At 47.8% G+C, this 57,671-nt stretch carries 47 protein-coding genes and 1 riboswitch (2 of these 48 cut by a window edge); of the genes, 17 read left to right on the top strand and 30 right to left on the bottom strand.

What is annotated here, in order from left to right; translation table 11 throughout:
* Both BMW71_RS09965 and BMW71_RS09960 read right to left on the bottom strand, forming a co-directional pair.
* Window positions 1-3,146: the 5' portion of a SusC/RagA family TonB-linked outer membrane protein gene (locus BMW71_RS09965; RefSeq protein ID WP_244891142.1), read on the bottom strand. It extends 229 nt beyond the left edge of the window; only the first 3,146 of its 3,375 coding nucleotides appear in the window; its start codon is at window positions 3,144-3,146; the stop codon falls past the left edge of the window.
* Window positions 3,147-3,282: 136 nt separating this feature from the next.
* Window positions 3,283-3,582 (bottom strand): hypothetical protein, encoded by a 300-nt coding sequence (locus BMW71_RS09960; RefSeq protein ID WP_143057600.1) that lies wholly within the window; start codon window positions 3,580-3,582, stop codon window positions 3,283-3,285.
* A gap of 135 nt (window positions 3,583-3,717) precedes the next feature.
* Between BMW71_RS09960 and BMW71_RS09955 the strand changes: the two genes are divergently transcribed.
* From BMW71_RS09955 to trxA, 3 genes are all read left to right on the top strand, one after another.
* The gene (locus BMW71_RS09955) at window positions 3,718-5,493 is read left to right on the top strand and encodes a purple acid phosphatase family protein (protein WP_092174781.1); all 1,776 of its coding nucleotides are present in this window, start codon (window positions 3,718-3,720) and stop codon (window positions 5,491-5,493) included.
* A 415-nt stretch (window positions 5,494-5,908) separates the two neighbouring features.
* Window positions 5,909-10,195, top strand: a complete 4,287-nt coding sequence (gene dnaE / locus BMW71_RS09945) for a DNA polymerase III subunit alpha (RefSeq protein WP_092173082.1) — start codon at window positions 5,909-5,911, stop codon at window positions 10,193-10,195.
* Between the two features lie 66 nt (window positions 10,196-10,261).
* Entirely contained in the window at window positions 10,262-10,606 is a 345-nt protein-coding gene (gene trxA, locus BMW71_RS09940; RefSeq protein ID WP_262485670.1) for a thioredoxin, read from the top strand.
* Between the two features lie 82 nt (window positions 10,607-10,688).
* On the opposite strand, the gene rffA is transcribed toward trxA, so the two are convergent.
* The 9 genes from rffA to cmk all read right to left on the bottom strand — a co-directional run bounded on the left by rffA (window position 10,689) and on the right by cmk (window position 18,931).
* The gene (rffA, locus tag BMW71_RS09935; RefSeq protein WP_244891141.1) at window positions 10,689-11,852 is read right to left on the bottom strand and encodes a dTDP-4-amino-4,6-dideoxygalactose transaminase; all 1,164 of its coding nucleotides are present in this window, start codon (window positions 11,850-11,852) and stop codon (window positions 10,689-10,691) included.
* Window positions 11,821-12,444 (bottom strand): DUF502 domain-containing protein, encoded by a 624-nt coding sequence (locus tag BMW71_RS09930; RefSeq protein ID WP_092173073.1) that lies wholly within the window; start codon window positions 12,442-12,444, stop codon window positions 11,821-11,823. Before BMW71_RS09930 ends, rffA begins: the two co-directional genes overlap by 32 nt.
* A gap of 114 nt (window positions 12,445-12,558) precedes the next feature.
* Window positions 12,559-13,170, bottom strand: a complete 612-nt coding sequence (nqrE, locus tag BMW71_RS09925) for an NADH:ubiquinone reductase (Na(+)-transporting) subunit E (RefSeq protein WP_092173071.1) — start codon at window positions 13,168-13,170, stop codon at window positions 12,559-12,561.
* Window positions 13,171-13,182: 12 nt separating this feature from the next.
* Window positions 13,183-13,866 carry an NADH:ubiquinone reductase (Na(+)-transporting) subunit D gene (locus BMW71_RS09920; RefSeq protein WP_092173068.1) on the bottom strand — a complete coding sequence of 228 codons (684 nt, stop codon included), beginning with the start codon at window positions 13,864-13,866 and terminating at the stop codon, window positions 13,183-13,185.
* Window positions 13,867-13,893: 27 nt separating this feature from the next.
* A complete protein-coding gene (nqrC, locus tag BMW71_RS09915; RefSeq protein ID WP_092173065.1) occupies window positions 13,894-14,661 on the bottom strand; it encodes an NADH:ubiquinone reductase (Na(+)-transporting) subunit C in 768 nt (255 codons plus the stop codon).
* Window positions 14,648-15,850 carry an NADH:ubiquinone reductase (Na(+)-transporting) subunit B gene (locus BMW71_RS09910; RefSeq protein WP_092173062.1) on the bottom strand — a complete coding sequence of 401 codons (1,203 nt, stop codon included), beginning with the start codon at window positions 15,848-15,850 and terminating at the stop codon, window positions 14,648-14,650. The genes nqrC and BMW71_RS09910 overlap by 14 nt, the downstream gene beginning before the upstream one ends.
* 5 nt (window positions 15,851-15,855) lie before the next feature.
* Complete coding sequence (locus BMW71_RS09905) at window positions 15,856-17,217, bottom strand: Na(+)-translocating NADH-quinone reductase subunit A (protein ID WP_092173059.1); 1,362 nt, start codon at window positions 17,215-17,217, stop codon at window positions 15,856-15,858.
* A 129-nt stretch (window positions 17,218-17,346) separates the two neighbouring features.
* Window positions 17,347-18,249, bottom strand: a complete 903-nt coding sequence (locus tag BMW71_RS09900) for a 4-hydroxy-3-methylbut-2-enyl diphosphate reductase (RefSeq protein ID WP_092173056.1) — start codon at window positions 18,247-18,249, stop codon at window positions 17,347-17,349.
* 4 nt (window positions 18,250-18,253) lie between these two features.
* On the bottom strand, window positions 18,254-18,931 hold the full coding sequence (cmk, locus tag BMW71_RS09895) for a (d)CMP kinase (protein ID WP_092173053.1): 678 nt from the start codon (window positions 18,929-18,931) through the stop codon (window positions 18,254-18,256).
* Between the two features lie 160 nt (window positions 18,932-19,091).
* Between cmk and ade the strand changes: the two genes are divergently transcribed.
* Window positions 19,092-20,765 carry an adenine deaminase gene (gene ade, locus BMW71_RS09890; protein WP_092173050.1) on the top strand — a complete coding sequence of 558 codons (1,674 nt, stop codon included), beginning with the start codon at window positions 19,092-19,094 and terminating at the stop codon, window positions 20,763-20,765.
* A gap of 62 nt (window positions 20,766-20,827) precedes the next feature.
* The gene (locus BMW71_RS09885; RefSeq protein WP_092174779.1) at window positions 20,828-22,081 is read left to right on the top strand and encodes a sensor histidine kinase; all 1,254 of its coding nucleotides are present in this window, start codon (window positions 20,828-20,830) and stop codon (window positions 22,079-22,081) included.
* 30 nt (window positions 22,082-22,111) lie between these two features.
* On the opposite strand, the gene BMW71_RS09880 is transcribed toward BMW71_RS09885, so the two are convergent.
* From BMW71_RS09880 to BMW71_RS09860, 5 genes are all read right to left on the bottom strand, one after another.
* The gene (locus BMW71_RS09880) at window positions 22,112-23,197 is read right to left on the bottom strand and encodes a DUF3810 domain-containing protein (protein ID WP_092173047.1); all 1,086 of its coding nucleotides are present in this window, start codon (window positions 23,195-23,197) and stop codon (window positions 22,112-22,114) included.
* Window positions 23,198-23,215: 18 nt separating this feature from the next.
* Window positions 23,216-23,797: a NifU family protein gene (locus BMW71_RS09875; RefSeq protein WP_092173044.1), complete on the bottom strand. Its 582-nt coding sequence runs from the start codon at window positions 23,795-23,797 to the stop codon at window positions 23,216-23,218.
* A 103-nt stretch (window positions 23,798-23,900) separates the two neighbouring features.
* Window positions 23,901-25,226 (bottom strand): dicarboxylate/amino acid:cation symporter, encoded by a 1,326-nt coding sequence (locus tag BMW71_RS09870; RefSeq protein ID WP_092173041.1) that lies wholly within the window; start codon window positions 25,224-25,226, stop codon window positions 23,901-23,903.
* A 21-nt stretch (window positions 25,227-25,247) separates the two neighbouring features.
* A complete protein-coding gene (gene aroC / locus BMW71_RS09865) occupies window positions 25,248-26,324 on the bottom strand; it encodes a chorismate synthase (RefSeq protein WP_092173038.1) in 1,077 nt (358 codons plus the stop codon).
* A gap of 3 nt (window positions 26,325-26,327) precedes the next feature.
* On the bottom strand, window positions 26,328-27,773 hold the full coding sequence (locus BMW71_RS09860; RefSeq protein WP_092173035.1) for a BatD family protein: 1,446 nt from the start codon (window positions 27,771-27,773) through the stop codon (window positions 26,328-26,330).
* A 135-nt stretch (window positions 27,774-27,908) separates the two neighbouring features.
* On the opposite strand from BMW71_RS09860, the gene BMW71_RS09855 reads away from it, so the two are divergent.
* From BMW71_RS09855 to BMW71_RS09845, 3 genes are all read left to right on the top strand, one after another.
* The gene (locus BMW71_RS09855) at window positions 27,909-28,100 is read left to right on the top strand and encodes a hypothetical protein (RefSeq protein WP_092173032.1); all 192 of its coding nucleotides are present in this window, start codon (window positions 27,909-27,911) and stop codon (window positions 28,098-28,100) included.
* Window positions 28,101-28,236: 136 nt separating this feature from the next.
* Window positions 28,237-28,548: a hypothetical protein gene (locus tag BMW71_RS09850; protein ID WP_092173029.1), complete on the top strand. Its 312-nt coding sequence runs from the start codon at window positions 28,237-28,239 to the stop codon at window positions 28,546-28,548.
* A 281-nt stretch (window positions 28,549-28,829) separates the two neighbouring features.
* Complete coding sequence (locus BMW71_RS09845; protein ID WP_092173026.1) at window positions 28,830-30,710, top strand: ABC-F family ATP-binding cassette domain-containing protein; 1,881 nt, start codon at window positions 28,830-28,832, stop codon at window positions 30,708-30,710.
* Between the two features lie 28 nt (window positions 30,711-30,738).
* Here BMW71_RS09845 and BMW71_RS09840 read toward each other — a convergent pair whose 3' ends face one another.
* The 9 genes from BMW71_RS09840 to BMW71_RS09800 form a co-directional block, all read right to left on the bottom strand.
* Window positions 30,739-33,168 (bottom strand): TonB-dependent receptor, encoded by a 2,430-nt coding sequence (locus tag BMW71_RS09840; protein ID WP_092173022.1) that lies wholly within the window; start codon window positions 33,166-33,168, stop codon window positions 30,739-30,741.
* 275 nt (window positions 33,169-33,443) lie between these two features.
* On the bottom strand, window positions 33,444-34,301 hold the full coding sequence (locus BMW71_RS09835) for a nucleoside phosphorylase (RefSeq protein WP_092173019.1): 858 nt from the start codon (window positions 34,299-34,301) through the stop codon (window positions 33,444-33,446).
* Entirely contained in the window at window positions 34,282-35,268 is a 987-nt protein-coding gene (gene trhO, locus BMW71_RS09830) for an oxygen-dependent tRNA uridine(34) hydroxylase TrhO (protein ID WP_092173016.1), read from the bottom strand. Before trhO ends, BMW71_RS09835 begins: the two co-directional genes overlap by 20 nt.
* Before the next feature lie 53 nt (window positions 35,269-35,321).
* On the bottom strand, window positions 35,322-35,960 hold the full coding sequence (locus BMW71_RS09825; protein WP_092173013.1) for an acetyltransferase: 639 nt from the start codon (window positions 35,958-35,960) through the stop codon (window positions 35,322-35,324).
* Window positions 35,961-36,013: 53 nt separating this feature from the next.
* A complete protein-coding gene (locus BMW71_RS09820; protein WP_092173010.1) occupies window positions 36,014-37,318 on the bottom strand; it encodes a DUF2851 family protein in 1,305 nt (434 codons plus the stop codon).
* Between the two features lie 72 nt (window positions 37,319-37,390).
* Window positions 37,391-38,209 carry an orotidine-5'-phosphate decarboxylase gene (pyrF, locus tag BMW71_RS09815; protein ID WP_092173007.1) on the bottom strand — a complete coding sequence of 273 codons (819 nt, stop codon included), beginning with the start codon at window positions 38,207-38,209 and terminating at the stop codon, window positions 37,391-37,393.
* A 49-nt stretch (window positions 38,210-38,258) separates the two neighbouring features.
* Window positions 38,259-38,915 carry an outer membrane lipoprotein periplasmic chaperone LolA1 gene (locus tag BMW71_RS09810; protein WP_092173004.1) on the bottom strand — a complete coding sequence of 219 codons (657 nt, stop codon included), beginning with the start codon at window positions 38,913-38,915 and terminating at the stop codon, window positions 38,259-38,261.
* Between the two features lie 19 nt (window positions 38,916-38,934).
* Window positions 38,935-41,394 carry an FtsK/SpoIIIE family DNA translocase gene (locus BMW71_RS09805; RefSeq protein WP_092174776.1) on the bottom strand — a complete coding sequence of 820 codons (2,460 nt, stop codon included), beginning with the start codon at window positions 41,392-41,394 and terminating at the stop codon, window positions 38,935-38,937.
* A gap of 65 nt (window positions 41,395-41,459) precedes the next feature.
* Window positions 41,460-42,500 carry a quinone-dependent dihydroorotate dehydrogenase gene (locus BMW71_RS09800; protein WP_092173001.1) on the bottom strand — a complete coding sequence of 347 codons (1,041 nt, stop codon included), beginning with the start codon at window positions 42,498-42,500 and terminating at the stop codon, window positions 41,460-41,462.
* Between the two features lie 181 nt (window positions 42,501-42,681).
* Here BMW71_RS09800 and BMW71_RS09795 point away from each other — a divergent pair, with 181 nt between their 5' ends.
* Window positions 42,682-43,923 carry a polysaccharide deacetylase family protein gene (locus BMW71_RS09795; RefSeq protein ID WP_092172998.1) on the top strand — a complete coding sequence of 414 codons (1,242 nt, stop codon included), beginning with the start codon at window positions 42,682-42,684 and terminating at the stop codon, window positions 43,921-43,923.
* 76 nt (window positions 43,924-43,999) lie between these two features.
* Here BMW71_RS09795 and BMW71_RS09790 read toward each other — a convergent pair whose 3' ends face one another.
* Entirely contained in the window at window positions 44,000-45,121 is a 1,122-nt protein-coding gene (locus tag BMW71_RS09790; RefSeq protein ID WP_092172995.1) for a Gfo/Idh/MocA family protein, read from the bottom strand.
* A gap of 97 nt (window positions 45,122-45,218) precedes the next feature.
* Here BMW71_RS09790 and BMW71_RS09785 point away from each other — a divergent pair, with 97 nt between their 5' ends.
* A complete protein-coding gene (locus BMW71_RS09785; RefSeq protein WP_244891140.1) occupies window positions 45,219-45,671 on the top strand; it encodes a GNAT family N-acetyltransferase in 453 nt (150 codons plus the stop codon).
* Window positions 45,672-45,724: 53 nt separating this feature from the next.
* On the opposite strand, the gene BMW71_RS09780 is transcribed toward BMW71_RS09785, so the two are convergent.
* From BMW71_RS09780 to BMW71_RS09765, 3 genes are all read right to left on the bottom strand, one after another.
* Window positions 45,725-47,194 (bottom strand): Gfo/Idh/MocA family protein, encoded by a 1,470-nt coding sequence (locus tag BMW71_RS09780; RefSeq protein WP_092172992.1) that lies wholly within the window; start codon window positions 47,192-47,194, stop codon window positions 45,725-45,727.
* 459 nt (window positions 47,195-47,653) lie between these two features.
* Window positions 47,654-47,890: an acyl carrier protein gene (locus BMW71_RS09770; RefSeq protein WP_092172986.1), complete on the bottom strand. Its 237-nt coding sequence runs from the start codon at window positions 47,888-47,890 to the stop codon at window positions 47,654-47,656.
* A gap of 142 nt (window positions 47,891-48,032) precedes the next feature.
* Window positions 48,033-49,331: a voltage-gated chloride channel family protein gene (locus tag BMW71_RS09765; RefSeq protein WP_092172983.1), complete on the bottom strand. Its 1,299-nt coding sequence runs from the start codon at window positions 49,329-49,331 to the stop codon at window positions 48,033-48,035.
* A gap of 57 nt (window positions 49,332-49,388) precedes the next feature.
* Window positions 49,389-49,489: riboswitch (Fluoride riboswitch) on the bottom strand.
* 213 nt (window positions 49,490-49,702) lie between these two features.
* On the opposite strand from BMW71_RS09765, the gene BMW71_RS09755 reads away from it, so the two are divergent.
* The 3 genes from BMW71_RS09755 (at window position 49,703) to BMW71_RS09745 (ending at window position 53,897) form a co-directional block, all read left to right on the top strand.
* Window positions 49,703-50,602, top strand: coding sequence for a TIGR01777 family oxidoreductase (locus BMW71_RS09755; RefSeq protein ID WP_092172977.1), 900 nt, complete (start codon window positions 49,703-49,705; stop codon window positions 50,600-50,602).
* Between the two features lie 78 nt (window positions 50,603-50,680).
* Window positions 50,681-53,233, top strand: a complete 2,553-nt coding sequence (locus tag BMW71_RS09750; RefSeq protein ID WP_092172974.1) for a M14 family metallopeptidase — start codon at window positions 50,681-50,683, stop codon at window positions 53,231-53,233.
* 157 nt (window positions 53,234-53,390) lie between these two features.
* Window positions 53,391-53,897 (top strand): hypothetical protein, encoded by a 507-nt coding sequence (locus BMW71_RS09745; RefSeq protein ID WP_092172971.1) that lies wholly within the window; start codon window positions 53,391-53,393, stop codon window positions 53,895-53,897.
* Window positions 53,898-53,908: 11 nt separating this feature from the next.
* On the opposite strand, the gene BMW71_RS09740 is transcribed toward BMW71_RS09745, so the two are convergent.
* The gene (locus BMW71_RS09740; RefSeq protein ID WP_092172968.1) at window positions 53,909-54,214 is read right to left on the bottom strand and encodes a DUF4286 family protein; all 306 of its coding nucleotides are present in this window, start codon (window positions 54,212-54,214) and stop codon (window positions 53,909-53,911) included.
* A 95-nt stretch (window positions 54,215-54,309) separates the two neighbouring features.
* On the opposite strand from BMW71_RS09740, the gene BMW71_RS09735 reads away from it, so the two are divergent.
* The 4 genes from BMW71_RS09735 to BMW71_RS09715 form a co-directional block, all read left to right on the top strand.
* Entirely contained in the window at window positions 54,310-55,014 is a 705-nt protein-coding gene (locus tag BMW71_RS09735) for a carotenoid biosynthesis protein (RefSeq protein ID WP_244891139.1), read from the top strand.
* A 39-nt stretch (window positions 55,015-55,053) separates the two neighbouring features.
* Window positions 55,054-55,500, top strand: coding sequence for a sterol desaturase family protein (locus BMW71_RS09730; RefSeq protein WP_092174768.1), 447 nt, complete (start codon window positions 55,054-55,056; stop codon window positions 55,498-55,500).
* Complete coding sequence (locus tag BMW71_RS09725; RefSeq protein WP_092172965.1) at window positions 55,497-56,384, top strand: MerR family transcriptional regulator; 888 nt, start codon at window positions 55,497-55,499, stop codon at window positions 56,382-56,384. Before BMW71_RS09730 ends, BMW71_RS09725 begins: the two co-directional genes overlap by 4 nt.
* Window positions 56,385-56,778: 394 nt before the next feature.
* Window positions 56,779-57,671, top strand: partial view of a PQQ-dependent sugar dehydrogenase gene (locus BMW71_RS09715; protein WP_092172959.1) — the 5' portion only. 877 nt of this gene lie beyond the right edge of the window; only the first 893 of its 1,770 coding nucleotides appear in the window; the start codon lies at window positions 56,779-56,781; its stop codon lies beyond the right edge, outside the window.

Here is a 57,671-nt window from a genome sequence, read left to right as displayed (position 1 = left end):
CCGATGGAAAGCTCTCGTAACTTAACGAAGGAGGCATCAAAAGTTACCTGCTCGTTAAATCTCCAGGCGTAGGTATTGGTGATGGGATAAATGTTTGTTTCGGGACCACCCAGGTGCTCCTGATAGACGTCATCGCTGAAGTCATCGGGGGTGTCCGCTCCGGCTGTTTGAATGACACCGGGTATGAATGCGCCGTCGTGCCCATTCTCATCCAGAGGCATACCGCCCGTCTCAGCCGTATGTCCACCGACTCTTGGGAAATTCCCCGGACGTGGAATGATGTATTTATCCGGATCTGACTTTAGCAATTCTACCAATTCAGCATCCGAATACAAACCTCCCGGTATCAGGTTATCCAACTGCCGTTGAGACTTCCAGTCAGACTCTCCGTACCGATAGGTGTGAGACATGAAATTACCCCCATGCCTCCAGTCAAGACTGAAGTTCAGAACAAATCGCTTGTAACTCAAACTGGATTGGGCTCCAAGGATAAAGTCAGGGTTAAAATTCCCGACATGGCGAAGCTCTTCATCAACCCGACGGAAGGGTTGCCAGGCTCCTGTACTGGTCAAAATGGGCCATTTATAGTAGGGAGAATTCGGATCCTCTACTTGAGCAAAGCCCGTGCTATACATGTCTCCGATGTCCTGCCCAAGGAAGGTAATGGCTCCTGCATCATTTTCCCCCCAAAGGATGATTCGGTCCAGGTTGTCACTCAGTTCCACCACTCGGGTGCGGTTTCTACTCCAGTTTAAGTTGATGTCCCAGTTCCAACCATTTCTGCTGACGGGTGTACCTCCGAGCGTGAATTCCCAGCCCCTACTTTGGATCAAACCGGCGTTTATCAAACGGCTGCTAAATCCGGAAGAACGGGGTAGATTCACCGCAAATATTTGATTTCGGTTATCAATGGTGTAATAGGTACCCGTAAACCGCAATCTATTCTGAAACATGTTCAAATCAATCCCTGCTTCAATAGAGGTCGCCTCTTCGGGCTTTAGGTCCGGGTTCAACAAACCGGAAGGCATGGCTGCCGTATTGATACTGTTGTACAGGCCCGTGCTTAGATTCTGCACCAAGCGGTAAGGATCGGTATCGTTACCTACCTGCGCCCATCCGATTCTACCTTTAAGCATGTCGATATTTTCTGGCAAATTAAAGGTATAATTGGCCAGCCAGCTCAAGGATGCGGATGGATAGAAATAGGAACGGTTCGCCGCAGGCAAGGTGGATGACCAGTCATTCCGTGCGGTCAGATCCAGGTACAACTGGTCGGCATAGCCGAAGGATGCCAGGCCATAAACACTATAGATCGCACGTTTGGAAAAACCGCTGGATACCGATCGGTTATCTGCCGGGATATTTTGAACGTTGTAAATGCCCGGAACTACCAGCCCGTTATTTCGGTTTCCACCTACGCCAACGTTATTGCTGGATCCAAATCGGGTCATGATGTTACCACCAGCAGAGGCATTGAAATCCAGTTCGCCAAAATCCTTTTTGTAGCTCGCCAGGATATCTGCGTTGGATTCCTGGGTCAACAGGTCCGCTGTGTAGTAGCCACCTCGGGCCATTCGGCTGTAGCTAAATGGGATTTTGGTCTCCCGGTTTTCGGCCGATCGGTCCAGGGAATACCTGGCCGTGATATTAAAATTATCATTGAATTTGTAATCAAGCGAGGTGTTGCCGAAAATCCGGTCTCTACGGAATGCATTCTGGATCCCATAAGCGATGAAATAGGGGTTATCCCCACGTGGAGTTCGTAATTGTTGGATTTCCTCCTGACCTTCTACCCAAAAATCCCGCATTTCCTCATAATTAATGTACGAAGAAGCATAGACGGCTTCCAGTGGATTTGCTCGTCTGTCCCCGGTACTTGGCCGGTCATTGGAAAGGCTATTACTGTAATTGAAATTCGTGCTGAATGTCAATCTATCGGCCAATTTGTAGGTCACTGCCGTAGATAGGTTGTTCCGGAAAAGGTCGGAATTTGGAATCATCCCTCTATGCAGCATGTTCGAGTAGGACACCCGATAGGTTGCGTTGTCGCTTCCACCACTCACCGCCAGGTTATTGGTAGAAGTTACCCCAGTCTGGAGGAAATCCCTCATGGCATTGGGATAGGATCGAAGTTCCGTAGGGATTCTGTTTCCATTTTCATCCACGGGACTATTCCATTGGATGGCGGTATTGCCCACGTCCAATTGGGGTCCTCCCCAATAGGCAGATCCTTCGTTAAATACTCCCTCCCGGTTGCCATTCGCATAGCGGTAGTGGAAATCCAGCAATCGGGTAGGTCGTTCGAATACGTTACTTGTAGAAAAGGATACACCCATGTTCTTGCTCTTGCTTCCGGATTTGGTGGTGATCAGTACCACACCGTTTCCTGCACGTGTACCGTAGAGCGCCGCGGCACTTGGTCCTTTCAGCACACTGATATTGGCGATGTCATCCGGGTTGATATCCGAAATGGCATTTCCGTAATCCACCTGGTTACCGTCCCCATTTTGGGAGATGTTATTCAGGGAATTAGACATGGGCACACCATCCACCACAAAAAGCGGCTGGTTATCGGTGGTCAGGGAAGTCGCTCCCCGAATCACCATACTCATGGACGAACCCGGCCCACTCGTCTGATTGATGGTTACACCCGGCATACGGCCTGCCAGGGAACTCAATACGTTTTCTTGCGTAACCTGCGTCAAATCCTCCGCTTGCACACTAGAAACATCGTAGCCCAGCGAGCGCTGGTCCCGCTCAATTCCAAGAGCGGTTACCACCACTTCCGACATGGCGGACATGCTTTCTTCCAGACTCACATTCAAGGTGGTGCGGTTACCTACCGTAACTTCCTGGCTTTCAAAACCTACGTAAGAAAATACCAACACGGAATTTGGACCCGCCACATCAATGGTATAGACACCGTCAATGTCGGTGACCGTTCCGTTATTCGTTCCTTTTTCCAATACCGTCACCCCGGGAAGTCCGGAGTCATCCCCCGCAGAAGTAACGGTTCCTCTAATCGTGACAGCGATGCTTTCTTCCGTCATCGCTGAGGCATAGATTGGGTTATCTACCAAGCGATTGCCCGTCTCAGCCAGCAAGGAACTGGTTGAAACCAAACCAACCGATAGAAGTGGTACCATCCACCTCCACATTTTTTTAGTACGGCGTTTTTTCATAATTCAGTAATTTGATTTGTAGTTTTAATTTAGTTTTCTTAAACCTCATTGGAATCATTCTTCCAAACCTTGTCTCTTGTAGGGACCTCCATTTTTGACTTCATTTTTGTTGATTCGATTGCGTTATTTCTTTCCTTTTTTCAATACTCTTTTCCGCGTCTTCGTTTTGATTTTCCTCCTCGTATGCGTTCATTAATTTATCAAAATGGGCTCTCATACTCTCTTCCAAAAAACCAGCCATCTCCGTATCTTCCAGTCCACGCAGCAACTCCTCAAACTCTTCCCGTGAAATCTTATTTTCTATAAGTCGTTGAAGCAGCGCCTCTGATTTTTTCTTTTTCATATGTTTGCCCTCCATGCTATATACCATCCCCTTCAAAAAAGAGACTATCTCCTTCATTTCTTTTTTGTTATGAATAAATTGTGAACCCATTTAACATTAAGGTAAATAGCCCGTTTTTAGCGAAACGTGTATATTTACGTACTGATCATGCACGTTCGAATCAAAAACATCCGTAAAAAATTCTATGCGCTTATGAAAAAATTGCACCTACTTGTCGGCTGTATTTGGGTACTGGCTTTCGCTTGCGGCCCCCAACAAGACGCTGACAACGAACTGCTTTCCGTATCCGAAACCATAGACCGCATCGTTACCCGAATGTATGCGGAATGGGACAGTGAGACGCTCGATACCTTATCCCATGATTTTATTGAACAATCCCTGCGTCCGCTAGAAAAAGAATCGCTGGCCACGCAATACTGGAAATTCCAGGTAAACGTGCCCGTCACTGTATCGCTCATGAGAGACAAAGCGCAGAAAAAAATTCCGTTCTGGCTAGAATCTTCCGGGTTTCGGCGCACACCGATGGAGGTCAAAAATGAGATTTACACCTACGAGGTATGGCAAAAAGATTTCAATTCCGGGGAAGTTCAGCTCGGGATCAACGGTTTTGGGAAGCACCGACCGGTATATTTTCTGGCACTTGCCCCGCAAAATCCATCGGATGAATTGACCGTGTCTCCCGTATTTCCGCAAGAACAACACATCGAGCAATTCCGGGAAGGAGCTTTTACCTACCACGACTGGGACGGCCTGGTACTTACGGAGGTTCCGGAGTCACTTCAGGGACAACAGTTACTGACCACCATCCGGGGAAGAGCCAGGGAGGCCCATTTAGTAGATGCCTTTCGCAGCACGGATTTTCCAAGTGGAGATAGGCCCGATCAGCTATTACTTACCTGGAGCGAGGATCCGGTCCGTTCCATCGATATCCAATGGAGAACCTCGGAAAACATTGCAAAAGGAATGGTCCACTACTGGAAAAAGGGCAGCACGGATACCATGCAGCTTGAAGTTGATCCCTACGTGATGGAAGATCGGCTCCTTCAAAACGACCGGTACATGCACCGGTTTACTGCCAAACTCCGTGGATTGGACCCAGGTAGCGCATACGGCTACCGGGTAGGCAGTATCTCCGGAGCATGGTCGGAGGTGCAGTCTTTTTCTACTGCCGCTTCACAAGCAGTCCCTTTTTCGTTTATTTGGTTCGGAGACGTCCATAATTCAGCGGTCTGGGGCAATTTGATTCAAAAATCTGAACGCCAACACCCGGCCACCGAGTTTTATTTCATTGCGGGAGACCTGGTCGACACAGGACTATATCGGGATGATTGGGACAAGCTCTTCACCTATGCAGGCGAAACCATCTCCCGGAAGCCGTTGTTGGCTGTTCCCGGCAATCACGACAGCCAGGACGGACTGGGTGCCTGGATGTACGAAAAGATGTTGAGTCTGCCGGCAGATAGTCCGGTCGGGATGGAGGGGAGAAGCTATGCGTTTACCTACCAAAACACCCTTTTTCTAATGATGGATGTGACCCTGCCTCTTTCCGAGCAAACTGCATGGCTGGAAAAAAAACTGAGCGAATCCGAGGCTACCTGGAAAATCGCTGTTTTTCATTTTCCACCCTACAACGGGGTAGAACCCTATACCGACATCCAAGACCTTTGGGGACCGATTTTTGATCGCTATCAGGTGGACCTGGTATTGGGAGGACACTTCCATTATTACATGCGTTCGCAGCCCATTCGAAATGGGCAGGTGCAGGCAGATCCCAAGGATGGCACCATTTATTGGATTTCGATTGGCACTACCGGAAAAAACAAGGATATTGAACGGGAGCCCTACGCCGCGGTTCAATTTCCAGCCGAGCACCTCTACCAATCCATTACCATCGATGGCAAGGAGCTACGCGCTGAGACCATTAATCTGGATGGCGAGCAGGTGGATCATTTTGTGTTAACAAAATAGCGGTTACCGGCACTTCTCCTGCATCGCACACCATCCGCGGACACCGGCAGGGACCAGTTTTTGGAAAGCCGCTGTACATAAACTGCTTAGCGCAGCCTACAGCGGCTTTCTCATTTATTTTTTCATAAATCTTGGCAGATCCCCCAGATTCCCTGTATTTTTAAATGAGAATAAGAAGCGGAAAAGCCACGGCTTGTATCGGAGGAAGCAGAAAAAATCGGACCCTTTTCGGGCTGGGATTTAAACCGTTATTGGCTTCCAAAACGGAGAAGCGTGTTTCCATACGACGGCTGTTCCATCAATTGCTAAACAAAGCCGAAAACCGCAGGTTTCAGATTATAAACCCTGCCACTAACGAAGAGGCCGTTGGATGATATTTGTTTCTTGTTTTTTTTGAAAAACTAACACCTTGTCGATGTACCTAGTATTTGATACCGAAACCACCGGATTACCCCGAAATTACAATGCCCCCATGTCCGACCTGGACAACTGGCCCCGTTTGGTACAATTGGCCTGGCAACTTCATGATGAGCGAGGCAAGCTACTTTCCCAGCACAATTTCATTGTCAAACCAGAGGGCTTTACCATCCCGTACAACGCCGAGAAGATTCACGGAATTTCTACGGAAAGGGCGCAAAAGGAAGGGCATGACCTCAAGCAGGTTTTACAAGAATTTGAAGACGACCTGAACAATTGCCGCTACCTGGTAGGGCACAACATAGGCTTTGATATCAATGTGGTTGGGGCTGAATTGCTACGTACCCAGCGCCAGGCTACCGCTTTGGAGAAAGAAAACCTGGACACCAAAGATCTTGGTACGGATTTTTGTGCCTTACCTGGAGGCAAGGGCGGCAAGTACAAATGGCCCACATTGCTGGAATTACATACCAAACTATTCGGAAATGGTTTTGGAGATGCCCATGATGCTGCCTATGACGTAGATGCTACGGCAAAATGTTTTTTTGGCTTGATAAAAGAAGGCGTACTGCCTCCGGCTGAAGGGGTAGCACTACCCGAGGTACGGTACGAAGCACCCGATCTGGAAGAAGCAAATTTTGCGGCAGCCAAAGACGCCAGTAAAGCTGCCGCCAAGGACGTACTAAAGGCCGCCGATGGGGCAGATATCTCGAATCTGGAAGCGGTTCCATTCAGTCATTTGCATGTGCATACCCAGTTTTCCATTTTACAGGCTACCTCTGAGATTCCGGTTGCGGTAAAACGGGCACGGGAACTCGGCATGCCCGCGCTGGCCATGACCGATCACGGAAACATGATGGGTGCGTTCCATTTTGTCCGGGAAGCGTTTAACCAGGGAATCAAGCCCATCATCGGCTGCGAATTTAACCTTTGCCGAGACCGAAAAAACAAGTCCAATAAGGACGATGGCTTTCAGACCGTCTTGCTGGCAAAGAACAAGAAAGGCTACCACAACCTGGCTAAGTTAGCTTCCTATGCAAATATTGAGGGGTTTTATTACGTTCCCCGTATTGATCGGGAGCTGCTCGTGCAATACAAAGGAGACATCATCGCCAGCACCGGTGGCCTCTGGGGAGAAATACCGTACCTGATTCTGAACGTGGGGGAAACGCAGGCCGAAGAAGCGTTTGTCTGGTGGTTGGAACAGTTTGGAGAAGATTTTTACATCGAACTAAACCGACACGGCATTCCTGAAGAAGAAAAAGTAAACGAAGTCTTGCTGCAGTGGGCGGCAAAATACCAGGTTACCTATTTCGCGGCAAATAATTCCTACTACAACACGAAGACAGACGCAAAGGCGCACGACATCCTGCTATGCGTAAAGGACGGGGAACTGGTCGCAAAACCAAAAAAATACATTGGGAAAAGGGGCCGGGAATTCCGATACGGGTTTCCCAATGAAGAATTTTACCTCAAGAGCCCGGAAGAAATGAAGAAACTCTTCGCAGACCTTCCCGAAGCCATTGCCTGTACCAATGAGATCGTCGAGAAAATCGAACCTTTCAAACTGGCACGTGAAGTCCTGCTTCCAAAATTCGATATTCCGGAAGAATTCATCGATCCCCAGGACGAAGTCGATGGTGGAAACCGGGGCGAAAATGCTTTTCTGCGGCACCTTACCTACGAAGGAGCCAAAAAACGCTATCCTACCCTTACCGAAGAAATAAAGGAACGCCTGGATTTTGAGTTGGAAACCATCGAACGAACCGGATACCCGGGATATTTTCTGATTGTACAGGATTTTACGCGAGCGGCCAGAGAGATGGGCGTATCGGTAGGCCCGGGCAGGGGATCGGCCGCAGGATCGGCCGTGGCTTATTGCGTGGGAATTACCAATGTAGACCCCATTGCGTACGATCTCCTGTTTGAGAGATTCCTGAATCCTGACCGGGTTTCGCTTCCTGATATCGATATTGACTTTGACGACGAAGGGCGGCAGCGGGTCATCGACTACGTGATACAAAAATACGGTGCCAATCAGGTAGCTCAAATCATCACCTACGGAACCATGGCCGCTAAATCTGCGATTCGGGATACTGCCCGCGTCCTGGACCTTCCGCTCTCGGAAGCCGACCGACTGGCCAAATTGGTACCCGATATCAAGCTGAAAAATCTTTTTGAGTTGGCCAATGACCGCCCAAGGCTTTCGGCAAAGTTGAAAAACAACAACGAAAACCTGGACAAAGCCCTGGAATTGATTCGGATCTCAAAAGGAAACGACGACAACGCCAAAACCGTAAATCAGGCGATGGTGCTGGAAGGTTCCGTGCGAAACACCGGAATTCATGCTTGCGGCGTGATTATCACCCCGGATGACATCACCAATTTTGTCCCGGTGGCCCTGGCAAAGGACTCCGACATGGTTTGTACCCAATTTGACAACTCCGTGGTAGAGAGTGCAGGTCTATTGAAAATGGACTTTTTGGGATTAAAAACCCTCACACTGATCAAAGATGCGGTACGAATCATCCAGGAACGACACGGAATCCAGCTGGACCCCGAAAACTTTCCGATCGATGACGAAAAAACCTACGAACTATTTCAGCGTGGCGAGACCGTGGGCATCTTCCAGTACGAATCTGCTGGCATGCAAAAATACATGCGCGAGCTTAAACCCACCGTTTTTGCCGACCTGATCGCCATGAATGCCTTGTACCGACCCGGACCCCTGGAATACATCCCGAGTTTTATCAAGCGAAAACATGGAGCAGAACCCATCACCTATGATCTGGAAGACATGGAGGAATACCTGGAAGAAACCTACGGTATTACCGTCTATCAGGAGCAGGTCATGCTTCTTTCCCAAAAGCTCGCCGGATTTACGAAAGGTGAAGCCGACGTACTCCGGAAAGCAATGGGCAAAAAACAAAAGGATGTCCTGGATAAGATGAAGCCCAAATTCATCGATCAGGCAGCTGCCAAGGGACATGATTCTAAAAAGCTGGAAAAAATATGGAAAGACTGGGAAGCCTTTGCCTCCTACGCATTTAACAAATCCCACTCTACCTGCTACGCCTGGATCGCCTACCAAACCGCCTACCTCAAAGCGCATTATCCCGCCGAATACATGGCTTCAGTGCTCAGTAATAACATGAATGACATCACGCAGGTGACGTTTTTTATGGAAGAGTGCAAGCGAATGGGCATACAGGTTTTGGGACCCGACGTCAACGAATCCAAAAGCGACTTCACGGTAAACATGGAAGGGCAAGTGCGCTTTGGCATGGCAGCCATCAAGGGCGCAGGAAATGCCGCTGTAAATGCCATCATCGAAGAGCGGGAAGCGGCCGGCACCTACAGCAACATCTTCGATTTTACGAAACGGGTAAACCTCCGGGCCGTCAATAAAAAAACCATGGAAGTGCTGGCCATGGCGGGAGGCTTCGACTGCTTCTCCGAATTTCACCGCAGGCAATATCTGGAGGCACCCGAGGGCGAAGCCAGTCTCCTGGAGAAAGCGGTGAAATATGCACAAAAGGTCACTCAGGAAGAAGAAAGCTCACAGGTGTCCCTATTTGGTGGGAGTAACGGTACCGACATACCGCTTCCTTCCGTCCCAAATCTGGAGCCATTCAGTCAGCTGCAGCAGCTGAACATTGAAAAAGAGGTGGTAGGTCTGTACATCTCAGGCCATCCATTGGACCAGTTTAAGGTAGAAATCGAAGCCTTTACGAACACGGGCCTGCCTGAATTAGCCGATCTCTCCCAGCTAAAGTCCAAAGGAGAAATCAAGCTCGCCGGGGCCGTTACTTCTTTTGCCCACCGCACTACGAAAAATGGCAAGCCTTTTGGTACGCTTAGCCTGGAAGATTACCAAGGCGGACATACCTTCTTTCTCTTTGGCGAAGATTATGTCAAGTTTAAGCAGTATTTTATGACGGGATGGTTCTTGTATATTTCCGGCTCTGTCCACCCCAATAAATACAAACCCGGGGAATTTGAATTTAAAGTCAACCAAATCGTATTACTCAATGAAATCCGGGGCAGAATGATCAAGGGAGTTCGTGTACACATTGACCTGGATGACCTCAGTTTGGACCTGATGGAAAAACTGGAAGCAATCACCCAAAAATACCAGGGTGAGGCCAAACTCTACATCAACATCATCGACAATAAAGAAAACATCACCTTAGACCTGATGTCCTCCAAATACCGAATCGACCCCTCCAACGAATTAATCCAGGCGTTGGAGCAGTTGCCCGAGGTAGCTTATAAGATCATTTAGCCTCCCTTGCCCTAAAATTTGAACACAAGCGGGAACTAATCACCGGGGAATCGGATTAAGATATATATTTCAAAAAATAACTATAGGAAAATGGCAAAAGCAATTGAAATTACAGATACCAACTTTGAGGAAATCGTTAATTCGGATCAGCCGGTTTTGGTAGATTTTTGGGCCGAATGGTGTGGACCTTGTAAAATGATTGGGCCAATTGTGGAAGAACTCGCCGGTGACTACGACGGCAAAGCTACGATCGGAAAAGTAGACGTGGACACAAACCCAGACATTTCCCGGAAATTTGGAATACGAAGCATCCCTACCTTGCTGATATTCAAAGGCGGACAGGTAGTCGATAAAGTAATTGGAGCTGTACCAAAATCCGTGCTCTCAGAAAAATTAGAAGCGCAGATTTAAGAAATATACAAACAATCAAAAAAGAGGGGCTTGCATAAAAGCTCCTCTTTTTTGTTGAAACCTATCCCTTTTTTTCGCGGTTCTATGCTGAAAGTAAATTTTGCTCAAGCTGAGCAATGTCCAAATCTGCATAAAACGGCAGACGCAGCAATCGGTCCTGATACTTTTCTGCGTGTACCAGCGCTGCACCCGTATGGCGGTTACTGACGTAGCGGCTGCGATGAAGGCAACGATAGTGAGAAACCGATTGAATTCCCTTGGAATGCAAATACCGAATCAAGGCTTCGCGTTTTGCCCGACTCCCCTCAACCAGGTAAAAGGAGTGGTAATTTTGCTGTGAAAATGGAGGCACAGAGGGGAATTCCCCATCAAAAACAGGTAAGATTCGGCGCAAATTTGCCTGGTACCAATACCAGATTTCCTGCCGTTTTTTTTGAATTTGCTCCAACTTTTGTAGCTGAGCCCAAAGCCAGGCTGCATTGATTTCCGAAGGCCCAAAGGCAGAACCCAGGCTTACCCATTCGTAATGGGTAGAGAGTCCTCGTTCAAAGTCCGAGCGGTTGGTTCCACGGTTCCACACCGTATCCGCTTTCGCTAGCAAATCCGGATCATTGACCACCAGCATGCCTCCTTCTCCACAAGCGATATTCTTTGTTTCGTGAAAGGAAAATGTAGCAAGGGTACCGAAGCTGCCCAAGGGCAGCCTTTTTCCATCACCATTCAGGTAAAACCCGTTCAATGCTGCAGCTGCATCCTCTATCAGGTAAATTCCGTGGCGCTTACAAAGCGCGACAATGGGATCCATGTGACAGGCAATTCCAGCATAATGTACAATTACAAGTGCCTTGGTTCGACTGGTAATCAACTTTTCAATACCTACCTCGTCGATTCCCGGATAATCGAGCCGGCTATCCGCAAAAACCAACCTGCATCCACGAAGAGCGAACGCATTGGCCGTACTTACGTAGGCAAAGCTTGGAACAATTACCTCGTCGGCAGGACCAAGATCCAAAAGTAAGGCGGCCATTTCAAGCGCCTGGGTACAGGAATGGGTCAGGTAAACCTTGTTGAACCCAAACGTTGATTCAAAAAATTGCTGACATTTTTTCGTATAGCTACCGTTCGCAGAAAGTTTTCCCTGGGCAATCGCTTCTTGTATATGGACCCATTCGCTTCCGGTAACATGGGGTTGATTGAATGGGATGGCCTGCATATCAATGAACTTCTGCGGAAGAATCCAGCTCATTGCCGGCGGCTTTTTCCCGGTTTGGGTATTTGTAATAGTTCAATTGAGATACCCCACCGGAAACGATAAACTTCATGATTTCCGTACTGTTTACATTCTTTAATCGGGTAACGTTCATTTTAGGAACCAGAAAAAGGTTGCCACTGAAATTGTAGGAATGAGGAAAGTAAACCGCTACCAACTCTTCCTGACCGAGAACAGAAAGATCATCCTGTGTCATAAAACCCAAACGGGACATGTTATCCGACAATTTGACGATGATTGGCGTATTGAACTTTTTTTTATCGCCAACAAAAGCAGACATCAAATCTTTGATACTGGTGTACAGTATATTTACCAGTGGAATTTTAAACACAATCTTCTCTAATTCCTCAAAAATGGATTTCGTGATGAAAATACTCGTCAGGTAGCCCACCAGGGTAACGAATACCAACATCACCAAAATACCAAGCCCGGGAATATTTACCGGAATGATGTTATCCAGAAACTGAACAGTAAGAACGATGATGTACCCTGTTAAAAAAAAGGGAACGACAAAGAGCAATCCCCGAAGGAAATAGCCAAAAATACGTTTTGAAGTGAAGTCTGCCATGGCTGCTGTTACTGGTTGAAGCTGTAAAAGGACGTATAAAAAAACCCTGCTCGCTATAAAAGTGAACAGGGTCCTGCAATGTAAATCAAATTAAACAAATAATAAACCGAGAAATTACAAATCAATTCCCATAAAGGACATAAATGCAATTCCCATGAGCCCTGTAAGCAGCATGGTAATGCCCAGCCCTTTCAAACCATTTGGAACATTGGAATACTTAAGTTTTTCCCGAATTGCTGCCAGGGCAACAATTGCCAGAAAGAAACCCGTTCCCGATCCAAACCCGTAAACCGTCGCCTCAGCCAATGTGTAGTCGCGCTGCGCCATAAAAAGCGAACCTCCCAGAATGGCACAGTTTACCGCAATCAGCGGAAGGAATATCCCCAATGCTCCGTACAACGCGGGCGCAAATTTTTCAACGACCATTTCCACCAATTGTACCATCGCCGCGATGATCGCGATGAACATGATAAACCGAAGAAAGGTAAGGTCGATGGACGCAAAAGATGCGCCCAGGAAGGCCAATGCTCCCTCTTTTAGAATAAATTCGTTCAAAAGCCAGTTGAGGGGTACGGTAATAGTCAAAACGAAAATAACCGCTGCGCCAAGTCCGAGGGCCGTACTTACTTTTTTAGAAACTGCCAAAAACGAACACATTCCCAGGAAGTAGGCGAAAACCATGTTGTCGATAAAAATCGACCGTATTGCTAAGTTAAATAATTCCATTCGTTCAAACGTTTAATGTTCCACATACCCGGTCTTGGAACGCTGCACCCAAATGAGCAGACCAAGAATAATAAAAGCCCCTACCGGACTCACCATTAGCCCGTTCGTGGCCAATTGAAAATCAGGACCAAATAAACTGGAAATCCCGTCAAAGATTGGAATTCCAAATAGGGAGCCTGATCCCCAAAGTTCCCGGAAAAAGGCAACCGTAAGGATGATCCAGGAATATCCAAGTGCACTTCCGAATCCATCAAGGATGGAGTCGTAAGGCTTATTCCCCAGCGCATAGGCCTCCAATCTGCCCATCACGATACAATTGGTAATGATCAGCCCGACAAATACAGACAGTTCTTTGTACATGTCGTAGGCAAATGCCTTCAACACTTCGTTTACGAGTGTCACCAAAGAAGCCACAACCGCCAACTGCACGATGATCCGAACCCGGGTAGGGATTTTATTTCGTAGCAGGGAGATCGATAGGTTTGACATGACCATTACAAAGATAACCGACAAGGCCATGACCAACGTGGGTTGCATCTGTGTGGTAACGGCAAGTGCTGAACAAATGCCCAATACCTGAATAGTAATCGGGTTATCGTCCACCAATGGGTCCGTGATTAGCTTTTTCCGTCTTTTCGAAAGAAGCGCTTCTGATTCTTTTACCGCTGCTTCTTTTTCAGCTACTTCTGTACTCATAGTATTTTCCGATTGAAATGTTTCAAATTAATTCAATGCCATGCTGGGAGCACCGTCTTTTTTCTTCTCCATGTACGCCCTGTAGTGTTCCAGGTAGCTTTTCAACATTTTATTCACTCCCTCGGCGGTGATAGTAGCTCCGGAGAGCCCATCTACTTTGTGGGGATCGCCGGAATAATCTTTTCCTTCCCCTTTTTGCATGACTACCGAAACCAACTCTCCGTCTTCGCTGTAAATCGATTTTTCCTTGTAGCGCTGCTGTACATCGCTTGATGTTATCCTCGCTCCAAGCCCTGGCGTTTCTCCCGCGTGGGAAAAGGTGATTCCCTCAATGGTCGCCATATCTGTCTGTAGGGCCAGGTAGCCCCATATATTGTCCCAAAGCCCGTTGCCATACACCGGAAAAATATACGAAATAGCAGCATCCGCGTCGCCTTCCTCGTGAAATACAAATACGGGATACAGGCGATCTTCCGGAGCTTTTTTGTAATTTTTACCCACATCTACGGTCTCTGCCGTGACCTGTACTCCATCTTGTTCCTCCACTTCTTCTCCTTCGATATTGACCACCCTGGAAGAAATCCGACTTTCGTAGAACGCGTTGATTTCCTCGGGTTTCATCCCGGAAATCTCGTCGGCGGACATCACGGCTCCCAAGATTTGCTTTTTGGTATCCAACTCTTCCGCTTTTTTCTGAATCGGCTTTAGCACCTCAGAGGTACCTGAGAGCAATAGACCCAAGACCACCGTAAGGATGATCGAGAATGTGATAATGTACGCATTAGACTGTTGCACGTTGTAACCTCCTTTTCTTATTAGCTTTTACTACATAATGATCTATCAATGGGGCAAATACATTCATAAACAGTACTGCCAACATGATTCCTTCGGGGTAAGCCGGGTTGGTCACGCGGATGATGATGGTCAATACACCAATCAATAAACCGTAGATCCACTTCCCGGATTCCGTTTGGGCCGCCGATACGGGATCGGTCGCCATAAAAACAATCCCAAAAGCAATACCTCCCATTACCAGATGGTAGTGGGCAGGCATGGCCATAAATTCGTTCACGGCCATTAGTTGCATCACCGCTGCCATGATGTACGCACCTCCAAATGCACTCAACATGATTTTCCAACTCGCAACGCCGGTAAACAGCAAAATGGCAGCTCCCAAAAGGACCATCAAGGTGGACGTCTCGCCGATGGATCCCGGAATAAACCCAAGGAACATGTTTGCAAAACCAAACATATCATCCATCACAGCCGCGTTATGGCTGGCCAGGTTAGAAACGGCATTCACTCCTTCTTGTCCGGACTGGTACGCCACAGCCAGTGCTGTGGCACCGGAGAAACCATCTACAGGCGTCTTTTCTCCCAGATAGGTCCAAACCTGATCGCCGGATATTTGCGCCGGATAGGCGAAGTACAGAAAAGCCCTCGCCGTCATGGCCACGTTAAGAATGTTCATCCCCGTACCCCCGAATACCTCTTTGGCAATCACTACGGCAAACACGGTAGCGAGGGCTACCTGCCACAAGGGCGTGGTTGCTGGTACCACCAGTGGGATCAACATCCCCGTCACCAAAAAGCCTTCGTTAATGGGGTGTTTTCGCACAACGGCAAAACCCGCCTCTACCAAACCGCCCGCTGCGTAAGCAACAATTACGATGGGCAATACCAGGGTTAATCCCAGGATAAATTTATCCCCAAAACTAGCCGCCTCACCGACTGCCAGGTAATGCATGTGGCCGGTATTGTAAATTCCAAACAACAAGCAAGGGATCATTGCAATCACCACGGTAATCATCATGCGCTTCAAATCGATGGCATCCTTTACCTGCGCGCCTCTTGCTGGCGTTGTATGCTTGGGCGAAAACAAGAATGTTTCACCGGCTTCATACAAGTAATAGAGGTTTTCTAATTTCCCTCCCTTTTGAAACAGGGGCTTCTGTTGGTCCAACAGATCACGTAAAAACTTCATATTGGTTAACTGTATTGAATGAGTTCTATACCTTTTCTAACGATTTCCTGAACCGGGTGTTTGGAGACATCCACAAATTCACACAAAGCCAGGTCTTCTTCAATTACTTCATAGATGCCGAGTTCTTCCATTTCGTCAAAATCCTCGGCCATAATGGCCTTGAGTAAGTAAACCGGATATATATCCATGGGCGTCACACTCTCAAATACGCCGGTTTGTACAAATGCCCGCTCCTCACCCCTGGCATTGGAATCCAGCGCATATTCTTTCTTTGGAAATAGAAAGGACAATAGCCCAAGCGCCTTGTGGTAGCTTAGCTTTTCGGCCGTTGGCTTCATCCAGCCGAGAAACTCGTAATAGTCGCCCTCAGGAATGACCGTAAGCTGATGTTGGTAAAAACCGAGGTAACCGTCGCGGTTGATTTTTTCTCCGGTAAGCACATTCCCGGAAATCACCCGAACGTGATCCGATTTGGTATTGCCCTCGACATAGGCATCCACGCAACTTCCAATATACGTCTGTGCATAAGCAGGAGATTTGATTTCGGAGCCGGTTATAGCGATCAACTTGGATGCGTCGTAGATTCCGTTGGTAAACAGCTTACCGATTTGCACCACCCCGTATGGGTTGATGGTCCACACAATTTCTCCTTTGTTGATTGGCGCAATGTGGTGGATTTGTACGCCTACATTCCCGGCAGGGTGTGGGCCGGAAAACTGATGCATTTCCACACCTTGTATGGTCGCCAATTCGGAAGACTTGTTTTCACCGGACAGTCCAAGGTAAATTTTTCCGCTGGTCAACTTTTTCAAAACAGAAACACCTGTCTGGAAGTAGCTGGATTGCCCTTTGAGCAGGTAATCGTAATCTGGGGCCAATGGATGTGTGTCAAAACCCGAAATAAACACCGCCTTGGGTTCGTCTTCCGGATTGGCCACTACGCCATAGGGACGTTGAATAAGTTGTGGCCATACGCCAGTAGCTGTCAGGTGATCGATTACCTTTTCTCTGCTGGCAGCGGAAATATCCGCTTCGGTGTAGGTGTCGAATTTCTCAAAATTGATCTCACTGTCCGCTAGGATTTTTATCTCCAACAACTTCCTTTTCTCTCCCCGCTTGATTTCGACAATCTCTCCGGATACAGGTGCCACATACTGCACTTTTTCCATTTTCTTATCAAATAAAATGGGAGAACCTGCCTTTACCGTATCACCTTCTTTAACAATGACCTTGGGTCGTTGCATTCCGATGAAATCTGTAGGCTTGATGGCAAAGGTTTTGACAGGTTGAAATTCACCGATCTTTTTTTCGGCTTTACCAACCAGGCGTATATCAAACCCTTTTTTAAGCTTGATTTGTTTTGACATATTTGATTTTTGAAACTATATGGTCCTGTGAAAAACGTCTCAAATCTACTAAATTACATTAGTTATACGAAGCTAATTCGGCGATTATTTATCAAATTTTGAAGGATTAGCCCCTTTGATCGCATTCTTTTAAATTCCTGCTTCTACCGAACGAGTGTCCAGAGAAAGTAGATGATCGCGTACCTGCTCCATCAACCACATGGGGGTAGAGGTAGCTCCACAAATCCCTATCTTGTCATCCGCACGTATCCAATCCGATACGATCTCCTCTTCATTTTCTACAAAATAACTCCGTGGGTTTACGCCTTTGCACACTTGATACAGGGCTTTCCCATTCGAACTCTTTTTCCCGGAAACAAAGATTATCACGTCGTTTTCTTCAGAAAATTTCTGCAATTGAGGCTCCCGGTTGGAGACCTGTCTGCATATGGAGTCGTTTGCATTAAAATCTACCTCGTCCATTTTTCCCTTTGCTTCCTCAATGCGCTTCTGAATTTTTTCCTTCAGGGCATAAAAACCACGGGTGCTCTTCGTCGTCTGACTAAACAAGGTAACCGGCTTGGAGAAATCAATTTGATTCAGGTCTTCGTCATCCATAACCACGATGGCTTTTTCCAGGGTTTGTCCCGTTAGTCCAATTACCTCGGCATGCCCCTTTTTGCCATAAATGACAATTTGCCCCTGCTGTTTCTCCATCTTATCAAAAGCTGTCTTTACCCGATGCTGTAGTTTGAGCACTACCGGGCAAGAAGCATCGATGAGTTCGATGTTATTTTCTATGGCCATGCGGTAGGTTTCCGGTGGTTCTCCGTGCGCCCGAATCAGTACCTTGCAATCGTGCAGGCAACGTAAATCCTCGCGATCGATCACCACAAGTCCCTTATTGCTCAAGCGCTTCACCTCCATGTCATTGTGAACAATATCACCCAAACAATACAATTTTTGGTCTTCAACCATCTCGTCCTCGGCCATTTTAATGGCATATTCCACGCCAAAACAATACCCTGAGTTTTTATCTATTGTTACGTCCATAACCTTAATTCATTCGCTCCTTTGCCAATTGTAGAATTCTGGACACCTGCTCGTCAAACTGCAGGTAACTGGTATCCAACTCCACAGCGTCTGCTGCCTTTTTTAGCGGACTGAGCTTCCTACCGCTATCCAACGCATCCCTGGATTCCAGGTTATCTTTCACTTTTTCCAAACTAATTTGTTGGCCTTTGTCCGCCAACTCACGCTGCCGACGCAGTGCCCGGATTTCTGTGTTGGCTTTCATAAATACCTTCAACTCCGCATGTGGAAATACCACCGTACCAATATCCCTGCCATCCATTACGATCCCTTTTTCCTTTCCCAGTTCCCGCTGCTTTTTCACAAGTGCCGACCGAACTTCAGGTAGTTTGCTGATTTCACTTACCCGCGCCGATACCTCCATTCCCCGGATCTCCTCCTCTACATTAACTCCATTTAAGTAAACTTGTTGGGAACCGTCGGATGGATCCATGCGAAAGGAAATCTCCATGGTATTCAGACCAACGACCACTTCCTCGGCAATTGCGGTATTGATGCCATTTTTTAAAAAATACAGCGTTACTGCGCGATACATGGAACCCGAATCCAAGTAGGTGTAACCCAATTTTTTGGCTACTGCCTTTGCTGTGGTACTCTTTCCGCAACCGGAATAACCATCAATGGCAATGATAATTTTTTTCATTAACGAAAAATGAATGGTACCTGCTTTCCTTTTCAAGCGCAAATATAGTATATTTATGACTATTCTGGGTAACGGGCCTTATTTGTATTGGTTTTTTATTACAATAAGGTAACCCAACCAACATTACTTGACTTAAGTATTCGTAACTTTTAAACGGGGAATGGAAGCAGCTTTTAGTGTCAGGGGACAGTTTGTTGATATTGAAAAAAGAAAAATTTTTCCAGCAAAAATTGAGGTCAAACAGGGAAACATCCAATCCGTAGAGCCGATTCCTACTGCGCCTATGCGGTACTTGCTCCCGGGTTTTGTAGACGCACACGTGCATATCGAGTCTTCCCTGTTGATTCCTTCCAGTTTTGCCCGGCTTGCAGTCGTGCATGGAACCGTAGCTACCGTATCCGACCCGCATGAAATTGCGAATGTATGTGGGTTAACAGGAATCGATTTCATGATAGCCGATGGGAATGCGTCGGGTTTTAAATTTTTCTTCGGAGCCCCCTCCTGCGTACCTGCCACGTCCTTCGAAACGGCCGGTGCCAGGATTACAGAGGACGAGATCGCCCAGCTGTTTGCCGATGGCAGCGTCCACTACCTGGCAGAAATGATGAATTGGCCCGGCGTACTGGCAAACGATCCGGAGGTCATCAGGAAAATCGAACTTGCAAAAAAGTACGCCATGCCCGTGGACGGGCATGCACCGGGGCTTCGTGGAACGGATGCAGCTCGGTACGCTGCAGCAGGGATAACTACCGACCACGAATGCGTCAATATGGAAGAAGGGCGAGATCGCATCCGTAACGGAATGAAGGTAGCCATACGCGAAGGCAGCGCTGCAAGAAATTTTGATGCACTCATAGACCTTTTAGACGAGGCACCCGATCAGATCCTTTTTTGCTCCGATGACAAACACCCCGACAGCTTGCTGGATGGGCATATCAATCAACTGGCTGCCCGGGCAATTTCCCGCGGGAAAAACCTTTTTGATGTGCTCCGCGCAGCTTGCCTCAATCCGGTAACCCACTATGGTTTGCCGGTGGGTCTGCTCCGCACAGGTGACCCTGCAGACTTTATCCTGGTAGAAGATCTCCGTGAATTCCGGGTTCTCGAAACCTATATCGATGGAAAATTGGTGGCAAAAGCAGGGCAATCGATGCTGGCACACCGGGGTTGCATACCCGTCAATAACTTTGCTGCGGAGAGACTGACCGAGGACGCTTTTGCTTTGACTCATGAAGGAGGACCCGGACGAGTCATTCAGGCGTTGGACCGACAATTAATCACCCGTGAACGGCTGCTGTCCCTGCCATCCAAAGAGGGAAAAGTAATCTCCAGTACGGAAGTTGACTGCTTAAAACTTGCCGTTATCAACCGGTATGAACGAAACGCGCCCCCCCAGGTCGCACTGATCAACGGGTTTGGATTCCTTCGAGGGGCCATTGCTTCCTCCGTCGCACACGACTCCCACAACATCCTGGTGGTCGGCGTGACGGATGAGGACATGGCCAGAGCAGTCAATCTCGTGATTGCCAACCACGGTGGCCTATCGGCGGTGGAGGGCAAACAGGAGCGGGTACTACCGCTGCAGGTAGCCGGACTCATGAGTTCCGACGATGCATTTGACGTGGCCCAACGCTACACCGAACTGGATAAAATGGCGAAAGGCATGGGTTCACCGCTCCAATCACCCTTCATGACGTTGAGCTTTATGGCATTGCTGGTAATTCCCTCCCTCAAATTGAGTGACAAAGGCCTTTTTAATGGAGATACCTTTCAATTTACCCGGGTGTTTGGTACGAATCTGACCGATAAACCTAAAAAAAACGAAGTATCGTGAGTTTTTGGAACAAAATAAAGACCCGGGCTACCCATTTTTTTATCTGGGAAAATAGCCAAGTCATGGAAAAAAAGATCTTCAACTCCACGCTGGTCATCGCCTTCAGTTTCATGGTTGCGATGCTGATCTACAACGCCATTTTCGGCACCCTGGTATTGATTGGATTAGTCCTTTTTGTGATCATAGGTCTTGGTATTTGCTACTATTTACTTCGGAAGCGAAATCAGTTCAAACAAGCCTATTACCTATTCGGAGCCTTTACCTACCCCGTTTTAGCAATCAATTTTTTCAATAACGATGGTATCGATGGGCCTACCTTCTACATATTTTTGCTTTTTCACCTTATCATTTTAAGTATTTCCCCGATACGCGGATACCTTAGCTGGAGTTTGATCAATGGCGCCTCCTTTTTGCTCTTGTACTACATCGGCGTCTTTCACGAAGACCTAATCCCCCAAATATACCCAAACAAAGGGGTAGTATTTCTGGACCATGCCATTACCTACCTGGCCTGCCTGACCGGTATTGGATTCATGGTAGCCACGTTAAAGGAGTTTTACAGGTCCGAGAAAAACAAGGTTAAGGAAAAAACCAACGAGCTAACGCGAATGAACCGAAGCCTGGCAAAGACCAGTTCCCAGAAAGATAAAATCATTACCATCATTTCCCACGATCTAAAAAATCCACTCCAATCCATCATGCAAACCCTGGAGCTCATTAATAAGGGGGACTTACCCCCAGAAGAAATGAAATTTATACACGAGGAGTTGCTAAAAATCACAACGAGAACCTACAATATGATGGAAAACATCCTGGATTGGTCCTCCTTCGAGCTGAAAAACAAATTCACCCGGGTGAAAGAAATTCGTTTGCAGGAACTCTTTGAAGACACCCTTGAAATCCTAAAGGTGATTGCCAAGCAAAAATCCATTTCCCTGCTTATCCAATTCAAGAAAAACCCCCTGGTGCGGATCGAAACGGATCGCTTGCTATTGATTCTTCGAAACCTGATTCAGAATGCCATAAAATTTACCCCCACGGGAGGACAAGTTTCACTGGAAATTGACAGCCGTAAAGAATGGGTGAGCATTTCCATTCGGGACAATGGCATCGGTATATCTCAGGACCGGCTTACCAAGATTTTTGAGCAGGACATCAAATCCACCTATGGAACCGAGAATGAAAAAGGAACGGGTATGGGATTACATCTGTGCTTCCAAAATGCCGAAAAACTGGGAGGAAACATCGATGTAGTAAGTGAAGAAGGTTCTGGTTCAAGTTTTACCTTAACCTTTCCCGATGGCCTAAGCATATAAATCATTACCGCTTCTTCCCAGGATTTTTGGCTAAGGGGGATCTTGTTTCCCGCTATTGATTCGCCAAGCTCTGGCCAACATTGGTAGTTGGGCATAGCTTTTGACACCCGCTTTTATCCCCTGTGACTTTAGGTACAAGTCGTTGGATTTTCGACTAAGCTCCCGAAAATACGGGAGGATTTCCAGGTTATGCTGCTGTATCTCTCGGATATCCGTTCGGATTTCCGTTGCCATTGTGGCAATAAACTGCTCGTAGGCATTCCGATCCATTCGGAACAAATCATTCAACTGATAGCGAAATAATTTCAGCTCACCAGCATACTGCAGGAATGTGTCTGAACTTTGGGAACAAACAAGCCAGGCAACAAAATTGGCCTCACCCTCGTCGGTGACCCCAAAACCATGGGCCAGTTCGTGGGCGAGCGTAAATACTTTTTCGATGGGGTGAAGCGAGGGATCCAGGTACCCCTCCCCTGTAAAGGGGAAGTAGATGCCAAAAATTCCCATCCTACGCATAAAACCGGCGGGATACAAGGGCTTGACAGTGGGATGACCCGGCATGGGGTAGTTCAACGCCATAAGAACCGACTTCATTTCCATTTTCAGCCGATTTTCCCAGGTTCGGAAATTTTCGGAATACGCCAGCGGCATACTGTCCGCTGCAATTTCCGACCGAAGACTACGCAAACCGGATTCGGTCAATTTCATTTCTTCCAGCGTCAAGACAAGGCTCAACGGCTCCGGAGTCAACGACAGCTGGCTATAGAGGGGAATGCGGTAATAGTTAAATCCCCAAAGAAAAAAAAACGAGAATACGATCCATCCAAAGACATTGACGACACCCCGGAAAGCCAGCCAAATGCTGCCTGGGATGCACTTTTTTTTGATCAATGCCTGCCGAACAACCAAAAAAAGTAGCCCGACAAGCCCTAACAAAAATACATACACCGTCGGAAACGGAAGCTGTAGCAGCGTACGATCCAGGAAGCCGCGAATAATAGGAAAAAGGCCGCTGGCATACCAAGTTTCGGCAAGCTCGGGTGAACTGCCCAATAGCCACCGAATCAGGATTGCCAACAGCCCCGCCATTCCCCCAATCCATTTTTTTAGGACCATGTACCGAAATAAGGGGATTTAAATTCCCTCTGCCTCCACTGATTTGACTTCGGGAAGCATGCCTTTCAATAGGTTTTCTATGCCTGCTTTCAAGGTAACCGTACTGGACGGACAGCCAGAACAAGCTCCCTGTAGCAGGACTTTCACGACCCCTTCCTGAAAACTGTGAAACACAATCGCTCCTCCATCCTGCTCCACTGCGGGACGGATGTATTCGTCCAATATGCCTTTGATTTTTTTAACGGTTTCGCTATCGTTTTCATCAAAGAGGGGATCGGCTTCAAACTGCGTGTTTACAGCCGGCTTGCCGGTTTCCAGGTAGCTCTTGATTTGATCTCGGATATGGTCTTGAATGCTCTCCCAGGTAACGTCAGTTTTTTTGGTTACGGTCACGAAGTTTGCCGCAATAAATACCCGCTCCACCGCAGCGAAATTGAACAATGCCTTGGCCAGCGGGGAGTTTTCTGCGTGCTGCTCATCCGGGAAATCAAAACTTACGCCATCGTCCGCGAGCATGAAGTTAACCACAAATTTTAAAGAATTGGGGTTTGGGTTTGCCTCCAGGTACAGGTGAACGGGCTTTTTTTGTGCTTCTAGCATTGCAAATAATGGTTTATCTTTTAAAATCCTCAATTCGTTTCTGTAAAACGCCGGGAAGGTTCCGATGGTTCGAAATAAGGAAAATTCCTTTTTCCCAGTCGTTCTAGGAAACGGTAAGGGGGTTTGATTTTCGAATCAACCCATCCGGCAGTTCACCCTCTGTGGATGCCACCACGGTACAAACCATGGCATCACCCGTCACGTTTACAATCGTTCGAAACATATCAAGTATTCGGTCAGGTGCTAAAATCAGGGCAATCCCAGCCGCCGGAACGCCAATTGACTCCAATACGATGATCAGCATGATAATCCCTGCGCCCGGTACACCGGCTGTTCCGATGGATGCGAGGGTTGCGGTCATTACGATCAGCAATTGCTGGGTGAAACTCAGGTCCATCCCGAGTGCCTGCGCAATAAAAACGGCAGCAACACCCTGATACAGACTCGTACCATCCATATTGATGGTGGCTCCGAGGGGCAGGACAAAACTGCTTACTTCCTCGGAAACACCGATTTCTTCTTCCACTTGTTTCATGGTAACCGGAAGGGTGGCAGAACTGGAACTCGTCGTAAATGCCAACAGCTGAGCGGGCCGGATAGCCTTAAAAAAATCCAGGTAGGCCACCTTGGTAAACGATTTTAGGATCAACGGGTACACGACCAAAATCATGAAAAACAGGCCTCCCAATACTACCAGGCTATACTTCAGCAAGGCCAACAGCAACTCCAGCGCGGAGTCGGGATTATCCCCGGTAATTTCCACGATCAGGGAAGCCATCAGCGCAAATACGCCGTAAGGTGCCAGAATCATTATAAACCCAACGATCCGAATAATCACATCGTTCAAGCCATCAAAGAAGGCAATAACTGGTTCTGCCTTGCTTTTGGGAATCTGAATAAGTGCAATTCCGACTATTATGGCAAAAAACACCACCTGCAACATGCTGGCATTGTCGGTAGCTGCTTGAAAGACATTTTCCGGGACCATATCTACCAGAGGCTGAAGGGGGCTTTGTTGCTTTAGCTCTTCTGCCTGTAAGGATCTACTTCCGGCAGCATCGGTATACAGACTCATCAGGTTGTCCCTTGTTTCGATAGGAAGGCTTTTCCCCGGATTAAAGATATTTACGATTAACAAGCCAATGGATACCGAAAGTGCCGTGGTAAAAATATAGGTCAGAATGGTCTTCCCGCCGATCCTGCTGAGTTTGGTAATATCCCCTAGATTGGAAACCCCCACGATTAAGGAAGCAAGCACCAGAGGAACTGCGATCATCTTTAGCCCATTGATAAAGATCGTACCGACGGGCTTGATGTAATTCATGGTAAAATCAGGAGCGATTCCTAATTTTACAATTCCCAAACCGACGATAAGTCCCAGGACCAAACCGATAATGATCTGGGTGTGAAGCGGTATTTTTTTTTTCATGTATGGTTAGTGGTTGGATGGTTAAATTTTACTTGAGCGATTTAATAGCAGGTAGTCGGCTAGAACTAGTGCACACATCGCTTCCACAATCGGTACGGCTCGCGGCACCACACACGGGTCGTGGCGACCTTTTCCGGATACGATTGCCGAATCTCCCTGGGTATCGACGCTTTCCTGATCCTGCATGATGGTGGCTACGGGCTTGAAAGCCACGCGAAAATAAATGTCTTCGCCGTTGGATATTCCTCCCTGTATTCCTCCGGAATGATTGGTCCGTGTTTTTATCGTATCTCCGTCCCGGTAAAAAGCGTCGTTGTGCTCGGAGCCCTTCATCCGAACCCCTTCAAACCCACTCCCGTATTCAAAACCTTTGACCGCATTGATACTGAGCATGGCGTGACCCAGGGCAGCATGCAACCGGTCAAAAACCGGCTCTCCAAGACCCGTCGGCACTCCCTGGGCCACACAACTGACCACACCACCGATGGTATCCCGGTTTTTCCGGGTTTCATCTATCAAGGCAATCATCTGCTCGGCAGCATCGGCATCCGGACAACGAACGATATTCGTTTCTGTTTGGCTGAAATCCAGGTCTTGGTACGGCTTTTCGAGCTGAACATGTCCTGCCTGACTCACGTAGGCATGGATGCTGACCCCGTATTGGCCCAGCAATAATTTTGCAATGGCCCCCGCGGCTACCCTTGCCGCCGTTTCACGGGCACTACTTCTACCACCGCCCCGGTAATCCCGTACACCGAATTTCTCATGGTACGTGAAATCCGCATGCGACGGCCTGAATTTGTCCGCAATATGGGAGTAGTCTTTGCTCTTCTGATCGGTATTGTAGATGACGATGGCAATCGGAGTACCGGTACTTTTCCCTTCAAAAACTCCCGAGAGAATTTCGAAAGCATCTTCTTCCTTTCGCTGCGTGGTGATTTTGGATTGACCGGGCTTTCTTCGCTGAAGCTCCTTGCCAATAAACCCTTCGTCGATGGCCACTCCGGCTGGACAGCCGTCGATGACCACTCCCAGCCCTTTTCCGTGAGACTCACCAAACGTGGTGATTGTAAAAACATTACCAAACGAGTTACGCATGAATTATTTCTTCTTAAGCATTAAAAACCCAAGGAAACCAACTGCCAAAATCAGCAGTCCGTTTATGAGTGCGGAAAAATAATATTTATATCCCTGGTTTAAAAGTTTATTGTCTTCTACTTCAATCAAGTCGTACAAACCACCCAACCGGGAGGAGGAGATGGCTTGGTTGATTTTGCTTTCGCCAGCTACGCGTACCAGCGCCTGAGGCCTAAGCGTATCGTAGGCAGCCCGTTCGGGATCAAAATAAATCCACTCAAAATGATCGCTCAGCTCCAGGTCTTGCTGCTCGTTGATTGTCATAAAATAGCTAAACTCCTTCATTCCCGTAACCTTGCCCCTACCCCTGTTAATCTGTACCTGTTCGTTGGGATCAAAGGTATTGAGCTTTTGACTTCGTTTGACCCTCGGTGGACGAATGGAACTGATATTACCCTCACCCGTGATCGTAAACTCGTAGGTAAAGCCTTCCCCGGTACGGGCCTCTTTTTCCTCAAAGCTCTCCCTCAGGCGATAGATGCCTACACTTACCTCGTTTTTCAATGGGTGCGCGGGCAACGGCATTACCCGAATGGACCTGGGTTGCGAATAAAAGGTCTTGAAATCCTGAAGTCGGTTACTCCCAAAAAAACTTGGGTTTTTAGCAATTCGGTATTTGATCATCTCCCAGCCTACCGACGGAAAATCGACAGAACCTTCGTTAAACGGGAAAAAACTTGCTTCGTATACCTTGTATTTCGTCCATCTCTTTCCGCCAAATTCTACCCTTTCCGGCTGAATGCTGGTGATGTTGAAGTTTTCTTCCCAGGCGTTTCCCGGTTTGATCTCGTTGATGATACGCTCCAGTTGTTTGCCCGGCTCGTGGAAATTAAACGGCGCCTGGTTACTCTCGGACATGTAAAAGGCCAAACTTACATTGAATCCTTCCCCAACATACACCTCTTCCTTGTCTACGGACAGGGAAAAAAATGCGTCGTCCTCAACCTCAACGTATTCGGGTTCGTTCGAATTTCCCCTTCCAAATAGGTCATCAAAAGGATCGAGCGCACGGTTATTTCTACTGCTGGCCCGGGCATCCACCACTGTGATCGACTTACCGGGAGAGGAAATGCTCTCACCGTTGACCGACAATGTGAACGCCGGCAAGGTAAACTGTCCCTTCCTCAATGGCTTGTAGTACTGAATGACGCTATTGGTACTACTCATTTGGCCATTGACGATATTCATTGATGAGCTTTGCGACACGCCCTGCTTTTGAAAGCCAGTAATTTCTGGCAGTTGATCGTAGGAGCGTATCTTTTCGCCAGAAACGGTCACCTTGATGGTAAACGTTTCATTTAAGGCCACTTCGCTTTCACCCAATTCGATTTTGATATCCTGAGCCCAGGCCTGTAAAGAAAAAAGGATTAAAAGAAATACGAAAAGAAACCGGAAATTCGTTGAAGACATAGAAGACGCTTGTGGTACCTTACTTTATAACTACAAATAAACAAGGATATTTTATACGTAACAAATCAAATTTAAAACCGTATAAACTATTTAAATCAATCTTTTTAACAAACCTAACTTAAACTAACATGAGCCATGATGGAATATGTTAAAACCATTTTATTAAAGGTAAGTTTTGACAAAAAACTCTTCGAGAAAGAGTTACGAAAGGGACTGAATCTTCTGGTTCCCGCAGAGCTGGAAGAATTCAGGAAATGGTGTTACCGGACATTTTCCAAGATATACGAGCCGATTTTGAACAAATATTTTATCAAATTGGCCGGTTAGTCCTAGCTTAAATCGCCCCACCTGCACTGGGGCTTTTTTTATAGACAATGCGGACATTTTATTTTTTTCTCAATCCATTTTTCTTCCAGTTTGTACCAAATTTTGCCTACTTTTAAATTCGTAACCAGGAATCGCCATGGAAAAGAAACGTTCAGGATTTGACGAAATTGAAAAAATGCTTCAGGAAATCGGAAGCAAAATCGATTTGCTCATAGAAAAGGGAACCAAGGCTACCGGTGAGGTCAGCGAGGAAATCGAGAAAAAAATCACCGAATTGCACCGTAAAAAAGAAAAACTCGAAAAGGAGCTACACGAAAAAAAATCCACGTTTGAAGAAAAATACCGTGGGAAGAAAGGAAATGCCCAGCCTTTTCTGGACGAATCTCTCGACCATTTCAAACAAAGCGTCCGGTCACTGATCAATGCCATCAACGAGTTTTTAAAGTAACTACCATTCAGCCAGAGTAATCGCAGCAGGGATTGGCAAAAATACCTCCTCTCCACCACCACCCCCGGCTCTTGACTTCGCGTATCTGCGGCTGCTGTTTTTCCGCTCCCGTTTTTCCGAGATTCCGCAATCAGCGTTCGGGTCGCGTACATCCGCTTTCGGCGGTAAGTGGCAGTCCTACCACCGACTACTGTTTCCCACCGCCCAAATTTCCGAACGCCATTTACCCTTGCTCCTGGCCAAAGATTGAATTATCGAAAATACGGTTGTAATATTACGTCATGAATTACCTTTCCGTAGAAAATTTAAGTAAATCTTTTGGAGAACGGGTGTTGTTTTCCAAGATTTCTTTTGGCCTTGAGCGGGGCCAAAAAACCGCCCTTGTAGGAATAAACGGAGCGGGAAAGTCCACGCTGATGAAAATCATTATGGGGGAGGAGATCCCTGACGAAGGTCAGGTGGTCATAAATCAGGAGGCAAAAATTGCCTATGTTCACCAAAACCCGGTTTTTACGGGCGAGAAGACCATCTATCAGACCGTATTTGACGACCCCGATAACGAGATCATTCAGGTAATTCAGGAATACCAGCAGGTGCTATTGCAAGCGGAACACGATACGGAGGGCCGACTGCAACCGGTACTTGAAAAAATGGACCGGCTGCAAGCCTGGGACTTTGAATACCAAATCAATGAAGTGCTCGGCAAACTCGGTCTTCACGATACGGATATTCCCGTTTCTGCCCTGAGCGGCGGACAACGAAAACGGGTTGCCCTGGCCAAAGCTATCTTAAATTTCCCAGACCTGCTGCTGCTGGATGAGCCAACCAACCACCTGGACCTGGAAACCATCGAATGGCTGGAAGAATACCTGTCCAAGTCCAGTCTTTCCTTGCTTATGGTTACACACGACCGGTATTTTCTAGACCGGGTCACCAACCAGCTACTGGAACTGGAACACGGGAACCTGTACCGATATGGCGGAAACTATGCCTATTTTCTTGAAAAAAAGGCCGAACGAAAAGCCAATCAGGCTACCGAACAGGAAAAGGCCAAAAGCCTCTACAAAAAAGAATTGGACTGGATCCGGCGGCAACCCAAGGCCAGAGGTACCAAAGCCAAATACCGCATCGACGCCTTTGAAGAAACCAAGGAAAAAGCATTTCGTACGGACGAAGAGCGGGACATCAGTCTGGAAGTAACCGCTACCCGACTGGGCAAAAAAATCGTCGAGTTGGAAAAGGTACATAAAGCCTACGGAAACGTAACCCTGGTTGATGATTTCAGCTACGTGTTCAAAAAGGGCGATAAAATTGGTATCGTTGGGCCAAATGGCGTAGGAAAAACCACCTTTCTAAACATGCTAACCGGTGGTGCTACACCGGATAACGGTACGGTGACCATCGGCCAAACGACGGTTTTTGGGTACTACAAACAAGAAGAAAACAGCTTTGACGAAGAAAAACGACTCATCGATTGCGTCAAAGAGGTGGCCGAAGTCGTGACCGTCGCAGGAGGAAGTACCATTACGATCAGCCAGTTTCTGAACCAATTTGGTTTTCCTCCCAAGCAGCAGCATACCCCCATTGCCAAACTAAGCGGTGGGGAGCGAAGGAGACTTCAGCTGCTAATGGTGTTGGTGAAAAGCCCAAATTTCCTGATTCTCGATGAACCCACCAACGACCTGGACATCGTCACCCTTAATACACTGGAGGAGTTTTTGGAGAACTTCCCAGGCTGTCTGGTGATCGTTTCACACGACCGGTATTTTATGGACCGACTGGTCGATCACTTATTTGTCTTCGAAGGGCAAGGCCAAATCAGCGATTTCCCGGGCAACTACTCCGATTACCGCGAGACCCAAAAGCAATCCAAAACATCCGCCCCAAAAAAAGGAACGGAAAAATCCACCAAATCCCAGGAACAGCCAGCCAACTCTTCCCAGAAAGCCAGTTATAAAGAAAAAAAAGAATTCGAATCGATCGAAACTGAATTAAAGCAGCTTGCGGACCAAAAGAAAGCGTTGATGGAAAAGATCAGCGGGGGCACCGAAGACCATGAGCTATTGATCCAATGGTCTCAGGAAATCGAAGCAATCAACTCCAAAAACGAAGCTTTGGAAATGCGCTGGCTGGAACTCAGTGAACGGGAAGGAATCAACTAATCCGTATCCTGCGAGGAACGGCTCGTTCTTAAAAGTCGCTGTCCTCTCCATCAAATTCACGCCCCCCCTCTCTGCCGTTATTCCGGTCTTTAAATCCCCCAAACCGGTAGGTAAAGGAAAGGGTACCGATCTGGGTTTCCCAATTGAACAAACGGTCCTGAACGAAACGTGCGTCACTGTTATTAATTTTGAAAACCCTTGTGTTGAAAATATCACTCACATTTAGGCTAATTGTGCCCTTGTCGTTTAAGACGGCTCTGCGTATGCCCGCATTGATTCCCCAGAGGGGCTCAATTTCGCCCTGAGGAAAAACGATGGGGCCCCGATAATTCCCCTGTATTTGAATGGAAAACCAGTCGGGTATGACCATATTAGACAGCAGACTGACAGTCCAACTAAAGTTACTGTTGGAAAGCCCCTCTTCGATGTTTTCGCCAAAAACTTCGGAATAGAAAAAATTAGCCGAAAGGGTAACGTCCCACCAGTCCAGCGGCTGTATCTGATTGATCACCTCCAAGCCCGTACTTTTCCTGAAATTTGCGTTTTCCCGCGTTTGTATTGCCAGGTTATCGTCTGTCAACCGGATTACCCGTGTCAACACGTTTGTGGAATACCGGTGGTAAACGGTAGCATTGAGCAGGAGCTTTTCCCAGCCATTCGCATAGCCAAGCTCGTAGCTGTCGGTCAGTTCAGGCTGCAGGTAGGGATTGCCAATACTAAAATTCTGCATGTCCCTGACCCGATAAAAGGGTGACAAGGACCAAAGACTGGGCCGCGAAATCCTTCTGCTGTAATTAGCTGTGATTGATTTTTCCTCTCCCAGCTCGTAGCTCAAAAACAAGCTGGGAAACAAGTTGCCGTAGTTGTTCACCACGGTATTGGCCAGTCTTTCCTGATAGCTGATGGTTTCGGTGTATTCCCCACGGAGCCCAAATTGGTAGCCAAACTTATTTAACGAATTTCGGTAACTGGCATACAGGGCATATACGTCTTCCTTAAAATCGAAGCCGTCGCTGATCGAATCCACCCGAATGGGATCAAACCCGGAGGCTGCATCGCCCTGGCTAAATTCCTGCGCCCTGCTCCACTGGCTAAACGTACCCTTTACGCCAGCCTCAAATCGACCTCCGTCGTCAAAGGGCTTTTCGTAATCTACCTGCGCGATCCACAAATTGCTGGTTTGGGGTCTATCGTTAATCTGCGATAAAAAATTGCCCGGTACTTCCTGACTTGATTCGTCAAAATAGTCCTGCTGAAAAAACTCGGTCTGCGTTCGCTCGTCTCTGGAAAACGATAGTGAAGCGAACAGCCGCTGCCCGGCCGTGTCTATCCGGTAATCGTAACTAAGGCCTGTTTCCAAATTGGTGCTGATTCGCTGGTCTTCCTCGGTTCGGATCACCTGATTGCTCAGACTTTCATCCCCGTTTAGGTTTCGCTGATCCAACTCGTTACCGGCCGTTCGGTCTCTGAAATTCCCCTGCATGTAAAAACTCAGCGTCTTCCTGTCCGATAAGGTATAATCTAGCCCCCCGCGAACCAGGTGGGTAGCGTCAAAGCTTTCTCCATAAGAATACTGATCAAGAATGGGACTCACCCCCGGGAGAAAATTCACTCGGTAGGCTTCCGACTCCCGAAACGTTCTCCGATCCTGGTAGCTGTAGGAGACAAAATAGTTGATTTTTTCGGCCCCGTAATTGAGGTTCAATCCGGCGTTGTATTTGTCACGTGTTCCTACAGCCACGTTCGCCTGCCCGTTAAAACCGGTCCGTTGGTTCTTTTTAAGGATAATATTGATAATTCCCCCTACGCCCGCGGCATCGTACCTGGAAGAAGGGTTGGTGATCAATTCCACACTTTTGATACTATTGGCCGGAAATTGGGCCAGGATGGATTCGGCATCGTCACCGGACAAGTTGGATGGACGCCCGTTGATGTAGATCAGGACTTCCCCGCTTCCCCGCATGCTTATTCCCCCTTCCTCATCCACTTGTATGGAGGGTAAGGTTTCCAATAATTCGGTAGCGGTGGCTCCCTCCGCCACAATACTGTTTTCTACGTCGTACCTACGTTTGTCAATATCCGTTTCAAACATGGAAGTAACTCCCTCCACGGTAACTTCGTCCAGGTTGGTCGCACCCGGTGCCAGGGAGATGGTACCCAGATTGACTGTCTTTCGGTCTTCCAGGTTTACCTCCTGGTAGTAATCCTCGTAACCGATAAAACCCACCCGAAGCAGGTAAGTCGATGGATCCCCTGTAAACTCGAAGGTTCCATCCAAATCAGACATTCCACCAAAAACGAGGGAGGAGTCTGCCGGTTCCAGCAAGGCTACGTTGGCAAATTCAAGGGGAGTCCGCTGTTCGCTATCCTGTATTTTCCCTTTTACCAAAACTTCCTGTGCAAAAGTTCCTGTCAGGCTTAAAAAAATCAGGCTTACAAGTAGTACGATCTGTTTCATGTTGGTTTCGTTTTTCTTCGTCCAAACGCAGGCTCAAACCTGCCAAAGCATTGACTTAGGTAGCATCAAAAACAGCATTTTGAGGGAGTTTGCTGTCAAAATCGGACCACAGCCAATACTTTATTCCAGATAACTAACTTATTTAGAATAATTTATGTTTGAAAATAAATGTCTATACAGGTATTTTAAACGGGCTTGGACTTCGATTTTTTTTATGAGTAGGATTATCTGTACGCTAGTGGGCGGGTGCATACAGGGATGGCCGTCCCTCGTCTCTAAATTTTTTCCAACGCCAGGGAAATCAACGATTCGATCAGTGCTTTCGGGTTTTTGGAAAAGCGCTTGGTTATGCGGTTGGCCACGATGGCGTTGAGGCTTAGCATGTCGTGCCCCAACAAACGCCCCAAGGCATAGTAGCCGGCGGTTTCCATTTCGAAATTGGAAAATACGCCCGCCTCCACACGGATACTGCTGAGTTTCGACAAAATATCGGGTATCCCGGGAGCAAGCCGGATATGTCTTCCCTGCGGCCCATAAAAACCGGGACAGGTAACCGTAATGCCCTGTGGCAGGTCCCCAAACCGTGCGAGCAATTCCTCCGAACCTTTCACACAATACGGCAAAAACGGAAGGTCCAGGCGTTCCTTTGTATGCTGGGCAACGATGCGCTCCTCGGGATGCTGAGGCAAGGTATAAAAGGTCATTAGTGTATCCAGTCCCAGACCGTAGGAGGAAGCCAAAATGCTGTCTTCCGGAAGGGTGGGCAGCATGCTTCCCGAGGTGCCCAAACGCACGATGGTCAGGCGGGTGGCTGTTTCTTTTGGTAGCCGGGTCCGAAAATCCACATTGAACAAGGCATCCAATTCGGTCATGAAAATTTCCACATTGTCTGTACCCATGCCCGTGCTGATCACACTAAGTCGCTTTCCCTTATAGGTTCCGGTATGGGTGACAAATTCCCGTTTTTGAACCTGCACTTCCAGTGAATCAAAATGCCTCGAAATCTTCCCTACACGCTCGGGATCTCCGACTGCGATTACCGTCTCTGCTACTTGTCCGGGTAGAAGGTTGAGGTGATAAAGGCTACCATCCGCATTGAGGATAAATTCCGACTCAGGAAGGGGTTTTGCCATACAGGGCCGATTTGATTTTTTCTGCGTTGGGTTTTTGAAAAAGCCCTTTGTAGGGATTGTATCCGTTTGTATTTTTCTGGTAATAGCCGGTGCCGGTATACGCCCGCTTTTTGGGATGGGTTTTGCAGGTTTCCGAACAGGCACCCTCCAATTCCCACCCACAGGAAGGGCAAATGGGTACATGCACGTTGCATTCCGGATTTGCGCAGTTAACCATTCGATCTGAAGCGGTACCACACACAAAACACTTGGAGATCACTTTTGGGTTTACCGTATTTACGTCAACTGCGAGACGGTTATCGAACACGTAACATTTCCCTTCAAAGTCTTCCCCTCCGGCCTCCATCCCGTATTTGATGATACCGCCATGCAGCTGGTACACGTCCGTGAAGCCCTGCTCCAACAAAAACGCAGAGGCCTTTTCACATTTGATGCCACCGGTACAGTAGGTGAGCACCCTTTTGTTTTTGAGGTGAGCAAGTTCTTTTACCTTTTCCGGAAAATCCCGAAAATTATCAATATCCAACCGGATCGCATTTTTGAAATGGCCCAATTCGTGTTCGTAATTGGAGCGCACATCAAGAATGACCACATCTTCTTCGTCCTTCAAGGCTTTGAATTCCTTTGGTTCCAGGTGTTTCCCGGTTTTTGTTCTCGGGTTGAGGTGTCGCAAGCCGGAATGGACGATTTCTTCCTTCGCGCGTACATGTATCTTTGCAAAGGCGTGCTCGTGGTGTATGTCCACCTTAAATTCCGTATCGGCAAACCTCGGATCGGAAGTGACATAGGCCATGTAGTTGTCACAATCCTCTTTCAGGCCGGATACCGTGCCATTCAAACCTTCCGAAGAGACAATGATCCGCCCCCGGATGTTGTTTTCGACACAGAATAGGTGGTGTTCGTCCCGGTATGCCTCCAAGTCGCTGATCGGGGCATAACAATAATAGAGTAAAATTCGATAGTCCATAACCAAAGCCCTGTTTCAAGCAGGGTGTTATTTGTTGTACTAGAGTTGTTTTTTCATTTTTCGATAACTTGAGCCGGATTTCCAAACACCGTTTGATTGGCTTCCACATCAGCGATGACCACCGAACCGGCGCCAATCCGGGCATTTTTGCCGACCGAAACGCCGGACACGATAATTACTCCCGAACCGAGAAACGTCCCGTCTCCGATCGTAGCTCCGGCATTTACTACTGCTCCAGCACCAATTTGTACAAAATCCCCCACCCTCGTGTTGTGTTCGATGGAGGCATTTGTATGAACGATGCAATGATTTCCGATACTGGCACCCGCACCAATGGTCACTTTTGCATTGATAAAATTCCCATGTCCGATGGCCGCGTCGGTTGAAATATAGGAAAGTCGATGCAGGGCATTTACCGGTTGCACCTTCCTCCTTTCGTTTAATAGTTTTACAATAGAAGCCCGGTATCGGGCATCGTCGATTGCGACAAAGGCTTCACATTTTTTGCCAATTAGCTTTAAAAATCCTTCGTCTTCCGGTCCGCCCAACACCGCTACATTGTTGATTTCCGTTTTTTGGAGGCGTTCATCCTCGTCCAAAAAACCATACACTACCAGATCATGGCTGTTGAAAATTTCCAGAGCCGGATGGGCTATGCCCTTGGCCCCAAAGATAATGATGGGTTTTTCCATGACGCGTCGTTTTGACAGGCAAAATTAACGGAAATTACCTCCCCGTGCAACGGTCACCTCAAATTGCCTCTGAGAAGGTTCTGGCCTATTTTGCAGGAAAGGCATCTCCTTTTCGAACAATAATCCCCATACAGTCCCAACATGCCCTGGCTGTCAAATGCCTGTAACGCCGGCCAACCGGCATCAGAAAAGATACTTATCAGGCTGTTTTTCTCGGCAGGAATTTCCTGAAGGAAATTAAAACACTTTTCCTGCCACTGATCCAGCCCTGCATAATGCCCATAGGCGTACCAAAGAGGCACCACAAAGTTTATGGCCAAAAGGTTAAGCAAACTATCGCTAAGTCTTCCAGTCGTTTTGGTTTTCATCGGTTTCCCAAAATCGTAATGTCGCTGCCAATAGTCGCTAACGCGAAGCGAAAAGGCACTACGAAAGGATGCGGGATCTTCCAACTGATACAACACCGTAGAAAACAAATTGGGGCTTGTGTTTAGCAGTGCCGCAAGCTGGGAAAGCCGGAAAGAAGGGAAATTACTGGGCCGCACTTTCATAAATTTCCACTCCGAACCAAAAACCACACGTTTCAGGCGGTATTTCTGCTTGAGGTAGGCGTATTCCTCGCTGAGCGTTTTCTCGTATCCTGCCTGGAGGGGCAGAACGGGCTGCAGCATGGCTGCCTGCCCAAAAATCAGGGCCTCTACCTGGCACAGCTCGCCCGCATTTTTTTTTAGTAATGCATACGGAAGGCTTTTGGCCAGCCGAAGCATGGGGCTGGCGTTGGTCTTAAAGCCAAACGAATAAAATAGCCATTGATAAGCGGTCTCTTCCCAATCCTGGTCGTTCGCTTCCAGCAATTGGGTGACCATCCGACTCTTACTGTGCAAGCGCTCTACCAGCGCTTTCTCGAGCATGGAAAATTTCAAAATTCCAGGAAGGTGAGACAGAGAATCGGTGCACAGCAGCTTTCGTGGAGAATACAGTAATCTCTCGTAATTCTTGATAACGTCCAGTGGGATTTTACCCAGTAGCGAGAGCGTCGGAATCGGTGTCCCATCTGCACGGACCGCCACCTCATCGTGTTCCCATACCACATGCAGCACCACGCTGTTGTAGGCGGGATCTTTGTGATGCTGGTGGGCTTTCCAATCCGAGGAACGGAGGTGAATTTCTACGTGGCCGTAGTGCGTGATCCCTGCGATCCTTATTTCTGACTCGTTGAAATCCGGTCCTTCGTGCTGGTTGTGAAATCCGATCTTTTGAACGATCAAAGGCAAGCCATCGGAAGTTTCCAGTCCTTTTTTGTCAAAATATTGGTATTTCCATACCATGTGAAGAAAATCTTCCTGAAACCGAATCATAAAAATGGGCGTTGGTATTCCCGATGAAGATACGAAATAAAGTGATTTTTTGATCGGCTTCTCTGCTATTTTTCAGGTTAAGTACCTGGATAGCAGCTCTTCCATAGCACCCTGAAGGGATTGTGCCTCTTTTTTTGCGGCCACGGCAAAATCCGAATCCGAAGAGGCGTACAGAATCCCCCGGGAAGAATTGACAAGCAATCCACATTGGGCGTTCATTCCGAATCGTGCGACTTCTTCCAAACTTCCTCCCTGCGCACCTACTCCGGGTACCAGCAGAAAGTGGTCGGGAACCAGGGCCCTTACGTTCTCAATATGGGAACCCCTGGTAGCTCCTACCACGTACATCATATTTTGGGCGGTTCCCCAGGTTTTGCTTTTTTCCACCACTGACGCAAATAGAGGCTTTCCATCCGAATTATCAATCAGCTGAAAATCCTGGCTGCCCTGATTGGAGGTCAGGGCCAATACGATTGCCCATTTCCCGTCGAACGCAAGGAAGGGGCGGACGCTGTCTTCACCCATGTACGGGGCGATGGTGATGGCATCGAAATCCATTTGTTCAAAAAATGCTTTTGCATAGAGGGTAGAGGTATTCCCAATATCCCCTCTTTTGGCATCTGCGATGGTAAATACCTCAGAAGGTAGGTATTCGAGTGTCTTTTGCAAGGTTTCCCAACCCCCGGGACCCAAGGCTTCGTAGAAAGCGAGATTGGGTTTGTAGGCTACAGCATGATCAATGGTTGCGTCGATGATGGCTTTGTTGAAACTGAAAACCGGGTCCTCTTCCCGCTGCAGCTGCCGGGGAATTTTCTCGATAACGGGATCCAGGCCCACACAGAGAAAGGAGTTCTTTTTTTGAATTTCTGCGAAAATATCCGATGAAGTCATGGCACAAAAATAGAAAAAATACGTTCACTTCCACCGAACGAGCCGATCCCTATCGCAGGTCAATGACCTCCACGTCGGGGTTTTCCTGGGTATTGAACACGAAATAGTCGTCCTTAATCTGTACAGAACTATCCACGTCCTTAAAGGTATACGTAAATTTTCCGCCAATATCGTCCTGGATTTCCCAGGCTAGTAATTCCGGCTTTGCCTTGTCAATGTACAGGGTAATCGACTCAAATTGAGCTTTTTCCTTCTCCGATGTCAGAAGGATTTCATGGACCGATTTCCCGTCAACTTGGTCACTCCCCTGCAGACTTGCCTGGTATCCTTTTTTGTAAATTGAATAGATATTGGAAGGAGTTAATTCTTCCGAGTCGTCCTCCACATCGTTTATGGTGACTTCCTTGTATTTACTCGATTTGATGAGCGTCCATACCGTATTACCGTCGTTAAAAATCTCCTGGTCATTTAGCGTAAGCCGGTATTTTTCACCCTTGACAGTGACCGCTCCTGTATTGGTTTGAATCAAGCCCTCGTCCTCGGTAGAATAAGTGTATTCAAAAGAGGCTGAAAAGCCATTTAAATTTTGGTAGTTTTCACTTACTTCCGCGAGTATTTCCACGGCTTTTGGGTCATTCTGGGCCATTATCACCTGGAAACTCCACAGGAAAGCAAGGCTTAAAGCGATCGTTTTTTTGCTTTTCATGGTAAACTATCTATCTGTTTTAAAGACTGTTCAATAACTGTTCCAAACTACTTTCATCCTGAATCAGCACTTCCCGTGCCTTACTCCCTTCAAACGCTCCCACTACGCCTGCCGCTTCCAGCTGATCGATGATTCGACCGGCACGGTTGTACCCCAACTTCAGCTTTCTCTGAATCAGTGAGGTACTGCCTTGCTGATGCAATACAATCAAGCGTGCTGCATCGTCAAATAGCGGATCCCGTTCAGACAGGTCCACCTCTCCCATACCCCCGTCTCCTTCGTCCCCGACAAATTCGGGGAGCAGGTAGGCGTCCGGATACCCCCGTTGCTCGCCTATCCATTCGCAGATAGCATCTACTTCGGGCGTATCCAGAAAGGCACATTGCAGGCGGATGACGTCCGATCCCATGGACAGCAGCATGTCTCCCATACCGATTAGCTGTTCGGCTCCGCCGGCATCAAGAATGGTTCGGCTGTCAATTTTACTGGTTACCCGAAACGACAACCGGGCGGGGAAATTTGCTTTAATAATGCCTGTGATGACGTTGACCGATGGGCGCTGCGTGGCTAATACCAGGTGAATCCCAATGGCCCTGGCCAATTGGGCTAACCTGGCGATCGGTCCCTCAATCTCCTTACCGGCAGTCATCATCAAATCTGCCAACTCATCGATCACCAGCACAATATAGGGCATAAACTGATGCCCTTTTTCTGGATTCAACTTCCTTGCAACAAACTTGGTATTGTACTCCTTCAAATTTCTACACCCGGCGTCTTTCAATAAGTCGTACCGGTTATCCATTTCGATGCACAGCGAATTAAGCGTGTAGATCACCTTCTTGGTATCGGTAATGATCGCTTCTTCCGCATTGGGAAGCTTGGCTAGAAAATGCCGTTCAATCTTATTGAATAAGGTGAGCTCTACCTTTTTCGGATCTACCAATATAAGCTTAAGCTGAGAAGGATGTTTTTTATATATCAGCGAAGCAAGGATCATGTTTAACCCAACGGATTTTCCCTGCCCTGTAGCCCCTGCCATGAGCAAATGGGGCATTTTGGCCAGATCTACCACAAATACTTCGTTGGATATGGTCTTGCCAAGTGCCACCGGGAGGTCTTTGTCACTTTTCATGAACTTTTCGGTCCCCAAAACCGAGCGGGCAGCGACCAATTCCCGATTTTTGTTTGGCACCTCGATGCCGATGGTACCCTTACCGGGTATAGGGGCAATGATGCGGATACCCAGGGCGGCAAGGCTCAACGCGATATCGTCTTCCAGGTTTTTTATCTTGCTGATTTTCACCCCCGGATCAGGGATGATTTCGTACAGCGTGACGGTGGGGCCGATGGTCGCCTTGATCTCCTGAATTCCTATTTTAAAATTTACGAGGGTTTCGACAATCTTATTCTTGTTTTCTTCCAGCTCCTGCCGAGTCACGGTTACTTTTTGCTGATCGTACTCATTCAGCAAGTCCAAGGTGGGAAATTTGTAGCTGGGCAAATCCAGCGTTGGGTCATAGGGGTCGGAATTGACTACCTGGTCGGCGGTCTTTTCTTCTTCCGATTGTTGTTCCACAAAAAAATTGTCGGTGGGTTCGGCTTCACCGCTTTCGGAAAGCTGGGTTCGGTCTTCTACATTGAAGGTTGGCTCAGTCGGGCTATTTTTCTCCGCTTTCCGAACGTCACTTTCTGCCAGTTTCCAGCTGTTTTCAGCATCTCCCACTCCGCCATCTTCCACCAGGTCATCTTCGGCTTCGCCCATTTCCGGATCGAATGCCTCCTCCCTATCCCTTCGCGCCTGATTCAATCCAGCCTCTTCCTCAGAAGCATCTATTTTTTCGCTGGTGCCAAACAAATTAATTTGCTCCACATTGAAAAAAACAATGACAAATATTAACAAGGACCCAAATATCAGGATAACGGTACCCCAGCCCAGTAAGTCATCCGACAAGACCGCTAGTTCGTAGCCAAAGCCACCGCTAAGAAAGCTCAGGTAATGGAACCCGTCGATCAAGTGCACCAGATACCCAAGCAGTAAACCGAGCCAAACCAAAAAAAAGAGGGAAAAAGCGGCATACCTGCTGAGGGAAAACAAAGCAGATTTAAACGAAAGGCGGTATCCCCACACAAACAGAAAGGGAGGGAAAAGCAGTGCTGCCAAACCAAACCAGCGAAATATCATGTAATAGGCCATGACTGCGCCACTATAGCCAAGAAGGTTTTGGGTCTCCCCTGCCTTTGTCCGAAGGGGAATTCCCGACTCTCCCACCAGGCTCTGATCGGCCTGCCCGGCGAAAAGGTAACTCAAAAAAGCAAAGAACATGAAAACGGCAAACATCATCAAAAAGATTCCAAAGGACAAGCCCCAGCGCTTGTCTTTAAAGAGGGCCCAATTAACTGACCGCCTGGTTTTTGGGCTACCCCCTTCGGGTGCACCTTTCTTCTTGAAAGTATTTTTTTTATACGTATTTGCAGCCATGGTAATTCCTTTCCTCCACAATCGGGATGTAAGTTAATGCATGCTATAGAAATAAAAAAGACTCGCTACTCTGTTAGCCTTTTTGAGAGACCCTTTTTCAATCGCTTGACTAATGCGGGTCCTTCATAAATCATGCCCGTATACACTTGTACCAGACTGGCGCCGGCTTCCAGCTTTTCCTGCACGTCTGCATCCGTAAAAATTCCCCCCACGCCAATCACAGGAAACGCATTCCCGGATTTGCTCGTAAGGTAGCGGATCACTTCGGTACTCCGATCGGAAAGCACTTTACCGCTCAATCCGCCAGCTCCCATTTCTCCTACCTTTTCTGCGGAGGTTTTCAGTCCGCCCCTGTCGATGGTGGTATTGGTGGCAACCACTCCGTCGATTCCGGTCCCGGTGACAATCGCAATGATATCGTCCAATTGACCGTTTGTCAGGTCCGGGGCAATTTTTAGCAAGACCGGTCGGGCTTTCGGATAGCGATCCATGGCTTTTTTAATTGCGGTCAACAATTTCTCCAGCGGCTCCTTGTCCTGTAACCTTCGAAGGTCAGGGGTATTCGGCGAACTCACATTTACCACGAAATAGTCCACGTAAGGGTGCAGTGCATGAAGGCAGTACAAATAATCATCCAGCGCTTCCTCGTTCGGTGTGTCCTTGTTTTTACCAATATTTCCTCCGATTAAAACCCGGGACTTTCTCTTCTTGAGGCGCTCCACAGCCGCAGCAACCCCTCCATTATTGAAACCCATTCGGTTGATTAGCGCCTGGTCCTGAGGAAGTCGAAATAAACGAGGTTTGGGATTCCCCGCCTGGGGTCGGGGTGTGAGGGTCCCGATTTCGATAAACCCAAACCCAAGCAGGGACATTTCGTCGATAAGGCTGGCATCCTTGTCAAATCCCGCTGCCAGGCCGATGGGATTGCGAAACGTCAAGCCAAAAACCGTTCTTTCCAAGGCTTGGTGCTCGTACGCAAAGACAGACTTGATGAGCGGTTGCAGGATTGGCAGGTTAAAAAGCCTTTTGATCCAGGAAAAGGTAAAATGGTGGGCGGATTCCGGGTCTTTGAGAAATAAAAAGGGTTTGATGCTGTACTTATACACGTCGGATTCGTTTTTATGCTCCCAAAATTAAACCAATTCTCTGACTTCCCCCGCTATTCGTAGGATAAAGTAGCGGAATCACCCGGCCCTTAAATAGCAAGAACCAATCGGGTTTTGAACGATTGAGGCAAGGCTTTCATAGAAAATTGTGCTATTTTTAGCACATAAACCCAGACAGAAAATGCTTCACTCACCGAAAATTTTGCTCTCTTGCTTGCTTTCCTTTCTGCTCCTGCTACCGGGTGTCCGGGCACAGGACAGCCCCTTCCCCTGGCCGGAAGGAAAAAAAATGGCGTTAAGCCTAAGTTTTGACGATGCCCGGGCAAGTAACCCCAAAACAGGCATCCCCATTTTGAACAAGCACGATTTGCTGGCGACCTTTTTCGTCCTTCCAGAAGCGATTACAGCCGATTTAACGGGTTGGCAGATGGCGGTGGAGCAAGGGCACGAAATGGCAAATCATTCCTACGTTCATCCCTGTAGTGGTAACTTTACCTGGTCCAGGGATCGCGCCCTGGAAAATTACACCTTGGACCGCATGGAAACCGAATTGATGCGGGCAAACCAGGCTGTGTATGAGCGCCTGGGAGTGATGCCCTCGGTATATGCTTATCCCTGCGGGCAGAAGTTCATTGGACGCGGTACGCATACCCAGAGTTTGGTCCCTCTTATTTCTAAAAAATTCCTGGCGGGGCGTGGATGGTTGGACGAGGCAGCCGCCGATCCCTGGTATGCGGACCTGGCGCAATTGCCCGGCGTAAAAATGGACGATACCGATTTTGAATCCCTCCTTCCCATGATTGAGCAAAGCGCGGCAAACGGACATTGGCTAATTCTGGCCGGCCACGAAACCGGAACTTCCGGCGCCCAAACGACCCGCCTGGATTTTTTGGAAGAGCTGGCACAGTATGTCAACGATCCGGCCAATGGAATTTGGGTGGCTCCCATCGGAACCATCGCCCAGTATGTCAAAGCCACCCGAGAAAGACTGCTCGATACCATCAATCAACCCGGCCTGGTTCGATCAGACCAATACGGCCGTCTGCAGCTTACTGCTGAAACGGGAAAAGGGACCGGTCCAGATATCCAATACATGCCCGAGTGGAAAGCCTTTGGCTGGTTTACCGAGAAAGATCAGGTCACCTGGGAAATGGACGTGCCCGAAACAGCCATCTACCAGGTCTGGTTGGATTGGTCGGTTTCCGACGAAGAAGCCGGAAAGGAGTACCTGCTTTCGGTTTCCGGACAGCAATTGCGTGGCCGGGTAGAGCGATCGGGCTCCTGGGAAACCTTTCAGCAAAAAGCGCTGGGCACCGTTCGCCTGAACAAGGGATACCAAACCCTTACCTTTCGGTCTGCCAATCCGGATGAAAAGGGTCCATTGCTTGATCTCCGAACCATCCGGCTCACGCCGGTAGACTAACGGGAAACGCATTCGTTTCCCCGCATCTCCGAGCCGGTGGATGGCCTGTTTAGAAAAAAGGAGGAAAGTCTCTGGATTAGCCGAGATTAATGGGTTCTTTTTTCCCGGATGCCACCGCCTTGTAGATGGTATCGATGATGATTAGGTCTTTGAGTCCTTCCTCTCCGTCCACGGGTACCTTGGCACTTTTGCCCTCCAAAATGATTTCTGCCATGCGGTCCATTTGGACGGTTTGATGGGTGATGTGCGGATTGTCCAGGGGGCCCTTGTGGGTTTTCCCTTTTATAGGTCCGTAGCCCGTGGAAGGCTGCATTTCAGCAAAACCCTGCGTGCCGTTCAGAAAAAACCGATCCAGATTGCCCATACTGTACGTGGACAGGCAGGAGGCCACAATGCCCTCGGGAAATCCGAACTGAAATAAAATGGTTTCGTCGACGCCCTCCTTGAATTTAACCGGATCGGTCTTGGTTTCCTGGGCCGTAACCCAAATGGGCTCTTTGCCGACCATGTATCGGGCGCCGTTCACGGAGTAAATGCCTATATCCATCATTGCTCCACCACCAGCCAGCTCTTTGTTTAGTCGCCATTGGGTAGGGTCGCCGATTTTAAAACCACTCAACCCCTGAAAAAATTTGATGTCGCCGAATGCTCCTGCTTCCCGCATCTGAATCACCTCCAGCGTGTTCGCCTCAAAATGCATGCGGTATCCGACCAAAAGTTTTACCCCTGCTTTTTTGCAGGCAGCGACCATTTCTCTCCCTTCCCGGGCATTGAGGGCCATGGGTTTTTCGCAAATTACGTGTTTTCCCGCCGCAGCCACCCGCAAGGTCTGGGGATGATGAAGGGAGTTAGGCGTGATGATGTAGACCGCATCAATGTCCGGATTGTCCTTGATGGCATCGAAATTTTCGTAGTTGTAGCAGTTTTTCGCCGGTATGTTGTATTTGCTTTGCCAGGTAGTAATTTTGGACGGAGTGCCGCTGATCACGCCCACCAATTTTGCCTTTTTACTATCCTGCATGGCCTCAGCTACCCGCGTGCCGTAACTCCCAAGCCCCATGATGGCCACCCGCAATACCGTATCCCGCTTTACGTCTTTCCCCGTAGCAAATAAGGAATTGGTTTCAAATCGCGGAATAAGCGGTAGTGAAACGGCGGAAAGGGTCAGTTTTTGTAAAAAATTTCTTCTGCTCTTCATGGTTTGTAGGTTTTTGTTAACAATGATGGATTTACTAGTCGGTAAATGCAAGTTATTGGTTTTTCTCCATAAATTAACAATAAAATTATGTTTACCTTTGACGAATAAAATAAACCATCGGAAGGCAATTCAAGAAGTGCAACCCATTACTTACCAGCAGGAAAACAAATTATCTGTTTTCGAATTTAAGGAACTACTCATCGCTTCCACCCTGGGAGAGCGACGGCCGATAGCCGACTTGGACAGATTGGAAACCATGCTTCGCGAGGCCAACCTGATGCTCACCGCCCGGGCAGAAGGGCGGCTGGTGGGCCTGGCACGATCCCTGACAGATAAAACTTTTTGTACCTATTTGTCGGATTTGGCAGTACATCAGGATTACCAAAACCAGGGAATAGGCAAAGCATTGATCCAACAGACCAAAGCTGCCTATCCCCTGGCCAAGCTTATCCTCTTATCGGCACCGAAAGCAATCGGCTACTACCCGAAAATCGGGATGCGAAGGCACGAACACTGTTTTTTCCTCGATGGATCCGCTGATGCGACCTGAAATTCGCCGCCCTACCAGACTCCTTCTGCCCCGACAGGCACGCTGAGGCCGGCTTAAACGGAATCCGGAGAGGGTAGGTCAAATTCCGCTCTCCTCGGATCGTACAGTAAGCGATTGGCCTCTACCGACCTTTCGCCGACGAAATGCTCCGCCTCGCCATCAAATTCCAGCCAGGGTCCTACCACGTATTCCGCCTGATCTACCGGTACACCCATTCCGTCCCGGGCTATTTCGTGGATTTTCATAAATTCTTCGAAGGCCAATTGATTGTCGCCAAAACGACCCGCTTTTGCATTGAAAGGCACCTTCTCACCCAATCTATATGAGATGTTCATCAAATGGCCCATGGTACAGCTGTAATGGGCATCGTACATATTTCCATTAGCCATCATGGGATCGTTCGCTTTACAGGCTGCCACAAAACTACCAAAGGCGCCTCCGGGGGTGATTTGTACGGGTTTGGCATCGACATTTCTCGGTTGACTTCCCTGGTGGGAGGTGTAGTCGCCTCCTTCCATCAGCCTTCCGCCGTCCTCAAAATAAAACCGGTTGGTTACTTCCCGCTGGTATCCCTCGTGGTTTACGTTTCTTACGTTGAAAAAAACGTACTGTCCGTTTGCAAACTCGGCAAGCGCAAACATGGTATTGGGTGTTTCTCCCTGATCATCCCATTTAAAACGACCGCCCAAGGCCATGACGCGCGTGGGATGCGTATTGGCCACCTCATCGTCCAGCGCCCAATAGGCCACGTCCAGCTGATGCGTCCCCTGATTGTTTAACTCTCCGTTGCCGACTTGCCAAAACCAATGCCAGTTGTAATGCACTAGATTTTCGTGGTACCCATCAATTACCGAAGGTCCTTTCCAAAGGTTCCAGTCCAGGTGTTCCGGGGGATTGGTGACGGGCTTGTAGCCAATCCCGGCCCTGGGCTTACATGCAAAGCCGTGGGAAACCTTCATTTTTCCGTATTTTCCCGATTTAATTTCACCAATTTGTTTGGCCCAGTTATCACTACTCCGTCGTTGGGTTCCATGCTGCACCACTATACCGTATTTCTGTGCGGCCGCCAAAGCTATCCGGCCTTCCTTAACGTCGTGGCTGGCAGGTTTTTCGACGTAGCAATGCTTGCCTGCCTGCGCAGCCCACACCACCATCAGTGAATGCCAGTTATTGGGAGTAGCCACACTGATCGCATCGATTTCCTTACTGTCAAGTACCCGGCGCACATCTTTTTCTCCCTTGGCCCGATTACTCGGGGTAGAACCGTCCCGAAGCCCCTGCAAACGCTCGTTTAATACATGGCTATCCGGATCGACCAGGTAGACGATTTCGGAGTCCTTGTGTTCCGAAAATTCGCGAATATGGGTTTTACCCCGGCCATTTACACCACAAACGGCAACGCGTAACCGCTCGTTTGCGCCCATAATGGCCGCGTAAGATTTGGCATTAAATCCCATTGCGCCGATTGTCAAACCACCCGCGCCGAAAATTGATTTTTTAATAAAGTCCCTTCTTTGTTTCATTCTATGGGTTTATTTAATTGATAGGTAAAACTCGCCTGACCATAAATAAAAGAAAATTCCCTATGGAATCAAACAGCATTCGCCGAATTATCCACGAAAACAAGGGAAAAGTGGGACGTTGAGCCAACGGGTTTACAAGGAAAATGTTACGAGCAACAGGCTTGTTTCGGTTTTTCATCGATGATGCCTGGATACTTTTTAAAAAAAACGCTACCAGAAAGATACACCGTTGATCCGCCTGCCAAAAAATCAATGATCGCACAAGGCGCACTACACAAGCCAACCAATTCCCTTTTCACAAGCAATGAAATCCGAAAAAAATCTTCTGCCGGATGATTCTCCGACATATAAAACAGCTGTCACGGCACCACATCTACCAGCCATGAATGGCGCTATTCGGGCGCAAAAAATATCGCCGAATAGTGGCAATAGCGGACACGGATAACCATCCGCGAGTTCCTAGGAGGCTTGCAACAGGGAGTTAATTAATTCAGATGGGGTTTGAATGCGGGCGATTTTCTCGTCCTCCAATTCCTTCTTCAATTCGTATTCCAACTCGAATATCAAGCCTGATACAAAAATTTTATCCATTCGAAGGTCGTTATAGAAATTCGCTGCCTTTTTTTTACCTGTCAGCGGGATGCCGTACGACTGAAACACCCCGATCGCTTTGCGCATAGCCGTGATCGTTTTCATAATGTTAATTCAGGAATTAAGTTAAGTTGAAGACGAATTATCCTGTGTTTTTGTTGTGCGAAGCGCCGAGTTTTTTTATTAAAATTTCTTAAACAATGGAAAGAGCACCGAGAAACCCAATTTTAGTCTGAAAGCATGGGCATCAAAATCGCCCGATGGATTTTCCTTTTCTGCTGGCACCAACACGCTGCTTGGGGCTACCAATTACCTGGGAGCTGTATATGCTGGAATGACCGCTGAAAAGATAAGCCAATACACATGCCAGGCCAATGAATACCCCCGATTCGGCCCCAAACAACTCTATCCCCATCAAGGTACAGGCCAAGGGCGTGTTGGTCGCGCCGGAAAAGACACCCACAAATCCCATTCCGGCCAGTAAGGCCACTGGCAGCGGAATGCCAGTCGATAGGGCATTTCCCAGCGTAGCGCCGATGTAAAATAGGGGGGTCACCTCTCCTCCCTTGAATCCGGAGCCCAGTGTGATAGCGGTTTTCATCAATTTGACCAAAAAATCATACCAAGGCAGACTTTCAGAAAAAGCCTCTACAATGGTAGGAATCCCCAATCCGATGTACTTGGTGGTACCCATCAGGTAAACCAAAACAGCAATCAGCAGCCCGCCAACTGCTGGACGAAGCGGAGGGTACGCTATACTCCGGGTAAACAACCCGGACCAGAAATGCGTGGCCTTCGCGAAAAGCCTGCCTGCAAGACCAAAACAGATTCCTGCCGGAATCACCCAAAGGAATGCAACAAAATCTGCCTCCGGAACGAGCGGTATCAGGTACTGGGTATGGGGAACTCCCCACAACCCCGTGCAGGCATAATCTGCCAGGTAAGCAGCAAAAAAAGCCGGCACGATAGCCTCGTACCTCAGCCTGCCGATCACCAACCATTCCAATGCAAAGATTGCGCCGGCCAATGGGGTGCCAAAAACAGAGGAAAACCCTGCCGCAACGCCAACGGTAAGAACAATTCTTCTGTCGGGGACCGGGAGTTTGAACCATTTGGTAAATTGATCCGCTATGGCCCCGCCCATTTGGACGGCTGTACCCTCCCGCCCCGCAGAACCTCCAAAAAAATGTGTCAAAACCGTGCCTCCGAGCACCAGTGGAGCCATGCGTAAGGGAATGACCTGCAACGGATTGTAAAATTCCTCCAATAGTTGGTTGTTTCCTTTGACAACAGCGGCTCCATACCGATGGTACACCCACCCAATAAAAAAACCGCCCAATGGGAGAAAGGCGATGAGCCATCGGTGGGTTTCCCGGTACTCCGTCGCCCAATCCAACAGTCGTAGGAAAAGAGCAGAAGCCGAACCTACCAGCAAGCCAATCACCACCGACAATACCAACCAGCGGAAGGTAAACTGCAGGCTCGGCAGCAATTCCTTACATATAAATTTCTTGAGCACCAGCAAACGACTATTCCTCTTCAACATAAAAGTAACTCAGTAAACCTTGGACATACATGATGCCTGTGACTGGCAGGCGATATGGTTGAAGCAGGAGTCATCAGCTGGCAAAAACAGCGGTTTGAAACGGGAAGTCTGTTCAGTGACTTCGACAGTTTGGGTGGAACCCCATCACCCATGGCCACAAATATAAAGAAAGAATTTAATTATATTCGAGGCAGGTTTGCGCAAACGTTTTCCATGATCGAGCTCTCGACACCCTACGCCGGCCCCGGGTCCGGTAAACTCGCCCGGAGACGCAGGTACAAATTGGGAAGGGTTTTCCTGGAATCACGTAGCTGGAATGCTTTTTGATGGAAGATGGTTTCAGGTAATCTGAATTACAGAATAAAAAAACGATGCAACACATACTGATTACCGGCGGATCCGGTTTGATAGGAAATTCCATCACGGAATTGCTTCAGGAGAAGGGAAAGGAAGTAGCATGGCTTAGCCGAAATCCCGAAAAATATTCCCAAAAATCCTTTTTTTGGGATCCGGACGAGGGCAAACTAGATCCGGATGCCCTCTATTGGGCAGACGCCATTATTCACCTCGCAGGTGCAGGGGTGGCCGACAAACGGTGGACCGACCGCCGGAAACAAGAAATCCTGGATAGCCGTGTAAATGGCAGCAATCTGCTTTTCCAGGAGCTTCAAAAAGTTCGGGACAAACCCAAGGCATTCATCAGCTCTAGTGCCGTGGGGTATTATGGCTTCGATACCGGGGATAGATTGGTTTTTGAAGGAGACCCTCCCGGCCGTGATTTCCTCGCCGAAGTCGTTCGAAAGTGGGAGGCCGCCACCGAAAAGATACAAGAGTTGAAAATCCGAACCGTGCTCTTGCGTGTAGGTATTGTTTTGGCAAAAGATGGCGGGGCACTTGCCGAACTTCTCAAACCGCCGGTAGCTGCTCCGTTGGGTTCGGGAAATCAGTACATGAGCTGGATCCATCTGAAAGATATCGCTCGAATGTTTGTGCATGCCCTGGAAAATCAGGGGATATCGGGGCTATACAATGCCGTTGGCCCCGTGCCCGTGACAAACAGCGTGCTGACAAGAAAGGCTGCCAGACTCAGCGGAAAGCCATTTCTAAACATTGGCGTGCCTGCTTTTGGTTTAAAACTGGCCCTGGGAGAAATGGCACAAATGGTGCTGGGGGGTAACCGGGTCAGTTCCGAAAAAATGGAAGGAACCGGATTTGAGTTTACCTATGGCGACCTCCATCAGGCCCTAACCGACCTTTTTCAAAAGAAATGATAAGCGGTCTTCTTATTTTTATTTAAATCCATTATTTTCATTCGATTTTCGCCAATACCCCGAACCAATTATATCGCCATGAAACTCTTTTTATCAAGCATCCTTGTTTTCTTTTCTTTTTCTCTCAGCTGGGCTCAGGAGGAAGTAAATCTCAACTACTATCTTCCAGAGACCTTTACCTATGATCCGGCCATACCCGAACCTTCGTCTATTCTGGGTTTTGAAGTCGGGGAATGGCACGCAAACCATTCCCAGGTGGTTCATTATTACCAGACCGTCGCCAACAGCTCGCCCCGTGCAACGCTTGTTGAATACGGACGTACCTATGAAAAGCGGCCCTTGCTGATGCTGGTGGTCTCCTCCCCGGAAAATATCCAAAAAATCGAGGAAATTAAATCCAGTCGGGCTGGATTAAGAAACGGCACGGCCAAGCCCGATCAAATGCCCGTCGTTATGTACATGGGACACTCGGTTCATGGAAACGAACCCTCTGGAGTAAATGCCTCGCTTTTGTCTGCCTATCACTTTACAGCGGCCAGAGAGATCGAAGAAGACCTGGAAAATATCGTCCTGCTGATTGACCCTGCCATTAATCCGGACGGCATAAACCGGTTTGCTTCCTGGGTCAACAGTCACAAAAGTTACCATCCAAACGGTGATCCTGCGAACCGGGAACTGAATGAAGCCTGGCCCAGAGGCCGGACCAATCATTACTGGTTTGATTTAAACCGGGATTGGCTACCGGTACAGCATCCAGAGTCAAGAGGAAGAATCAGCCAAATACAGGCCTGGCTACCGAATATTGTACTGGATTTTCACGAAATGGGTACTGACAATACATTTTTCTTTCAGCCAGGAATTCCTAGCCGAAACAATCCACTTACTCCCGAAAAGAATTTTGAGTTGACCGAAAAAATCGCGCAGTACCATGCCAGGTTCCTGGACGAGATTGGGTCCCTGTATTACACGCGCGAGAGTTTTGACGATTACTACTATGGAAAAGGTTCCACCTACCCCGATGTTCAGGGAGCCATTGGCATTTTGTTTGAGCAGGCCTCTTCCCGGGGGCACCTCCAGGAAAATGCCTTCGGAGAGATCAGCTTCCCATTCACTATTCGGAACCAATTTACGACTGCGCTATCCTCTTTTGAGGCCGCCAGGGATATGCGGGTGGAACTCAACCAGTACATGGTGGACTTTTACAACGAATCAAAATCCGCTTATGCCGAAGATGACGACAAGGCGTATATATTTGGAGCCAATGAAGACTATGCCCGATCGTATCACCTTGCAGATATCCTCTTGCAACACGATATTCAACTCTACAGCTTGCAAGAAGATGTAAATCTAAACGGGGTACCTTTCTCCTCGGGAACCTCCTTCATCGTGCCACTGGATCAGCCACAATACAAACTAATCAAATCCATGTTTGAAACCCGCACGGAGTTTCAGGATAGCCTTTTTTACGATGTGTCCACCTGGAACATGCCCATGGCATTTAATCTGGAATACATGGCGCTCAGCAGTCGGATACTAAATCTCGCAAAAGTAGAGGATGTAAGCGAGGGCTTAACCTTCCAGCCGGGAAAAGTACTGGGTGCGGCCGGTGCGTATAGCTACGCCTTTGAATGGCAGGATTATTATGCACCGAAAGCAACGTACCAATTAATGGAAAAAGGATACCAGGTACGTGTTACCCACAAAACGTTCCAAAACCAACTTGGCAAACTATTCAACCGGGGCACCATTCTGGTAGAGAAAGGCAATTCAACCGCCTCCGATGAGGCGTTTTACGAAGACTTGCAAGAGATAGCCTCTGCCAATGGGATCAGCATTCATGCCTTATCCACAGGTTATACCTCCGGCATTAACCTGGGCTCGCCAAGTATCGATGTACTTAAGCAGCCGTCCATCGCTTTGCTGGTTGACGAGGGGGTTGGGAGTGCAGACGCAGGGGAAATTTGGCACCTATTTGACCAGCGAATGGAAATACCTATCACGTTGATGTCGGCAAGCAGCCTATCCTCAGCAAATCTCAACAGGTATTCCGTTCTGATCATGCCAACTGGTAATTATTCCCGTGTTGGAAAAACCGGTGTCAGAAAACTAAACGAATGGCTGGAAAATGGAGGAACCCTCATCGCCCGTGGGACTGCCCTAAACTGGCTGGCTGGCAATGAACTGGCTGCCTTTTCGTTCCTGACACCAGAAAAGACGACGGAGTCGACTCAAAAACCCTACGCAGCCCTGACAAACGACCGGGGGGCCAGAGTGACTGGGGGAGCAATTTTTAACACCACTCTGGATACCACCCACCCACTTGGATACGGATACCTTTCGGGGGACCTGCGTGTTTTTAAGTCGGGCAATCAATTTCTAAAACCGTCGGATAACCCCTATGCCAATCCCTTGATGTATACGGATGATCCACTGGCAAGCGGATACATACATCCAGAAAACCTGGAACTGATGAAGAAAAAAAGCGTAATACAGGTTTCCGCCAAAGGACAGGGACGAATTATTGGATTTGTTGACAATCCAAATTTTCGGGCCTTTTGGTTTGGAACAAATAAACTTTTTCTCAACGCCGTATTTTTTGGGCAGACCATCACGGGTACCTCGGCGAGGTAATACGGAAGGACGAAGTAACATCATTGCTTCGTCCTCTACTTTTCCTTGTATGATGTCCATTTTTAAAGGCTTTTCCCGCGGCATGAACCGTATCTTTTGTAGACGTGATTTACAAAATCCATTAGTTTTATATAAATTGCGGGCAGATAGGTAAACTATGGCCAAAAAGCTTTTCCCGTTAGATAAAAACTATATTCTGCAACAAGCACAAGCTGCAATGGAGGCGGAGATGATGGCATTCATGGTGGAAGAAATTAAAAATTCGTTCACCTGCCTTTTTAACCCCCTTCAATTGCACGACGACACGTATCTTCAGATCCTTCAACAGCCCAATTTTCCAGCCACACACCTGCAGGTTATTTACAGACAACTGTCTGGAATTTATCGGCTCCGCTATGGATCCAATCAACTGGAACTGTTATTTGATGGGAAAAGCCATTTCGAAAAATACCAGGAAGACTGGTCGGCGTGCTTAAAGAGCTGGCTACGAAAGTTAGGAACGGATGAGGGCTTTGTAAAAGCCATGCTGCGAATTACGTTGCTATACGATAGCCCTACCCGGGCGCAATTTGCAGAAAACAGGTGCAAAACGCTGATTAATGATTATTTTGGGCTATTGATCATCAAACGGAAAGGAACGCTTTTGCTAAAAACCGGTTCCTGACTGGTCGGCGGCTAATCTACGGATTCCAGAACAGAACGAAAGGAGACAAACTGACTCCCGAATTTTTCTTTTAACATATCCCACAAAGTAGCACTGTATTTTTTCTGGTAAAACTCGAGGTCTTCCATGCTTTCTGCAAAAAATTGAGCGGAAAAATTTATTCCATCCCCATTGTCCTCCTGCAAAAGCCTGAAAAATCGTTTTTCAAAAAACAATCCGGTCTGCATCACGCGTGGTAGGTACTCATACTTCATCCATTCCACAAATTCTGCTTCCCGCTCGTTGTCTATATTTATCGTAATCGTATACAGTATCATGGATTTATTTGTTTTTTATTAGATTTGCCCGGCAAGATCCGTTTTTGCATATCCGTTTCGTAAACGAAACAAAAATATGAAAAAAATCATTAGTAATGGATCGTACCAAAATTGTACCGAAAATGAAATCGATGACCACTAGCACGCCTCAAAATGCAGCGGATTTACTAAAGAAAAATAGGGTAACCGTCGCAAAAACTGTCGTATTGATTTTGCATTTGGTGGGTATTGGTGGCCTTTACTGGGAAGTAAGCCGGCCGCTGTTTCAGTTGGTTACTCCCCTGCATCTGCTGCTGGTTACAGCGCTATTACTCGCCTTCCACGGGGGATACAATCGGCATTTTCTGCTATTTGCGTTCAGTGCTTTTGCGATCGGCATGGTGACCGAAATTATTGGCGTTAACACCGGCCTGATCTTTGGAGAATATTCTTACGGACCGGTACTTGGTCCAAAAATTTTGGGCGTCCCGCTGATGATTGGCGTCAATTGGTTTCTAATGGTCTACGTAACTGCCGGGGTTTGGCACCAAATCATTGGAAACGATTTTTTAGCGGCCCTGGCCGGCGCCGCACTGATGGTGGCGATGGATTTCAACCTGGAGCCAGTGGCCATCAAATTGGATTTCTGGCAGTGGGAATCAGAAACGATACCAATTTCTAACTATTTAAGTTGGTTTTTGATCGCCTTTGTGATCCAGATGCTCTACAGAAAGCTGGCCTTTGCCAAGGAGAATAAACTAACCTTCTTCGTGTTTCTTAATTTACTGCTGTTTTTTTTCCTGCTGGCAATTATTCTTTGATAAAAAAAACATTTTAATCGCATTAAAGTTACCTCAATGATGATCTATGCATTATTTTATATAGCGGCTGGGTTTTTATCCATGGAATTATCCGGGTGGTTCATTCACAAGTACCTTATGCACGGTCCATTGTGGGGGATTCACAAAACCCATCACGTTCACACCAAAGGCTATTTTGAGTGGAACGACCTGTTTTCACTGCTTTTTGGAAGCGTAGCTGTTATTTTGATTTTTCTGGGAGTGGAAACGCTCGATTACCGATTTTGGATGGGCATCGGAATTAGTCTGTACGGAATGAGTTATTTTTTTTTACACGATGTGCTAATACACCGGAGGATGAAGTTCTTCAGAAAACCAAAAAAAGGGTACCTGGCGGGGATTTTTAAAGCGCACCAAGCGCATCACGCTACCCGGGAACGGGACGGTTCGGTTGCGTTCGGATTGTTTATTGTTCCGTTTAAATACTTTAAAGAAAGATCGAAATGAGTAATTATTCCATAAAGGACCTGGAACAGCTGTCGGGGATCAAGGCGCATACCTTGCGTATTTGGGAGCAACGCTACAACCTTCTCAAACCCAAACGGACCGAGACCAATATTCGGTTTTACGACGACGAGGACCTGAAGCTCATTCTTAATGTGGCTTTGTTGAACGACAATGGCTTCAAAATAAGCAAAATTGCGAAGATGAATTTTGAGGACATGAAGACAGAAGTCCTCAAACTCACCGATCGGTCCTTTGCCTACGACGATCAGATTCATTCTCTGATTATCGCCATGGTGGAATTGGACGAAGACCGATTTGAAAAGATCATCTCCACAAACATTTTGAAAATTGGCTTCGAAATGTCCATGCTAAATATCATCTATCCTTTTTTATCGAAAATTGGTGTTTTGTGGCAAACCGGAAGCATTCATCCTGGGCAGGAACACTTTATCAGCAACCTGGTCAGGCAAAAACTTATTGTTGCCATTGACGGACAGTTGTATACAGGGGGAGGAAAAAAATTTCTCCTCTTCCTTCCGGAAGGAGAGCTCCATGAAATCTCCTTGCTCTTTTCCTGTTACCTCTTAAAATCAAGCGGTCATAAAGTGATCTACCTGGGACAAAACACACCTAGAGAGGATTTGAATAGCGTTTATTCCGTCCATAAACCGGACTACCTCGTGACCGTCATTACCACGTCACCTTCCGGCCCGCAGGTGCAGGACTACCTGGACTACCTATCGAAGAAATTTCAGGAATCAGAAATTCTGGTTTCCGGATACCAAATTATCGGGCAGGACCTGGAAATACCGGCTAATGTACACGTGATGCATTATTTAAAGGATATCAAAGAATACTTGCTATCTCTGACACACGTGGCTTGATGCCCGTTTTCTAACAAGAGGAATATTTATCTGGCAATCACGTCGGTGCCGCGAGCATGTACTCCATGCGATCGTTGCGATCTACTTGCCATTTCTGGCAGGTTCCATCCACTTACGTAATTTTTTTACAGGATTGCGTACTAAATTAATGTAAATTTTACGAATTCCACTTAACTTACTCTCCTGAAATCACATTCACCCGGAATAAACCAGGCTCCGATTCCTGGGCTGATCGCCACGGAAAAGGGCTGGAATAAATACGACACGAGGCATCCCGGCAGGAAGAAAGGCCCCGAAGGCAAGCGTCCAACCCATCGCGGTTGGTTTCGCTGCGTGTGGTTTTCTAGCGTCACACCAAAACATAAACAATCGTACCTCATTTGATTTGATCACAATGAAAGGAACAGTGAATTTCAAAAAACTTTCAAGTCCATGCGTACTCCTTTGGACGCTATTTGTTATCAGCAGCGCTTGCGATCCGGGCAGCAGCCTCCCCAAAGGCGACCCGGATAACGGTGGCCTTTTCCTTCCGGATGGTTTTGAAGCTCTGGTGGTTGTCGATAGCATTGGGCGGGCACGGCACCTGACGGTAAACGACAATGGAGACATCTACGTAAAGCTTCGGGTACCAAACGAGCAGGGGCAGGGCATCGTGGCGCTTCGGGACACCGATGCCAATGGAAAAGCCGATGTGATAGAAACGTTTGGCGACTACCCGGATACCGGCAATTACGGAACCGGGATGGAAATTTACAATGGATACCTGTACTTCAGTACCGCGGGTGAGGTGTACCGCACCCGCCTAGACCCGGAAAAATTGGTGCCTACGGGAGAGGTAGAGTTGATCATGAAAGACGATTATAAAAATGCCGAGCATGGCTACGAACACATCGCTAAACCCATTGCTTTTGATGGAGAGGGAAACATGTACGTTCCGTTTGGCTCTCCCGGAGACGTCTGCCAGGAGTTTAATCGTCGACCCGGCGCCCCCGGCATGGAGCCTTGTCCACAGCTGGAATGGCACGGAGGTATCTGGCGGTTCGATGCGAACAAACCGAACCAAACCCAGCAGGACGGATACCGGTACGCGACGGGGATACGTAGTGTAGTGGCCATGGATTGGAATAAGGAAGAAAATAGTTTGTATGTCGTTCAGCACGGCAGGGATAACTTACACCGGACTTGGCCGGAAATGTATTCCCGTTGGGAGTCGGCCCTGCTTCCATCCGAGGAGTTTTTCAAAGTGGAAGACGGTACCGATGGCGGCTGGCCGTACTATTACTACGA

Source organism: Cyclobacterium xiamenense (assembly GCF_900109255.1).
In the GTDB taxonomy this organism is placed as follows: domain Bacteria; phylum Bacteroidota; class Bacteroidia; order Cytophagales; family Cyclobacteriaceae; genus Cyclobacterium; species Cyclobacterium xiamenense.
Note: the sequence above shows the minus strand (reverse complement) of the source record. Positions and strands in the feature narration are given on the sequence as shown.

Coding starts and splice junctions, on each gene's coding strand:
- trhO (WP_092173016.1), bottom strand. CDS start 35,268: ATGGACTATCGAATTTTACTCTATTATTGTTATGCCCCGATCAGCGAC.
- BMW71_RS09905 (WP_092173059.1), bottom strand. CDS start 17,217: ATGTCAAAACAAATCAAGCTTAAAAAAGGGTTTGATATACGCCTGGTT.
- BMW71_RS09735 (WP_244891139.1), top strand. CDS start 54,310: ATGGATCGTACCAAAATTGTACCGAAAATGAAATCGATGACCACTAGC.
- BMW71_RS09840 (WP_092173022.1), bottom strand. CDS start 33,168: ATGAAACAGATCGTACTACTTGTAAGCCTGATTTTTTTAAGCCTGACA.
- BMW71_RS09870 (WP_092173041.1), bottom strand. CDS start 25,226: ATGAAAAAAAAAATACCGCTTCACACCCAGATCATTATCGGTTTGGTC.
- pyrF (WP_092173007.1), bottom strand. CDS start 38,209: ATGACTTCATCGGATATTTTCGCAGAAATTCAAAAAAAGAACTCCTTT.
- BMW71_RS09835 (WP_092173019.1), bottom strand. CDS start 34,301: ATGGCAAAACCCCTTCCTGAGTCGGAATTTATCCTCAATGCGGATGGT.
- BMW71_RS09780 (WP_092172992.1), bottom strand. CDS start 47,194: ATGAAACAAAGAAGGGACTTTATTAAAAAATCAATTTTCGGCGCGGGT.
- BMW71_RS09845 (WP_092173026.1), top strand. CDS start 28,830: ATGAATTACCTTTCCGTAGAAAATTTAAGTAAATCTTTTGGAGAACGG.
- BMW71_RS09765 (WP_092172983.1), bottom strand. CDS start 49,331: ATGTTGAAGAGGAATAGTCGTTTGCTGGTGCTCAAGAAATTTATATGT.
- BMW71_RS09825 (WP_092173013.1), bottom strand. CDS start 35,960: ATGGAAAAACCCATCATTATCTTTGGGGCCAAGGGCATAGCCCATCCG.
- dnaE (WP_092173082.1), top strand. CDS start 5,909: ATGTACCTAGTATTTGATACCGAAACCACCGGATTACCCCGAAATTAC.
- rffA (WP_244891141.1), bottom strand. CDS start 11,852: ATGAGCTGGATTCTTCCGCAGAAGTTCATTGATATGCAGGCCATCCCA.
- BMW71_RS09745 (WP_092172971.1), top strand. CDS start 53,391: ATGGCCAAAAAGCTTTTCCCGTTAGATAAAAACTATATTCTGCAACAA.
- BMW71_RS09930 (WP_092173073.1), bottom strand. CDS start 12,444: ATGGCAGACTTCACTTCAAAACGTATTTTTGGCTATTTCCTTCGGGGA.
- BMW71_RS09820 (WP_092173010.1), bottom strand. CDS start 37,318: ATGATTCGGTTTCAGGAAGATTTTCTTCACATGGTATGGAAATACCAA.
- BMW71_RS09920 (WP_092173068.1), bottom strand. CDS start 13,866: ATGAGTACAGAAGTAGCTGAAAAAGAAGCAGCGGTAAAAGAATCAGAA.
- BMW71_RS09850 (WP_092173029.1), top strand. CDS start 28,237: ATGGAAAAGAAACGTTCAGGATTTGACGAAATTGAAAAAATGCTTCAG.
- BMW71_RS09805 (WP_092174776.1), bottom strand. CDS start 41,394: ATGGCTGCAAATACGTATAAAAAAAATACTTTCAAGAAGAAAGGTGCA.
- ade (WP_092173050.1), top strand. CDS start 19,092: ATGGAAGCAGCTTTTAGTGTCAGGGGACAGTTTGTTGATATTGAAAAA.
- BMW71_RS09875 (WP_092173044.1), bottom strand. CDS start 23,797: ATGCTAGAAGCACAAAAAAAGCCCGTTCACCTGTACCTGGAGGCAAAC.
- BMW71_RS09855 (WP_092173032.1), top strand. CDS start 27,909: ATGATGGAATATGTTAAAACCATTTTATTAAAGGTAAGTTTTGACAAA.
- BMW71_RS09750 (WP_092172974.1), top strand. CDS start 50,681: ATGAAACTCTTTTTATCAAGCATCCTTGTTTTCTTTTCTTTTTCTCTC.
- cmk (WP_092173053.1), bottom strand. CDS start 18,931: ATGAAAAAAATTATCATTGCCATTGATGGTTATTCCGGTTGCGGAAAG.
- BMW71_RS09880 (WP_092173047.1), bottom strand. CDS start 23,197: ATGGTCCTAAAAAAATGGATTGGGGGAATGGCGGGGCTGTTGGCAATC.
- BMW71_RS09790 (WP_092172995.1), bottom strand. CDS start 45,121: ATGAAGAGCAGAAGAAATTTTTTACAAAAACTGACCCTTTCCGCCGTT.
- aroC (WP_092173038.1), bottom strand. CDS start 26,324: ATGCGTAACTCGTTTGGTAATGTTTTTACAATCACCACGTTTGGTGAG.
- BMW71_RS09770 (WP_092172986.1), bottom strand. CDS start 47,890: ATGAAAACGATCACGGCTATGCGCAAAGCGATCGGGGTGTTTCAGTCG.
- BMW71_RS09910 (WP_092173062.1), bottom strand. CDS start 15,850: ATGAAGTTTTTACGTGATCTGTTGGACCAACAGAAGCCCCTGTTTCAA.
- nqrE (WP_092173071.1), bottom strand. CDS start 13,170: ATGGAATTATTTAACTTAGCAATACGGTCGATTTTTATCGACAACATG.
- BMW71_RS09730 (WP_092174768.1), top strand. CDS start 55,054: ATGATCTATGCATTATTTTATATAGCGGCTGGGTTTTTATCCATGGAA.
- BMW71_RS09900 (WP_092173056.1), bottom strand. CDS start 18,249: ATGGACGTAACAATAGATAAAAACTCAGGGTATTGTTTTGGCGTGGAA.
- BMW71_RS09725 (WP_092172965.1), top strand. CDS start 55,497: ATGAGTAATTATTCCATAAAGGACCTGGAACAGCTGTCGGGGATCAAG.
- BMW71_RS09810 (WP_092173004.1), bottom strand. CDS start 38,915: ATGAAAAGCAAAAAAACGATCGCTTTAAGCCTTGCTTTCCTGTGGAGT.
- BMW71_RS09795 (WP_092172998.1), top strand. CDS start 42,682: ATGCTTCACTCACCGAAAATTTTGCTCTCTTGCTTGCTTTCCTTTCTG.
- BMW71_RS09885 (WP_092174779.1), top strand. CDS start 20,828: ATGGAAAAAAAGATCTTCAACTCCACGCTGGTCATCGCCTTCAGTTTC.
- BMW71_RS09960 (WP_143057600.1), bottom strand. CDS start 3,582: ATGAAGGAGATAGTCTCTTTTTTGAAGGGGATGGTATATAGCATGGAG.
- BMW71_RS09955 (WP_092174781.1), top strand. CDS start 3,718: ATGAAAAAATTGCACCTACTTGTCGGCTGTATTTGGGTACTGGCTTTC.
- BMW71_RS09755 (WP_092172977.1), top strand. CDS start 49,703: ATGCAACACATACTGATTACCGGCGGATCCGGTTTGATAGGAAATTCC.
- BMW71_RS09860 (WP_092173035.1), bottom strand. CDS start 27,773: ATGTCTTCAACGAATTTCCGGTTTCTTTTCGTATTTCTTTTAATCCTT.
- BMW71_RS09740 (WP_092172968.1), bottom strand. CDS start 54,214: ATGATACTGTATACGATTACGATAAATATAGACAACGAGCGGGAAGCA.